Genomic DNA, 57671 nt, shown 5'->3' with positions numbered 1-57671 from the left:
ACCTGTGCAAGGAGCAGGGCGGTCTGCCGTTCCTGACCGACTGCAACACCCTGTATCCGGGCAGCCGCAAGAACGCACTGGAGCACCTCACCTGTGCCCAGCTGAACGGCTTCTGGCCCATGACCACCGGCTGTCAGGTCATCATTGCGGACGGCCTGCGCGGCACCGATGAAGCAGAGGTGCCGGTGCCGAACGGCGAATACTGCAAGACGGCAAAGATCGGCCGTGCCATCATGGACGCAGATATCTTTATCAGCCTGACCCATTTCAAGGGCCACGAATCCACCGGCTTCGGCGGTACTCTCAAGAACATCGGCATGGGCTGCGGCTCCCGCGCGGGCAAGATGATACAGCACGCCGCCGGACACCCGGAGGTGCAGCAGAGTCTGTGCCGTGGCTGCCACCGCTGCGCGAAGGAGTGCGGCTCCGATGCCATCACCTACGATGCAAACAACAAGGCCGTCATTGATCAGACCAAGTGCAAGGGCTGCGGCCGCTGCATCGGTGCCTGCAACTTTGACGCTATCTATTCCCAGTGCGACAGCGCCAATGAGATGCTGGACCGCAAAATGGCCGAGTACGCGGCTGCCGTATGCGCAGGCCGTCCCTGCTTCCATGTTTCTCTGGTGCAGGACATCAGCCCCAACTGCGACTGCCACTGCGAGAACGATGCTCCCATCCTGCCGGATATCGGCATCTTTGCGTCCTTTGACCCGGTGGCGCTGGATCAGGCCTGCGCGGACGCCTGCCTGAATGCACAGCCGCTGCCGAACAGCCAGCTGGGCCAGAACCTTGCAAAGCCCGGCTGGAACTGCCACCACGACAACTTCAAGGATTCCAACCCCAATATCGAGTGGAAGGCCACGCTGGAGCAGGCCGAAAAGATCGGCATGGGCACCCGCCAGTATGTGCTGAAGAAGGTATAAAAACAGAACCCTCTCAGTCTGCTCCCTTTGGTCGCAGCCAGCTCCCCCGAAGGGGGAGCTCTATTGCAGCAGACCGAAAGATACATAAAAGCTCCCCCTTCGGGGGAGCTGGCAAAGCCGTCAGGCTTTGACTGAGAGGGTCTGATCTTTCTCCGGCACCCATAAAAAACAAAGCACCGGGCGGTCGCAAGACCGCCCGGTGCTGTTGTATCCGAAGCGTTTATGACGGATCATTCTTCCCCGGCTGCGGGCACGCAGTCGTCCAGCACGGTCTGCAGGGCCTGCCAGTTCTTCAGGGTGCAGCCGGGCAGGGTGTCCGGGTCAAGGCCGGCATCCTCAATGCGGCCAGCCATGCTGTCCTTGTCGCTCAAAAGGCTCAGCGCGTCCGGCTCGATCATCGTCCAGGCCTCGGCAAAGCTTTCCTGCTCATCAGCGTCCAGCGTGTCGTACCAGCTGTAGAAAGCTTCCTGCACGGCTTCCGGGGTGCGGGAGGCAAGGCGGGCGTTTTCTGCCCACTGCAGCAGGGATGCCGCTGCGATCACCGATTTGAGCGAGCAGCCGGAAACACCCGGCCCCCAGCCCAGACAAGGCTCAAAGGCGGCAGCGGTGCCGGTGATGGAGAAGATGGAGTTCTCGTCAAAATCGCCGGGGTTCAGGCCGGAGGTGTCGGCCCGGGTGGTGGAATCAGGCAGGTCTTCGCCGGAAGCAGCGGAGCTTGCAGAACTGCTGGCAGAGCTTGGCGCTTCGGAACTGCTGGCGGTTGAGCCGCCGCAGCCTGTCAGAATGCTGCAGGCCAGCGCTGCGCAGAGCAGCAGCGAGAGGATGCGGGTATATCTCAATTTCATAGTGGTGTCCTCCTTGAGCGGTGCCGCAGCCGGGCCGCAGCACTTCAAAACGATACACCCTAAGTATACGTTCTGCCGCGGCGGTTGTCAATCGGACAGCGCAGAACGAATTTCAAGCGGGAAATATGCACTCTGCACAAAGAAGAAACGCATTTTTGGGAACTTTGCATTCTTGACATTTTTTGCAAAAATCGGTTGACTACAAGTATAGTATCTGCCCACGTCAGTCGGAAAGGAGGGAAACGCCCATGAAGCACCGCATCACAGCCGCATTGGAGCGGTTCTCCCGCGCAATGCTGGCACCGCTGAGCTATCTTTCGGCGGCGGGCCTGCTGCTGGTGGTGGGCGCACTGCTTACCAGTGCGCCGCTGGCCGGGGTGCTGCCCTTTTTGCGGTGGGAGCCGGTGCAGCTGGCGGGCAGGATCATTTACAAATGCCTCACGGCGGTCATTTCAAATCTGAGCGTGCTGTTCTGCACCGGTCTTGCGGCGGCGCTGGCAAAGCGGGAAAAGCATCAGGCGGCGTTCATCGCCCTGATGAGCTATCTTGTCTACCTGACAGCGGGCAATGTAACGCTGACCGAGTTGGGCCTGCTGGCGCAGCCGGATGCGCTTACCGGCCTGTACAGCGCAGGCCAGACCATGGTGCTGGGCATTCAGACTGTGGACACCGGCGTGTTCGGCGGCATTCTGCTGGGCCTGCTCACCGCCTTTGTGTATGATTGCACCTGCGAAAAAGCCCACCGCGGCATTCTGGGCGGTGTGTTCTCCGGTGTGCGGTGGTCCTTTGCCTGCGTGGCGGCACTGGCGGCGGTGCTGGGCTCTGGGGCCTGCTTTGTCTGGCCGCCTATCCAGAAGGCCATTGCGGCCGTCACCGGCTTCATTGCCGCTTCCGGCAATATCGGGTTGTTTTTATACGGCTTTCTGGAACGGCTGCTCATCCCTACAGGGCTGCATCATCTGGTGTATATGCCGTTCCAGTTCTCGCAGCTGGGCGGTCAGCTTATGGTGGGCAGCGTCACCTATACCGGTGCCTATGTGGTCATGATGACCGAATATAACCTCGGCCTGCCGTTTTCGGATGGCATCGTGTGGATGTACACCGGCTTTACCAAGACCTTCGGCTACTTTGGCATTGCGGCGGCATTCATCTTCTGTGCCCGGCGGGGCAGCCGCAAAAAGACTGCCCTTCAGCTGCTGCCGCTGGCCTTTACGGCATCGCTGGCTTCCATTACGGAGCCGCTGGATTTTCTGTTCTGCTTCTCGGCACCGGTTTTGTGGCTGGCGCACGCAGCCATCTCCGGCAGCTTCATCGTGCTGCTGCACCTGTGCGGAGTCACGGCGTTTACCTCGAACCTTCTGGGGTCGCTTGTGATGAACCTTTCCGCTGGTGCGGCCCGCACGAACTACCCGGTGCTGTATCTGCTGGGCCTTGCCCAGATCGCGGTGTATTTTGTGGTGTTCACTGTGCTCATCAAGGCGCTGGACCTGCCTACACCGGGCCGCCGCCCGGAAGAGCCGTCCCGGCCGGAAAAGGCCCTGCCGCTGGACGAGCAGGGAGTAGAAAAGCTCATTGCAGCCTTTGGCGGGCGGGAGAACATCCGCACGGTAGACAACTGCTTTACCCGCCTGCGTGTCACGGTGAACGACCCGGCCTTCGTCAAGGAGCAGGCCCTGAAAGCCCTGCCCTGCAGCGGTGTGGTGCAAAGCGGCTGCGATGTGCAGATCGTGTACGGCATCCGTGCGCCGGAGGTGCGGCAGGCGGTGGAGCGGCGGCTTGGCCGGGTGGTCTGTTGACCTTTGGCGGACGGGCAACTATAATAGGGAAAAAGCGGCTTCCCGCGCAGAGCGAAAGGATTTTTTGTGTTCCACCGATTTATAGTCGCTGCGCGACGGCAATAAGCCGACAGCAACAACATGCCGTTTCCCGTTACGACCCTTCCCGTGAAAAAGTAACTCCGAAACGACCGCAGTCGTTTCGGAGTTACAAATTTAAAAATAATATTTCCGCTGATATTGCCAAAGCGAACGCGTCGGCAATTTTAAATCGTCCAGCGGTTGAAAGGACCCCCAATGCAAAACCAAGCACATTGTGATAAATCGGAGATAATACCGCCAACCGGCCGCTTTGCCCCCAGCCCCAGCGGGCGGCTGCATTTTGGCAATCTGGCCTGCAGCCTGCTGGCGTGGCTCAGCGCAAAAAGTCAGGGCGGGCGTATCGTGCTGCGCATTGAGGATCTGGATGCCGAGCGCTGCCCGCGCATCTATGCTGACCTGCTGGAACAGGATCTGGACTGGCTGGGCCTTGCGTGGGACGAGGGCGGCAGCACCGGTGGGCCGAACGGCCCCTATTACCAGAGTGAGTGCGCGGAGATCTACACCGCAAGCTACAAAAAGCTGGAAGAGCGCGGCCTTGTGTACCCGTGTTTTTGCTCCCGCGCCCAGCTGCACGCGGCCAGCGCGCCCCATACCTCGGACGGCAACGTGGTCTATCCGGGCACCTGCCGCGGCCTGACCGCTGCCGAAATTGAGGAAAAACGCAAAAAGAAGGCCCCTGCCTATCGTCTGATGGTGCCGGACGAGGACATCACATTTGTGGATGGCTGCATGGGCCCGCACACCGAAAATCTTTTGCACGACTGCGGTGACTTCTACCTGCGCCGGGCGGATGGCGTGTTCGCCTATCAGTTGGCCGTGGTGGTGGACGATGCCCGCATGGGCGTTACCGAAGTGGTGCGCGGTGCAGACCTGCTTTCGTCCACGGCACGGCAGCTGTATTTGTACCGCCTGCTGGGCCTGCAGGCACCGGGGTTTGCCCACTGCCCGCTGCTGCTGGCCTCGAATGGGCGGCGGCTCTCCAAGCGCGATGGCGACCAGAGTCTGGAAAACCTGCGGGAAAAGTATACCGCGCAGGAGATCGTGGGCAAGCTTGCCTACGCCTACGGCCTGCAGCCGGAGCCTGCGCCCCGCACACCGGAAAGCCTGATCAAAGACTTTTCCTGGGCAAAGGTGCCAAAGCAGGATGTCTGCCTGCCGGAGAATCTGTTCTGAACAAAAAAAGAAATGCGCTGTCCCCCGATGACAGCGCATTTCTTTTTTATAGAGATTCAGATGCGGCGCATCTGCGGCAGATTGTTGGTGTCCATCATACGGCTGAACGCGGTATCCAGTGCCAGCGCCAGCAAAGCGCCAAGCGCTGCATCGATGCAGCTGTGCTGCTTGAGCAGCATGGTGGAGCATACAATGGAGATGCACAGCACATCAGCGGCCAGGCGCATCCAGCGGAACCGGGGCTGCTCAAAAATGCGGCAGCGGTGATAGGCCAGCATCAGCGTGACCGAGTTGAACACATGGATGGACGGGCAGACATTGATGGGTGTGTCGGTGCTGTACAGGAACCGCACCGCACGGGCGAAGATGTCTGTGCCCGGCACATAGCAGGGGCGCAGATTCAGCCCGGTGGGCAGGATCACGTAGCAGGCCAGCGCAATGGTCATACCGCTGAACAGCGGCATACACAGCCGCCAGAAGTCCTCCCGGGGTGCCTTCCACAGAAGGAAGAACAGGGTGAACGGGATCCACGGAAACCATGCAAAATAGGGGATGACCGCATATTTGCAGAAGGGAATCAGATCGTCCAGCCGGCAGTGCACGAGGATGTGCGGCATATGGATCTGGGTGTTCAGGAAATTGAATGCGGAAAGATAAAGTATGAGATACAGCGCCATGAAGCAAAGCGGATGGCGCGAAAACCAACTGCGTTTCATTGAAAAAGCCTCCTTTTTGCAGAAGTGAAAGCTCTTAGCACTGTGAAATTATACGCCGGGAATGTGACAAAAACAAGAATGAAAGCAGACAACATTGCTGAAAAACAAATAAATTATTTGTGCGTATTGCGTAAAAAAGAGCCTGCCTTCGCGGCAGGCTCTTATAAAATGCAGAGGAAAGATTCAGATGACCTGCTGTTCCAGCCACTTGCCGCGCACGAAGCGTACAAAGAAGCACAGGGAGCGGAACGCCCAGTCCAGATACATGCCCATCCAGATGGCCAGCAGGCCGCCGTGGAAGGCCAGCACACACAGGTAGCAGAAGCCCACCCGGAAGGCCCACATGGACACGATGCTCACGGTCATGGTAAAGCGGGCATCGCCTGCCGCACGCAGGATGTTGGGCATGGTAAAGCTGGAAGGCCAGATGAACAGCGAAACGATGTTGAACCACACCATCACTTCCAGCGCCATGGCGTAGGCTTCCGGCGAGAGGCTGAACAGGCCCAGTGCAAATTTGTTGGCAAACAGGAAGGCCGAAAGGTTCATGAACCATGCGCCGCAGTAGGCAAACAGCATCAGGCGGCGGGAGTAATACACGGCCTGATCTTTTTCGCCTGCGCCAAGGCACTGGCCCACCACGGTCAGCGCAGCCATGCCCACGGCGTTGGCCGGGATGTTCAAAAAGGTGGTGGTGGTGTTTGCCACGGCGTTGGCCGCAATGGCGGCGGTGCCCAGAGTGGAGGTCAGGCTGGAAACGGACAGCTTGCCGATCTGGAACATGCCGTTTTCAATACCGGCCGGGATGCCCACCCGCAGGATCTGCTGGATGAGCCGTGCCTTCGGGGCAAGGGCCTGCAGGCCGTCCACCCGCAGCGGGCAGGCGGGCCGCTGCAGCAGGTACAGCACAGCCACGCAGGCAATGGCGCGGGACACAAGGCTGGCCAGTGCGGCACCCATCACGCCCATTTTGAAGCCGTAGATCAGCACGGCGTTGCCGCCAATGTTCACCACATTCATTACAAGGCTGGACATCATGCTGATCTTGCTGTTGCCCTGCGCCCGGAACAGGGCCGCACCGGCGTTGTACAGGCCGATGAACGGGTAGCTCAGGGCCGAGAGCAGGAAGTAGGTCTCGGCATAGCGCATCACGTCCACGTCGATGGAGCCGAAGATGCCGCGCAGGATGGCATGGCGGCCCGCCACCACAACGGCGGCCACCAGCAGGCTGAAGCTGGACAGGATGAACAGGATCTGCGCCGCTGCATTCTTGGCATCCTTTGGCTCCTGCCGGCCGATGTACTGGCTGGTGACCACCGCGCCGCCGGTGGCAAGGGCGCTCATGATCTGAATCATCAGGGTGTTGAAGCTGTCCACAAGGCTCACGCCGGAAACAGCGGCTTCCCCCACCGAGGAGACCATCAGCGTGTCGGCCAGACCGATGGTCACGCTGAGCGCCTGCTCTGCGATCAGCGGCAGCAGCAGGGCAATGAGCTGCTGCCGGGTGAACAGCGGCGGCTTATGGAACGCGGGCGTTTTGGTTGCTGTCATAGGTTCCTCCGTAACGGTGACAAGATACACTTGGATACATGATCTATATCATACAGCGGAACGCGCAGAATTACAAGAGAAAATCTTCTGTCAGGAAAATTCCTGACTGGGGGTCAGGCTGGTGCCGTAATATACGATATAATCATACGGAACGGTCAGCCCGAACACCGTCTTGTCTGGGTACTTCCTCAGCATGTCCGCTTTCAGGTCGGCCGGGGTCTCGGGCACACCGGCGCAGAGCGTATCGGAGCACACGGCATTCCAGAGGCCCGCAGAGAACGAGGTGCAGTTGTAAATGACCGACCAGTGGTCTGCGTTGGCCAATGCCTGATTTACAGTGTCTAGCTGGCTCTGGTCCAGTGAGACCTGAATGCCGTAAAGATTCTGATAGTAAGAAGCGTTCAGGTAATATTTGTAGTAGCCCTCCAGATTGTACCAGATGCCGGAATGCTCGCAGCGGTTGCCGCGGGTGCTTACGGTGATGGACGTATCCGGCGCAATGAGCAGTCCGCCCACATTGATATCCTGCTCCGAGACATTGGTGATGGTGAGGAAGCTGTGTCCGCTGGTGTTGAGGGGAACATCGCCGTGGTCATCGGCGCGGGCAAAAAGCCGCAGCACCGCAACGGCTCCCTCGGCAGGGGCATCACCGTAGGCCTGCGCAGGGGACTTGTGGTCTGCCTGCGCAAAGTGGTACGGCCCGCCAAAGTTGGTGGTAAAGCCAACGACATTGCGCATCAGGTCGGCAGAACCGGTGATATCTGTTACCACCTTATCCTCTTTTGCGGCGGGCTGTGCGGCCTTGGGTTCCTGTGCGTAGGCGGGCAGGGCGCACAGGCAGGCCAGCAGCACGCAGCAGGAGAGGATGCGGAAAAACTGTTTTTTCATAGATGCCTCCATTTGTGTTTTTTTTTCAGGTAAAGCTTACCGTTTTTTGCAGGGTCTGTCAAGGAATGCGGCAGGCGGAAAAGCCGCGCCGCAGCGTGTTTGTTCCACTTTACCCGTGCAGGCAATTGTGCTAAAATAAACCTGAGGTGCACCGCGCTTTGCAGGAGCGGGGAGTGCACTGTGGTAAATGAGATAAGAAATAAAAGGTAAATCAGAACCCAAAGGGGGAACAATATGCCAAAAGCAGCCCATAAGGTGGTCGTGATCGGCCACCGCAACCCGGATACCGATTCCATCTGCTCGGCCATTGCCTATGCAGAGCTGAAAAATAAGACCAGTGATCTGGTCTGTGAGCCCCGCCGTGCAGGCAAAATGAATCAGGAGACCGAGTTCGTGCTCAAAAAGTTCGGGGTAAAGCCCCCGCGCATGTGCACGGACGTGAACCCGAAGATCCGCGATGTGGACTACCGCGAGATGCCCGGCATCCCCGGCTCCACCAGCCTGCGCAAGGCGTGGGAGATCATGCGCGACAAGCAGATCGACACCCTGCCGGTCACCAGCCCGGACAACGAGCTGGAGGGCGTGATCACCGTGAAGGATATCGCCACCGCCAACATGGACGTGTTCGACACCGGCATCCTGGCCAAGAGCCAGACCACCTACCGCAATATTTTGGAAACGCTGGGCGGCACCATGGTGGTGGGCCGCGAGGACGACGTGTGCACCACCGGCCACATCCGCATCGGCACCGCCACGCCCGAAATGCTGGAAAATACCGTGGAAAAAGGCGACATCGTCATCCTGACCAACCGCTACGAAAGCCAGCTGTGCGCCATTGAAAAAGAAGCGTCGCTGCTCATCATCTGCAACGGCTCCAAGGTGGGCCGCACCATCCAGCGCATTGCCGAGGAAATGGGCGTGGCCATCATGTCGGCCCCGGTGGACACCTACGCCGCCGGTAAGCTGATCAGCCAGTGCGCTCCCATCTCCTACTATATGACCCGCAGCGACATCATGAAGTTCACCCTCGTCACCCCGGTGGCAGACGTCACCCGTGTGATGGCCAAGGTGCGCCACCGCTATTTCCCCATCCTGGACGAGGACGGCAAATACTGCGGCATGGTCAGCCGCCGCAACATCATCAATCTGCAAAAACGCCGCATCATCCTGGTGGACCACAACGAGGCCACCCAGGCCGTGGAGGGCTTCGATCAGGCCGAAATCCTGGAGATCATTGATCACCACCGCATCGGCAGTCTGGAGACCAGCGGCCCGGTGTACTTCCGCAACCAGCCGGTGGGCTGCACTGCCACCATCATCACCCAGATGTACGACGAGAACGGTATGGAGATCCCGCCGCAGATCGCAGGCCTTCTGCTGGCGGCCATCCTTTCGGATACGCTGGTGTTCCGCAGCCCCACCTGCACCCCGCTGGACGAGGCCCTTGCAAAGCGTCTGGCAAAAATTGCCGGTGTGGACATTGACGAGTTTGCCAGCGAGATGTTTGAAGCAGGCGAAAAGCTGGACGGCAAGACCGCCGAGGAGGTGTTCCTGCAGGACTTCAAGGTGTTCATGTGCGGTGATATCCGCTTTGGCGTGGCGCAGGGCAGCTACATGACCCGCAAGAACCTGCTTGCCGCCGAAGCGCTGCTGCAGCCCTATCTGGAAGAAGCCCGCAACAAGCAGAACGTGGAGGATATCTACATGCTGCTCACCGACGTGCCCAAGGAGGAGAGCGTGGTCATCAGCGATGGCCGCTATGCTTCCGAGGTGCTCTCGGACGGCTTTGAGACCCAGCCTGCCGAGGACGGCAGCTTTACCCTGCCCGGTGTGGTGAGCCGCAAAAAGCAGTTCATCCCGGCGCTGATGACCGCCTATCAGGAGCTGTAAGATGTTTGATTTTCTGCATAAAAAAGCACAGGATGCCACGCCGCCCGCCCTGCCGGAAGGCACTGTGCGCCGCCGCTATTCCATCGAAGGGCAGGTGCAGGGGGTGGGCTTCCGCTACCGCGCCCGCTATGCGGCCCAGACGCTGGAACTGACCGGCTGGGTGGAGAACGAGGACGACGGCAGCGTGACGCTGGAAGTGCAGGGCGACCCGGAAAAGTTCCTGCGGCTGTTCGCCATGATCCAGAAAAGCGATTATATCCAGATCACCGGCATCCGCCAGAAGGATCTGCCGCCCGACCCATGGGAGCGGGGCTTCTCGGTAAAAGGGTATTGATGCGAGACCCTCTCAGTCAAAGCCTGTCGGCTTTGCCAGCTCCCCCGATGGGGGAGCTTTTTGACATTTTTTGGCAAGCACTGCCTCTCGGGAAGAGGATCTTGAATGATCCCCGCTTATAAAGCTCGCCCTTCGGGAGAGCTGTCGAGCAAAGCGAGACTGAGAGGGTTCGTACAAACAAAAAAGCTGACGCGAAAGCGTCAGCTTTTTTGCTCTTTCTAAATTTATCAACCTGCCGTTTTCAGCGGGGAATTGTCTGTCCAGATAGTGCCGTCCAGCAGCCGGGTCACAGCCAGAGTGCCGTTTGCGGAAACACGGGCCGGGTCCAGCGCGTAGAAATCGCTCTCCTTCAGGTTCGCGGGGTCTGCATCCGCACGGATGCCCACCACACAGACCCAGTGGCCATAGGTGGCGCTGGTGGCGATGTGCGGGTAATTGACCTTGTTCCAGCCGGAACTGGTCAGGTGGTATTCATAGCTGGAGGTGCGGTTCGTGTGCCGTTTTACGCCGCTCACCGCGGTGTTTTTCAGATGCACGATCACCGGCTTCCCGGCGGAAAGCTCGGTGTAAAGCTTCTGCAGGCACTCGGACAGGCTGCCGGAATAACCGTAGTAGCCGCCCGCAGACCAGACCGCACCGTTTGACCACATGCCGCTGCCGGAGGAAACTTTTCCGTCCAGAATGGTGCGTGCATAGCGCAAGGCGTACCAGCTGCATTTGCCGGAGGTCTGGTTGCCGATGGAAAGGATCTGGCTGGTGCTGAAGTCCAGCATCCGGATGCCGTGCGTTTCCTGCAGGGCAGCTGCGTGTGCGTGGGGAACGGCCAGAGCCAGCACAAGGCACAGCGCCAGAACTGCCGCCGCCAGCCGCTGTGCCGCGCGGGCGGGACAGTGTTGCATATTGAGCCACATCCTTTGTTTTTTCTACGACCTTATTTTACCATGCAAAAATGGTAGAATTGTGTAAAATCGTAATTTTTTGAAAGGATTCTGAAAGATGGATCAAGATGGATCGGAACACAACATCTGTTCAACCCGGGAAGGACTGTGCCCCGGAAAAGAACAGCATGGAGCTTTCGGCTGGAAGAAGATTTTCCAGCACGGTAAAGAACCTTTGCGAAATAAGGACAGTGTATCTCAATACTGCAACAAAAAAGTCGCTGTTTCATTGATTTTGAACGAAAATGTTTCGGAAACTTTATGCATCTTCTCGATTGACAAAACCAACTGCTGTCGGATATAATCAGGCCAGAACGACACCCGTTCTGTAGTGCGAAAACACAGCACTGAAATGAGACAAATCAACAAAATCTTGAAATGACAGGAGGCGCTTTACAATGAAAAAGCTGAAGAAATTTGCTGCCCTGCTTCTGGTGGGTGTGATGGCTCTGGCCCTGCTGACGGCCTGCGGCGGTGGTGGCTCTGGTGAGAATGCACAGGCTGAGGCCAGCGTGATGACTGCGATCAACGACGGGCGTGCTACTCCGTTGAAGAATAATGACTCTGCAATGATCTCCATTGCGGATAAGAATCTGGATGCCTATCTGTACGGTGAACATGGCAACTACGGATTTAAGAATAATGTTCATATGGACTGGGTAGATGGTAAGCTGACCTTTACTGTTGTGGTAAAGTATGATTACAACAATACAAAGCTGCAGGACGTTATTGATTCTATTACGAACAATTATCCGAACAGCAATGTGGATTTCAAACAGTCCAGCAAGTGGACAAGAGTGGGTGTCGTTGCAAAAACCAAGAGCGGACAGACTTACGTTGCTGTGTCGGTGCAGGTGGGCAAGCTCGCTTGATCTAAAAGGCTGATTTGGGCTGTTCCATAAAAGATTTGATCAGTTTCCTTTTTCCTTCCTCCCCGAAGAGCTTTCCTTCCCCCGGAAAGCCCTCCGGGGCTTTTTTGCGTTTGGGGGCAAACTCCCCCAGTCGCCTGCGGCGACAGCCCCCTCAAAGAGGGAGCCTTTCCCGGCGGCAAAGCTTCCGGCTCAGGTGCAAAGCTTCCGGTTTCGCCAGAGCCTCCCTCACTGAGGGCGGTGGCAAACCCGCAGGGTTTGACGGAAGGAGTCCGTCCCGCCCCGGGGCTTTTTTGTGTTTGGGGACAATTGCCAAAAAGAAGGGCGGAATTTGGGCGATATGCCTGTTGACATGCGGGGGGGGGGTATGGCTAAAATAAATTCAGACGGGTAAAGCGATTTGGGGTCGCCCAAACCGTCAGAATTTGAAAACAGGAGGAACATTACAATGAAAATGTTCAAACGTTTCGCAGCCGCCCTTCTGGCCGGCGTGATGGTTCTGGCAATGCTCACCGCGTGCGGCGGTGGCGCTGGTGGCCCTGGTGAAAGTGAGTTCGAGAAGAAAGTTCAGGATGTATATATGGCTGCACTGAACAAGGAATACGGCACAGAATGGTCCAATAACAGTGAAGTCAAGGAACTGGCAACAGAAGCACTGAACAAAATTGCAGACGGCAAGATTGCATTGACTGCTGTTACTGCAGAGAAAAAAACCGAGAAAAACTACGTAGGTGCAGTTGTTTGTGTTGAGAATGCGAAGCAGAACGCTCAAGTGTACACGGCTGTTTACTATGAAGAAACAACGGCAGGAACGATTACGGTTAATTCTGATATGGTTGAGTTGATGAAGACTGCAACAGATTTAGTAATCGAAGCTGGTAAAAATAATAACACGAAAATCGAAGTTACTGGTTTGGGTGTTGGCACTAAGACCGTTGGCGGAAAGACCTATGTTGCAATTGGCTATAAACTGAGCAAGTAAGCGGATTACAATTAAACTATTGCCCCGAGGAGCATCCCGCTCCCCGGGGCTTTTTTGCGTTTAGAAGCAAACTCCCCCAGTCGCCTGCGGCGACAGCCCCCTCAAAGAGGGAGCCTTTCGCATCGGCAAAGCTTCCGGCTCAGGTGCAAAGCTTCCGGTTTCGCCAGAGCCTCCCTCACTGAGGGAGGTGGCAAACCCGCAGGGTTTGACAGAAGGAGTCTGCCCCGCCCCTCCCGGCGGCAATTCTGAATGGTTTCTCTGTCAAACCGTGTCGTTTTGTGGTACAATAAAAACGTATTCTGATGTGAACAGGAAAGGACGTTTCCATGCAGCTGTTTGAACTGGTGTCCCCGCGGCTGTTCCGCCCGCTGGCGGGGCCGAACCGGGCTTTTTATGCGGAATTGCTGCTTCTGCTCTGGGAGGAGTGCCGCCACACGGCGGATTACAGCATTTCCCGTGCGGAGGCCGTCTGGCGTGCCGAGGATTACTTTGCCGCACTGGCAAAGCCCCTTGCGCTGGATGCCGACGGTGCGGGCGATGAAGAAGAGCAGCCCACCCGCGACCCTCACACGCTGGCCGTGGGCTTTCTGCTGCGGCTGCGCCGCACCGGCTGGCTGGAAGAGCAGCCCGGCAGCTACGAAGGGGAAGCGTCCCTTGCCTTTGTGCCGGAGGTAACGCCGCTGCTGGAAGCGCTGGAAGAGATCCTGAATCCCCGCGTAGTTACCTATACCGGAAAGCTGTACAAGGCATGGCAGCTGCTGGGCAGCATCGGGCAGGAAAAAAGCCCCTATGAGAACGTTCTGCGGGAGGTGGACGCAGACCTTGACGCGCTGAACCGCTCCCTCCGGGCGCTCAATGCCTCCATCGGCCACTATATCGACCGGCTCACCCGCAACCGCACCCCGCAGGAGGTGCTGGAACTGTTCGACCAGTACGAGGAAAAGGTGGTGGCGGCGGCCTACCACCGCTTCAAGACCAGCGACAACCTGTTCAACTACCGCGCCTATCTGGAAGAGGAGCTGGACGACTGCGAGGAGAACTACCTGCCGCAGCTGGCCTTTGATTATGCCCGGGTGGAGCGCTGCGCACCGAACGAAGCGACACCTGCCGTGCGTGCACTCATCCAGAAGCAGCGGGACGCGCTGGAAGAGATGAGCCTGCTCATGCGCGAGATCGACGCCAGCCACATCCGCTACCGCAAGCGGGCCGTGCAGCGGGCACAATTCCTGCTGCTGAGCGACCGCTCGTCGCAGGGCAGCGTCACCGCCCTGCTGCGCCGCTATGCCGAGGACATCCGCACCCCGGAACAGCTGTTTGAGCCGGACGACGGCCCGGTGGCAAAGCGGCTGCATCTGTACCCGGCGGCAGTGTTCGGGGAGAAATTTCTGTACCCGCCCGCTGCCCAGCGCACCGCCGAGCCGCTGGCCCCGGTGCGCGCCGAAGGATTCGATCCGGAACAGCTCAAAAAAGAGCAGCAATTGCTGCTGGATTACGCCCGCCTTGCCGTTACCGAGGAGAACGTGGCCCTGCTGGCCCGGCAGGCCCTTGCCGCCCGCCCGCAGGTGAACGCGGCACTTCTGGCAGACGAATACCCGAACGATTTTGCCCGCATCATCGGCCTGCATACCTACTCGCAGTCACCGCACCGGGATTATGACATTCAGCTCACCGGCAATTGGGTGGAGCGCGGCGGTTTCCGCTTTGAGGACTTTGTCCTCACCCGCCGCAGGGAGGAAGAAAATGGCAACCATTAACATGCTGGAAGAAACCGCGAATTACCTGCTGAACCACTGCTTCGTGCTGGGCGGCGTGGAGGATCAGCGGGCAAAATATCTTTATGTGCAGGACCATCTGGACGAGGTGCGCGCTGTGTTCGCCCCGCTGGGCTATTCTGTATTGCTGTACCCGGCACCCCTGCAGGCGGCGGCTTTGGTCAACGGCCACGAGGGCAGTCAGGCCCGGCTGCTGAAATACGAGAGCATCCTGCTTTTGGTATTGCGGCTTTTGTACCTGCAAAAGCGCGAGAGCCTTGCGGCCAATGCCGACGAGGTGCTGGTGACGGTGGAAGAGGTGCAGACCGAACTGCAGAAGATGAATCTGCCCCGCCGTCTGGACCAGAAAACGCTGGAAAACCTCATGCGCACCCTGCGCCGGTACAATCTGGCGCGGCCTGTGGGGCGGCTTTCCGGGCTGGACAGCCGCATTGAGGTATTTCCCACTGTGCTGCTGGCCCTGCCGGATGCCGACCTTGCGGATGCAGCGGCAGAATCTGCCCGCACCCGCACAGAGCTTGGCCTTTATGAACGACCGGAAGAAGCAGGGGAGGGTGAAGAATGATCGAACTCAAACGGCTGAAGCTTATCAACTGGCACAATTTTGAAAATGTCACCTTCGACTGCGCCCGCCTGACCTATATGATCGGCGTGAACGCCGTGGGCAAGACCACCATTCTGGATGCCATCCGCTACTGCCTGACCACCAACCGCAATTTCAATGCGCTGGGCAATAAAAAGAGCGGCCGCACCCTGCAGGGTTCGGTGCACGCAAAGCAGCGCGGCGAGAACGCCTACCGCCGCCCGGGCCATACTGTGGCCTACATCGGGGCGGAGTTCTGGGACAGCGTCAAGCGCACCCCCTTCGTCATCGCGGTGCGGGTGGAGTCCGAAGGCCCCATGCAGGAGCTGCACCCCGGCGATCAGACATGGTATCTTTCGGAGGACGGCTGCACGCTGGAACAGCTGCCCTTCATCGACCCCAAGACCGGTGCACCCAGCGCAAAGGAGGACTTCAAGCCCGCAGCGGGCCGTCTCTCCTACACCCGCAGCCCCAGCGAAGCGCGGGACCGCATCTGCCGTGCGCTGGGCATTGGGCGCGCCTCCAGCCCCTTGGGCAAAAAGTTCAACGAGGTGTTCCAGATGGGCACCAGCATGGACGAGATCCCCAACTTCCGGGAGTTTTTGTACCAGTACATCCTGCCCCAGCCGGAGCTGGATCTGGACGCTTTGCAGGGCGACCGGCTGGAACTGGAAAATCTGCACGCCGTGCTGGCCGAAGCACAGACCCGCGCCGACGCGCTGGAAGAGATCGTGGATTTTGGCCGCGAAGCTGCCGAAAAGCAGACCCAGACCCTTGTGAACCGGGGCGCGGCGCTGCTGGCCCGCGCCGCTGCCGACGGCAGCGAACAGACCGTCTGGCAGGAGCATCTGGATGCGGGCCGCCGCCAGCTGGAACAGCTGAACGCCCGCTATGCCGAGGCCAAAAATGCCGAAGCGGAAGCCCGCCGGGCCTATCTTTCCGCCCACGGTGCCGCCAGCGCCAGCGGCGAGGGCCGGGCACTGGATGCCCTGACCGAGGAGCTTTCCCGCCGCAAAACGGCGCTGGATACCGCCGCACGCAAAGCCGAAAAGGCAGAAAGTGCCCTTGCCCGCACCCAGAGCCTGCTGGCTGTGCTGCGCCGCAGCGGCTTTGCTGCCGGCATCAAGGCCGAAGAGCTGACGGCGGACACTCTGCCGCAGCTCACCGCATGGCTCTCCGCGCAGGAAAAACCGCTGGAGGAAGCCTATTTTGCTGCCCGCCAGAACACTGCTGCTTTGCAGAAGGAGCAGGCCGGCAAGCGCGCCGAGCTGGACGCGGTGTCCGGCGGCAAGTGGGTCTACCCCCACGGCGATGCCGCCACCCGGGTGCGGGATGCCGTGAATGCGGAACTCAAGAGCCGGGGCATGCAGCCGGATGCGAAAATTTTCTGTGAACTGTTGAACGTGGAGGACGAAAGCTGGCAGGACTGCGTGGAAGCCTGCCTTGGCGACCGCCGCTTTGATATCCTTGTGCCGCCCGCCCACTACGAAGCCGCCAAAAGCGCCTTTGTGGCTCTGAAGGACAAGGTTGGCCCCATCAGCCTGCTGGACACCCCGGGCATCCGCAAGGCCAACCGCCGCGCCGACAAGTACGGCCCGGACAGCCTTGCCGCGCAGGTGAGCAGCGAAAACCCGCTGGCTGCACAGTATGCCCAGACCATTCTGGGCCGCATCGTCTGCTGCGACACCCCCGATACGCTGGAACAGCATCCCGACAGCGCCACCCGCGACCTTCTGCGCCACCACCCCTTCCGGCTGGAACGGCTGCGCACTCCCCAGCGGTATATCGGTCTGGACGCACGCCGCGCCCGCGCCGGGGCGCTGGCGGCCGAGCTGGAAGCTCTGGGGGAAAGCGCCCGTGCTGCCGCCCAGACAGAACAGAACCTGAAAGCCGCCTATAACCAGTACCAGACCCTGCTGCGGGGCACGGCACTGGACGAGCTGGCTGCGCTGTGGGATGCCCGCGCCGCACTGACTGCCGCACAGAATGCTGTGACCGAACAGGAAGCAAAGCTCACCGAGTGCCGCGAGAACCCGCTGCTGCAGCAGCTTTACAAGGAGGAAGAAGCCCGCGAAGCCGCATGGGAGGCTGCCCGTGCCGCCGTGGAGCAGGCGGGCGGCGACATCCGCGTGTGCCAAAAGCAGATCGCCTCCTGCGAAGCAGAGCAGAAAAAGGCAGGGGAAACGGCCCAGCAGAGCGCCGATGCTGCCCGGAACTTCTTTGCGGCGCATCCGCTGGTGGAGCCGCTGGCCCGCACCCGGATGCTGGCGCTGGCCCCGGCAGATAAGCCCCGCGCCGCCGCACAGGCTGCGGAAAAGGCGCAGGCCAAGCTGGACGATGCGCTGGCCGTCTATCTGACCGGCACGCTGGAACCGGCCCAGAAGGCCTACAACGAGCACTATGTGTGCGATTATCCGCTGGGCCTTGCGGGGTTGGACCAGTACCGCGCCCAGCACGAGAGCCTTGTGCGCATCGATCTGGAACGCTACGCCGCCCGTCTGGAGCAGGCCCAGCGGGACTGCAAGGACCGCTTCCGCAAGGATATCCTGTTCCGCATGAAGGACGATATCTTCAACGCCCGGCGGCAGTTCCGGGAGCTGAACAAGGTGATGGAACAGCTGACCTACGGCGAGGAGGTCTACCGCTTTGAGCTGGAGCCCAGCCGCGACCCGCAGCTGGCGGCCTTCTATCAGGTCATCGTGGACAAGGGCAACCAGCAGATGACCGAGGGCGACTCTCTGGACAACCTTGCCGCCACCGCCGACCCTGCTTATGAGCGTCAGGTGGACGAGCTGATGGAAAAGATCATGGCGGACGTGGACGAGAACACCCGCGCCCGGCAGGAGGGCCGCACCGGCGGCGTGACCCTGTCGGACTATGTGGACTACCGCACCTATCTGGACTATGACATCAAGGTGACGAACCGGGTCACCGGCCAGCAGGCATATCTGTCCCGCGTCAGCCGCGACTCCTCCGGCGGCGAGAATCAGGCCCCCTTCTATGTGGCCATCTGCGCCAGCCTTCTGCAGATCTACGAAAAGAGCGAGAACAGCATCCGTCTTGTGCTGCTGGACGAAGCTTTCAGCAAGATGACCAGCGACCGCATCCGCCCCATGATGGAGCTGTTCCGCCGCCTGCAGCTGCAGGTGCTGCTCATCTCCACCGTGGAAAAGAGCACCGCCATCCAGCCCTACTGCGACATCACCTACTCCATCGTCCGCCACGGCGACACCAACGCCATTGCGCCCTTTGTCCGGATTGAAAAGGACAGAGAGGAGGAAAATGCAGAATGAAGCCAATGCTTTCGACCAAAGAGCTGATTGAGCACATGAAAGAAAAAGGCATCACATTCCGGGAGACTTCTGAAAAAGAAGCAATGGATTTTCTGGAGAATAATAATTATTACATGAAGCTTGCAGCCTACCGCGCAAACTACGAAAAATGCGTAGAAGGCAAGCGGAAGGGAATGTACCAGAATCTGGATTTTGCATATTTGCAGGAGTTGTCTCGACTGGATATGCACTTGCGGCATTTGGTGCTGGAAATGTGCCTGGACATTGAACATGCAATCAAAGTTCGGCTTGTGGACCTTGCAACAAAGGACCCGCAGGAAGATGGATATGATATCGTCCGCCGCTTTCTTGCAGAAGAAGGCGGGATGAGAGTGCTGGAAGGGATACGCAGGCATAAGGCTGGAGAGTACTGCAAGGACCTGATTGCAAAGTATTACCCGTATTTCCCCATCTGGGTGTTTGTGGAGCTGATTTCATTTGGAGACCTGCTGTATTTCTGCTATTTCTGCGAGAAACGATATAACGTAAAAATCGTGAATAGAACATTGATGAACACCGTACGGGATGTCCGCAATGCATCGGCACACAGCAACTGCCTGCTGAATAAGATGACAGAGAGAATCGATGCAACAAAGCAGGTGAACAGCGAAATTTCAAACTTTATTGGAGCTATGCCGGAAATCTCTAAAACATCGCGCGTCAACAATATGAACTGCAAATTTACAAACAGCTTTATTACGCTGTTGTATGTATACGACTGTCTGATGCCGGTCAATTCCAGAAAAAAGCGTTATGAGGAGCTTCAGGAATTTTTGGAAGGAAGAGTTGTACGGCATAAAGAATATTTTAGGACAAATACAAAGATCGTAGGCGTTTATAAATTTCAGGAAAAAGTTATAAAAAACCTATTGACAAACACCTAAACTTCTGATATAATATCTTATACAATTGAAAAGCAAAAGCTTTTGTAGAGAGTGGCATATCTTGAAAAAGATGTTCCACTCTTGATTTTTTTACCCACAGGAAAGGCCCCCTATTACTACGTAATAGGGGGCCTTTCCTGTGGGAGAATCAGTCCATTATCTCAGTGGTAATACATCTTCATCCTCGTTGATCTCTTCCATCATCCCGTCCGCAAAGTACCAGCCTCTGCCGTACAGCGCCTCGCTGCCGTCGGCGCACAGAATATACGAGCCGTCCGGCAAAGCGAGAAAATGCCGCTTTTTGCTGTCGGCAAGGGCGATGTCCTCCACCTTCTGTCCGTCCAGCACATGATCCCGGATGAACTGGTAATGGGGCAGGATGCGGGTCTCGGTCAGGCCAAGGCCGTTCATCCAGCGGGAGTAGTGCGGGTCGGCGGCTTCGCCCGGTTCCTCGGGCGCGGCGTACACGATGTGGGCGGCGTTCATGCTGCCGGCACTCACGCCCAGCACGATGCCGTGGTAGTTGTGGAACAGCCCCGGCAGGCCCAGCTGAGCAAAAAAGTGGTTCTGGGTGGGCACGTGCCCGCCGCACAGCATCACAAAGCCGCTTTGGGGCAGAAGAGAACCGATCTCCTCGGCATTGCGGGCATCGCAGGGGATGAGCGCCGTCAGGGGCAGGTGGGCGTTCGCAAAGCTCTGGGCAAACACCCGGCACATCTCGTCGTTCTGCTCGTAGGCATAGGGGTCTGCCGCAATGGCAAGGCCCAGCACGGCGTGATCCGGCCAGACGGCCCGCAGGTTCGCCACAAAGTGGTTGCGCGTGTCCAGCACCGGAATATCCGGCCCCGGCTCAAAGGGGCAGCCGCTGGGGCTGCTGGTCAAAAACAATGTCATAATGATTCCTCATAAAAAGTGAATAAAGGCTGTGTCCATTCTAACACGATTTTGCTGCCAGCGGCAGAGCCAGAATCACCAAAAAAATCCCCCGCTTTTCGCCGTTTCGCAGAAAGCAGGGGATCTTATCATGCCTTTCGGTAATGGAACACCTTGTCCTTGGTGAGGAGCATGGCGGCGCTCACGGCCAGAGCCGCCAGCTCGGCGGCGGTGACGGCCAGCCAGATGCCGTCGATGCCCAGCAGCAGCGGCAGCAGGAGAATGGCGATCACCTGAAACGCCAGCGTGCGCAAAAAGGAAATCAGCGCGCTGGTCACGCCGTCGCCCAGCGCCGTGAAGAAGGAGGACGCGTACACGTTGAAGCCCATGATGAGGAAGCTCAGCGCATACAGCCGGAAGGCCCGGCTGGTCAGGGCCAGCAATTCCGCATCGTAGCCCACGAAAATGCGCGCCACACAGGGGATGATGAACATGGAAGCCAGCGTCAGGGTCACAGCCACCACGGCGATGAGCCGCAGGCTCTTGCGGTAGAGGTTGTGCACCTCGGCGTGGTTGCGGGCACCGTAGTGGAAGCTGACGATGGGCGCACTGCCCACGGCATAGCCCACGAACACCGCCACGAACAGGAAGGCTGCGTACATGATGACACCGTAGGCGGCCACGCCGTTCTCACCGGCCAGACGCAGCAGCTGGTAGTTGTACAGGATATTGACCAGCGACATGGAAAGGTTGGTCATCAGCTCGGAAGAGCCGTTGATGCAGGCATCCCGCAGTACTTTGCTGTAAAAACTGGTCTTGCACAGGTGCAGGCGGCTGGAGTTGCTGCGGTCGATGAAGTAGAACACCGGCAGTACGCCGCCCACCAGCTGGCTGATAAAGGTGGCAATGGCCGCGCCCTCCACGCCCCAGCCCCAGATCCCCACCATCAGCACATCCAGCACCATGTTGGTGCAGCCCGCGCCCACGGTGAACCAGAAGCCGAGGTGCGGCTTTTCGGCGGTGACGAAAAAGCTCTGGAACATATTCTGCAGCGCAAAGGTGGGCAGGGACACCATCAGGATGCGTCCATAGCGCACCGCATAGTCCAAAAGCTCCCCCTTTGCGCCCAGCAGCACGGCAATGGGCCGCAGAAACACAATGCCCAGCACGGCCAGCACACTGACCGAGACCAGAGCCGCCAGCAGGAACAGGGTGAAATAGCGGTCGGCCTTTTTCTGGTCGCCCTCGCCCAGCGTGATGCCCACGATGGCGCTGCCGCCGGTGCCCAGCATAAAGCCGATGGTGCCCAGCAGCATGGGCAGCGGCATGATGAGGTTGACCGCCGCAAAGGCCGTCTTGCCCACAAAGTTGGAGACACACAGGCCGTCCACGATGCCGTAGATGGAGGTGAACAACATGGTACCGATGCAGGGCAGTACGAACCGCAAAAGGCGGGAATAGGTAAAGTGATCGGAAAGCTGGATCCGCTGCTTGGACATGGCGTCCTCCTTTCTGCACAAGGTGCAAAAAACGGGCCGGATAAATGTCCGTGAGTGCACGCCCGGCCTCGATCTGCTTCGTCACTACGGCAACGAAACCTCCGGCAGGGCGCTGTCTGCACGGCATCTTATCCGGCCCGTTTCAAATTACGTTGAAAACGGTCCTCCGATGAACCGAAAAAAAGCATATCAGAATTTATTTTTGTTGTCAAGGCAGAAAAATCAAAAAATCGGCATTCGAGGGTCAAAATTCATAAACTGTCTCTTTCCAACGTTTATCAAACCTGTTAGAATGATAAAAGTTTTTTATGGATCCGGAAAGGAGAACTCCTGTTTTGATGAAACGTTTTTATACCGCCATCGTGCGCCGCCGCAGGCTGGTGCTGGCGGTGTTTGCACTGGCGGCTGTGCTGAGCGTGTTCGCTGTGCGTCAGGTAAAGGTGGATTACGATATCAACGACTATCTGCCGCCGGAATCCCCCTCCACCACCGCCATCGAGGTGATGAACGGTGCTTTCACCGGCGGCATCCCCAACATGCGGGTCATGGTGCGGGATGTCACGGTGCCGCAGGCGCTGGAGTACAAGGAAAAACTTGCCGCCATCGATGGAGTGTCCTCCGTTGCATGGCTGGACGACAGTCTGGATGTGACAGTGCCTTTGCAGATGCAGGACACCGCCACGGTGGAGAGCTATTATAAGGATGGCTGCGCCCTGTTCACCGTGACGGTGGAGGACGAGAAGCGTCTGGAAGCCGTGGCTGCCGTGCGGGATCTGATCGGGGAGGGCAACGCGCTGGAGGGCGCGGCGGTCTCCACTGCCGTTGCCACCAACTCCACCGTGACCGAGGTGGCAAAGATCGCCGCCATCGCGGTGGTGTATGTGCTGTTCATCCTGATCCTGACCACCGATTCCTGGGCGGAGCCGCTGCTGGTGCTGACGGGCCTTGGCGCGGCTATCCTGCTCAACAACGGCACGAACCTCATCTTCGGCACCATCTCCTTTGTCACCAACGCGGCGGGCAGCATCCTGCAGCTGGCGGTGTCGCTGGACTACTCGGTGTTCCTGATCCACCGCTTTGCGGAGTGCCGGGCTGAAAACCCAGATGCCAGCCCGGAGGAGTGCATGGTGGATGCCCTGTGCAGATCCACCGGCTCCATCCTATCCAGCGGCCTGACCACCGTCATCGGTTTTCTGGCACTGGTGCTCATGCAGTTCCAGATCGGCCCGGATCTGGGCCTTGCGCTGGCAAAGGGCGTGGTGCTGAGCCTTGTCACCGTGTTCACCTTTATGCCCGCGCTCACGCTGGCAGCGTATCAGTGGATGGATAAGACCCACCACAGGCCCCTGCTGCCCAGCTTTGACAAGTTTGGCCGCTTTGTGGCCCGCATCATGCTGCCCATGGCGCTGGTGCTGGTCATTCTGATGGTGCCCAGCTATCTGGCCTCCAACTCGAACCAGTATTATTACGGTGCCGCCCACATGTTTGGCGAGAACACCCGTCTGGGTGCGGACACCGCCGCCATTGAAAAGACCTTTGGCCGCAGCGACACCTACGTTGTACTGGTGCCGGAGGGCGACACCGCCACGCAGCAAAAGCTTTCGGATGCACTGCACGCCATCCCGGAGGTGACCGGCATCCTTTCCTATGTGGACAACGCAGGCGCGTCCATTCCGCCGGAGTTTGTGCCCGGGGATACGCTGGGGCTGTTGGTCTCCGGCGGCTACACCCGCATGGTGCTTACGGTGGATGCCGACACCGAGGGCGATGCGGCCTTTGCGCTGGTGGAGCGGGTGCGCACCACGGTGCAGCAATATTACCCGGACAATTATTATCTGGCCGGTCAGGGCGTGAGCACCTATGACCTGATGGACACCATCACGGCCGACATGGTCAAGGTGAACCTGCTGGCCATCGGCGCAGTATTCCTGATCCTGCTCCTCATGAAGCGCCAGCTGCTTTTGCCCATCATTCTGGTGCTCAGCATCGAGACCGCCATCTGGATCAATCTGGCCATCCCGTACTTCCGGGGCCAGTACGTGTTCTACATTGCCTATCTCATCATCAGCTCGGTGCAGCTGGGTGCTACGGTGGATTACGCCATCCTCTTCTCCGACCGCTATCAGGAGTTCCGCGAGACGCTGGGCCGCAAAGAAGCCGTTGCGGCCACGGTGTCCGCTGTGACCACCTCGGTCAGCACCACCGGCAGCGCCATGGCGGTGGTGGGCTTCCTGATGGGAGCCATTTCCACAAACCAGCTGCTGGGCCAGCTGGGCAATTTTCTGGGCGTGGGCAGTCTGGTGTCGCTGGCCATCGTACTTTCGGCACTGCCGGGCTTTTTGTATCTGGCCGACCCGCTCATTATAAAAAAGAAAAAACAGCCGAAGGAGGCTTGACCGAGATGAAACATCGATTTGTGCGCCGGGTGTCGGCGCTGGCGCTGGCAGGCTGCCTGCTGGCGGGCAGCAGCCTGCCGGCTTTTGCAGCAGCCTCCGCTGCCAAGGAAGAGGTCATTTATGCAAACCTTACGGCCTCCGGTGCTGTGACCGGCGTGTACGCCGTGAACAGCTTTTCCGTGCAGGCGGGGGACACCGTTGCGGACCACGGCAGCTACACTGCCGTGCGCAACATGACCACGAGCGATGCCGTGGAGCAGAGCGGCGATACGGTCACGGTGCATGTGACCGAGGACGGCAAGCTCTATTATGAGGGCACCATGGACGCCGCCACGGCCCTGCCATGGGTGGTAAAGCTGACCTATACGCTGGACGGGGCAGAAATCAGCCCCGACGAGCTGGGCGGCAAAAGCGGTGCCCTTTCCATCCGGCTGCAGGTGAGCCGCAACCCGGACTGCACCGGCAGCTTTTTTGACGACTACGCGCTGCAGGTGACCATGAGTCTGGACACCGGCCTTGCCCGGAACATTGAAGCACCGGGCGCTACGGTGGCGAATGTGGGCAGCAAAAAGCAGCTCTCCTACATCCTGCTGCCGGGCGCGGACAGCGATGTGACCGTCACCGCCGATGTGACGGATTTTGCCATGGACGCCGTATCCCTGAACGGCGTGCGGCTGAACCTGAACCTCGACCTCGGGGATATGGACCTGACCGGGATGCTGGAACAGCTGCAGAGCGGCTCCGTTCAGCTGGACGATGGTGCCAACGCGCTGGCAGACGGCATTGCGCAGGTGCAGGCGGGCATCGACACTCTGAACGGCAATTCCGGTGCCTTGACCGGCGGCTCAGCCCGGGTGCGTGCCGCCCTCACCCAGATGCAGACCGCGCTGAACGGCATCTCTGCCTCCACCGATGAGCTGAACACCCTGCTGGATGCCTCCACCCAGATCCGGGACGGCATTGCCCGGCTGGATGAGGGCGCGGCACAGCTGGAGCAGCAGGTGAGCTTTGAAGCCTACAAGGCCATCCTGAAAGAGAACGGCCTTGACCTTGACGTGGTAAAGGATGGCAATGCCAAGGCTATTGAGCAGCTGCAGGGCATGGTGTGGATGATGCCGCAGCTCAAGGATGTGATCCTGCTTTTGCAGGGGTCTACGGCCAACATCGATGCCATGCAGACCTATCTCGACACCGTGAACGGCGGCATTGCCCAGCTGCACGAGGGCAGCAGCACCCTGAACGGCAGCTACGGCGAGTTTGATGCCGGGGTGCGTCAGCTGGCCGGGGTGCTTACTGGGATGCTGGGCAATCTCTCGGTGCTCACCGACGGCGTGAACCAGCTTGCCGCCCAGTACGTCCAGCTGGACGACGGCCTGAACGCCTACACCGACGGCGTAGCCCAGCTGAAAGCGGGCGTTGCGCAGCTGGCGGAGGGTGCTGCACAGCTGACCGGCGGCACCGGCGAGCTGCGCAGCAGCGTTTCCGGCATCGACATGGATGCCCAGCTGGACAGCCTGCTGAACAGTCTTTCCGGCGGCGGGGAGGTGCAGAGCTTCACCTCGGCAGAGAACACCGAGGTGGGCGCGGTGCAGTTTGCGTTGCAGACCACTGCCATCACAGCCCCGGCTCCAGCAGCCCAGCCGGAACCGGCGGCTGTGACCCTGACCTTCTGGCAGAAGCTGCTCAAGCTGTTTGGGCTGTATAAAGGCTGACAGATTTAAAATTGTCTCCGCTTCGCTCTGACAATATCAGAGGAAAAATTATTTTTTATAGAAAGAAAGCCAGAAAATCTGCGGATTTTCTGGCTTTCACTTTTCACGGGGAAGGTCGTGGAGATAAACGGCATCTTGCCGCTGTCGGCCCGCGGCCGTCGCGCAGCGGAAAAGATGCATTTGACCGATACGGCCCGATCGGTGAAAAAGCAGTTCCGAAACGACCGCAGTCGTTTCGGAACTGCAAATTATAAAAATAATATTTCCGCTGTTTATGGCGCAGCGCACGCGGAGCCATTTTAAATCGTCTGCTTCCCGCTGACATCATTCAAAATGATATTCCACCAGTTCGCAGTTTTTGATGCCCGCAGCTGCGTATTCCTCGTTGGTCATATCGTAGAAATAGGACTGCACCACCCGGGCGATGCCGTTATGGGCTACCAGCAGATAGGTCTTGCCGGTGTCGGCCTTCAGCTCGTCCAGCAGGTTATAGATGCGCTGGGCCAGCTGCATCATGCTCTCGCCGCCGTCGTAACGGTCGGCGAAGTGGGTCTTGGAAACGCGGAACTCGCCGCCGTTGCGGGGCGTGCCCTCGTATTTGCCAAAGCACTGCTCCCGCAGGCGCGGCTCACACCGGGCGGGCAGGCCGGTGGCCTCGGCAATGGCCATGGCGGTGTCGGCGGCGCGGGACAGGGGAGAGTACAGGATCTCATCGATGTGCACCCCGCTGGCTTTGACGGCTTCGCCCAGCTTCCGGGCCTGCTGGCGGCCCCGCTCGGTGAGGGGGCTGTCGGTCATGCCGCAGATCTTGTTTTCAACGTTCCAGACGGTCTCTCCGTGGCGGGTGAAATAAAGCGTATGCATGGGTGGCTCCTTACTGGTCGTATCCCGCCTCGATCTCGCGGATGCGGGTGTAGAAAAAGTCGTTGGCAGGGGTGGGCATCCCGTACTTCTTGGCCCGCTGGCGCACCACACCGGCAAACTCCTCCACCTCGGTGGGGCGCTTTGCCAGCACATCCTGCCGCATGCTGGGCATGCCCTCGGGGTTAAAGGTGGGCATCATGGCATCGATGAACTGCACATCGTTGTCCGGCGGCAGGGGCACGCCCTCAAGGTTCGCCAGCCGGATGACCTCCTGCATGGCCGCGCGCATCATGTCCTGTGCTTCGCCGGGCTGGCGCAGGCCGCCGTAGGGCTGGTCAAAGGCGGCTGCGGCCTGATTCAGGCCGTCATTCACCATCAGCTTGTTCCACTGCTTGTAAAGGATATCCCCGCAGGGCTCATTGGCAATGCCGCACTCGTCCAGATAGTCAGCCACGGCCTGCACACGGTCGGTCATCTCGCCGCTGCGCTCACCGAACTGGATCTTGCCCGCCTGATTGAACACCAGCGTGCGCCCGGTGCGGGTGGCATCCATGCCGATGGCAACGCTCCACAGGGTGTGGCCGGGATAGGCTGCATCAATGTGCTCCTCGCTGGTGATGCCGTTCAGCACGCTGAGGATCACGGTGTCCGGCCCTACGAACTTTGCAATGTCCTGAATGGCCTGTTCCAGCACCGTAGCCTTGACGGCCACCAGAAGCAGGTCTACCGGTTTGCCCTCGGCAGGGGTGACGTAACGAAAGCTGCACGCTTCGCCGTTGCAGACGACCGGTTCGGCAGAGTAGCGGGCAATGCGGTCCTCATCGGCAATGACCTGCACGCCGGGCATTTTGCGGCCGAACAGGATGCCCAGTGCGCCCAGACCGATCAGGGCCGAAGTTTCGATCTTTTTCATAAGTTCCTCCTGCATTTTATGCTTTTTTCAGTGTGCCGTCTGCGGTCAGGACGACCATGCTGCCCTCGTCGATGCCTAGGCGGGTGAGCTCTTTGTCCGGGTAGGGCAGGATGCGCCGCTCCCCGGCGGGGTCGGCCAGCGTGACATCGCACAGCACCGGCTGACCGGCGGGCAGCTCCTCGCAGCCATACATCTGCTCTTCAATGCGCAGAATGCGGTAGGTAGTCTCCATAGCAGCTAAACTCCTTTTTGTAAATACAGCATTTTTATTATAAAGCTCTGCGCGGGGCGCGTCAACCGCATTTGGCTTGACAGCCGGCCGCCCGGCTTGATAAAATAGGAATGATTTTTGGAACAGGGGGCAGTCACATGAATATTACGGAACTGCGTTATCTGGTGGCCATCCGCAAGTGGGGCTCCGTGAGCGCGGCGGCAAAGCAGCTGTATGCGGCCCAGCCCAATGTGAGCAAGGCGCTCAAGAATCTGGAAGAGGAATACGGCATCCGCATCTTTGAGCGCTCGTCCACCGGCATGATCCCCACCGAACAGGGACGGCATTTTATCCGGCAGGCAGAGCGAGTGCTGGACGAGGTGGACCGGCTGGATCTGGATGCCCGCAGCCGGCAGAGCAGCTGTGCGGAGCTGCGGGTGGTGCTGCCCCACGCCACCTACGCTTCCTACGCGACGGTGGATTTTTTGCAGCAGATGGCAGACAGCCAGCAGCTGCGGGTGCATATCCGGGAATCCGGCTCCATGGAAGCGCTGGACCATGTACTGCGGCGGGGCTATCATCTGGCCCTGCTGCGCTACGCGGAGGAGGATGAGGATTATTACCACCGCTACTGCGACCGTCACGGCCTGCACCGGGAGCCGGTGATGGAGTTTGAATACCGGCTGCTGACCAACCGCGAAGGCCCGTTGGCAAAGTGCGAAGTGACCGACATCACCCAGCTGAACAGCTATATGGAAGTTCTGCACGGTGATTTCCAGCTGCCCGGCGGTGAGGACAGCGGCCTGCGCTGGCATACGAACCCGAACCGCCGCATCCATGTGTATGAGCGGTGCAGCCAGTTTTCCATCCTGCAGAACCTGCCCAATGCCTATATGTGGGCTTCGCCCATGCCAAAGCGGGCGCTGGAACAATACCATCTGGTGCTCAGGAAATGCCCGGCCCAGCGCCAGCGCATGAAGGATGTTCTGGTCTATCCGGACAGGGGGACCCTGCGCCCGGAAGAGCAGACCTTTGTGCAGCTGCTGCACAAGCAGGCGGCGCTGACCGTGAAATGACCGCCGAAACCGGTTAAGAACTGGCAAAACATCGGAATGCGGAAAAACCGGAAAGCAAAGGAATTTGGCCGACAGCCGCAGTGCTTTATGCGCTGCGGCTGTCTTTTTGCTGATAAATCGAGCGAAAAAGAGACGAAACATCGGCTAAAAAACTTTGCGGCTATATGGTCTTTGATATGCCCCCATACCAGAAGCATATTATCACTTTTATGAAAAATATGTTAACATAGACCCAGAAAGCTGGCCGGGATGAATGGAAAATATGGAAAATGCTTCCATAATTCCGGCACAAAGAAAAAGGAGGTTTCTGGTATGATCAGTTTCTTACTCTGTCTGGCGATCCTGATCGTGGGCTACTTTGTCTATGGTAAGATCGTGGACAACACCTTCGGCCCGGACGACCGCGAAACGCCTGCTGTGCGCATCAATGACGGTGTGGACTACGTTGTGATGCCCCAGTGGAAGCTGTTCCTCGTTCAGCTGCTGAACATCGCCGGCCTTGGCCCCATCTTTGGTGCCATGCAGGGCGCATTGTGGGGGCCTGTGGTGTTCCTGTGGATCACCTTCGGCACCATCTTTGCAGGCGGCGTGCACGACTACTTCTCCGGCATGATGAGCGAGCGCAACGACGGCGCTTCCATCGCCGAGATCACCGGCAAGTACTTAGGCCCTGTGATGCAGAACGTCATGCGTGTGTTCTCGGTGGTGCTGCTCATCATGGTGGGTACTGTGTTCGCGGTGGGTCCCGCAGGCCTGATCGTGGAGCTGTGCAGTCAGAGCGGCGCTTCCGGCGTGCTCACCTCGCTGCTGTTCTGGCTCATCATTATTCTGGTGTACTACTTTATTGCAACCTTTATCTCCATTGATGCCGTCATTGGCAAGATCTACCCCATCTTTGGCATCTGCCTGATCATCATGGCCATCGGTGTCATCTTCGGCATCTTCACCAATCCCGCCTACACCATCCCGGAGATCTGGGATCACTTTGGCAGCATGCATCCGTCGGGCACTCCCATCTGGAGCTTCATGTTCATCACGGTGGCCTGCGGTGCAATCTCCGGCTTCCACTCCACCCAGTCGCCCCTGATGGCTCGCTGCATGAAGAGTGAAAAGCAGGGCCACTTCGTGTTCTACGGCGCAATGGTCTGCGAGGGCGTCATCGCTCTGATCTGGGCCGCTGCTGGCTGCAGCCTGTACGAGGTGACCGGCGGCCTGAACACCGGTCTGGCCGAAGCACTGGCCATGGGCCAGTCCAAGGCTATTTATGATGTCTGCTCCAAGACCATGGGCGGCGTTGGCATTGCTCTGGCAATGATCGGCGTTGTCATCTGCCCCATCACCTCCGGCGATACCGCGTTCCGTTCCGCTCGTCTGACTCTGGCCGACTGGTTCAAGATCGATCAGGACAGCTACGCAAACCGCCTGAAGCTCTGTGTTCCTGTGCTGGGCGTTGGTGCTTTCCTGGGCATCGGCAACGCACTGGGCTTCATCAACTACACCGTGATCTGGCGCTACTTCAGCTGGACCAACCAGACGCTGGCCATGATCGTTCTGTGGGCTGCATCCATGTACCTGTTCAAGGAGAAGAAGAACTACTGGATCACCGCTGTGCCCGCTACCTTCATGAGCGCGGTCTCTTCCACCTACTTCATTCTGGCTCCCGAATGCCTGGGCGGCCTGCTGAACGCCAAGACCGCAGAAGGCGCAACCATCTACAACACCGCCGTTGCATACCCCATCGGCATCATCTTTGCCATTGCAATGCTGGCAGTCTTCCTCCACGCAACGAAGAAGGCAGCCCAGAAGGCATGACACGATATATACAAAGATATATACAAATGATCTGCTGAATAAGGCACCCTCCGCTGAAATGGCTCGGCGGAGGGTGCCTTGTATTTTGCGGCGTTTCAGGCAAAGAAATCACGATTTGCGGAGAAAATTGAAAACGATTGAGCAACTTGCACAAAAGCAGGCCAGAAAGTTTGGCAGCAGCGGCTTTGACCGGTTCCGGGAAAGGTCTTTGCCGGGGAATTAAGAAAATTTGTCGTGAACGCGATAAAAATTCTTTGCGGGTATTCCGCGGAAGCATCTTGCCATATACTTTTTGATATGGGAACCATACCAGAAAAATATTAACTGCTTTATGAAAAAAGTGTTAACATGAAGCCAGAGATTGGTCAGAGCCGCAGCTGGGCACGCAAAATGCTGGCTGTGGTTTGAATCAAAAAGGAGGTTTCTGGTATGATTAGTTTCTTACTCTGTCTGGCGCTCTTGATCATCGGCTACTTTGTCTATGGCAAGATCGTTGACAACACGTTCGGACCGGACGACCGCGAAACTCCTGCTGTGCGCATCAACGACGGCGTTGACTACGTTGTGATGCCCCAGTGGAAGCTGTTCCTCGTCCAGCTGCTGAACATTGCAGGTCTGGGCCCCATCTTTGGTGCACTGCAGGGTGCTCTGTGGGGTCCCGTGGTGTTCCTGTGGATCACCTTCGGCACCATCTTTGCAGGTGGTGTGCATGACTACTTCTCCGGTATGATGAGCGAGCGCAACGATGGCGCATCCATCGCTGAGGTCACCGGCAGATACCTCGGACCTGTCATGCAGAACATCATGCGTGTGTTCTCTGTTGTGCTGCTGATCATGGTTGGTACCGTGTTCGCAGTGGGCCCCGCAGGCCTGATCGTTACCCTGTGCAAGAACAGCGGCATGTCCGGTCTGCTGACCACCACCCTGTTCTGGCTGATCATCATTCTGGTGTACTACTTCATCGCAACCTTTATTTCCATTGATGCCATCATCGGTAAGATCTACCCCGTGTTCGGCATCTGCCTGATCATCATGGCTGTGGGCGTTATCTTCGGCATCTTTACCAACCCCGCCTACACCATCCCCGAGATCTGGGCAAACTTCGGCAACATGCATCCGTCGGGCACTCCCATTTGGAGCTTCATGTTCATCACCGTTGCCTGCGGCGCTATCTCCGGCTTCCACTCCACCCAGTCGCCTCTGATGGCTCGCTGCATGAAGAGTGAGAAGCAGGGCCACTTCGTGTTCTACGGCGCAATGGTCTGCGAGGGCGTCATCGCTCTGATCTGGGCCGCTGCCGGCTGCGCACTGTACACCATCACCGACGGCAAGATGGCTGGTCTGGCCGAGGCTCTGGCTGCTGGTCAGTCTGCTGCCATCTACGACGTGTGTGCAAAGACCATGGGCGGCGTTGGCATTGCTCTGGCAATGATCGGCGTTGTCATCTGCCCCGTCACCTCCGGCGATACCGCGTTCCGTTCCGCTCGTCTGACCCTGGCCGACTGGCTCAAGATCGATCAGGACAGCTACGCAAACCGCCTGAAGCTCTGCATCCCGGTTCTGGGCGTTGGTGCTTTCCTGGGCATCGGCAACGCACTGGGCTTCATCAACTACACCGTGATCTGGCGCTACTTCAGCTGGACCAACCAGACGCTGGCCATGATCGTTCTGTGGGCTGCATCCATGTACCTGTTCAAGGAGAAGAAGAACTACTGGATCACCGCTGTGCCCGCTACCTTCATGAGCGCTGTGTCCTGCACCTACTTCGTGCTGGCACCTGAGTGCCTGGGCAAGATGATCAATACTTACGCAGACGGCAAGCTGGTCGCTTACAACACTGCCGTTGCATACCCCATCGGCATCATCTTTGCAATCGCAATGCTGGCACTCTTCATCCATGCCACCAAGAAGCACACCGCTTCTCAGAAGGCATAAGGATGTCTGCCGCACCGCATAAGCCTTAAACTCTGACACCCCCGCCGCTGCACCCCGCAGTGACGGGGGTGTTTTGACATAACAGACAAACCTTTTGTGCAAATCTTAGCAGCAGAAGGGGTTGCATTTTGAGGGCTGCAGTGCGAAAATAGAACCGGTGATTTTATTTGGAATGGCTGCAGCATCTGCGGCTGGACCGGAAACTAACAGTAAAGAAGGGAACTTCCATGATCTTCAAACCTGCACAGCTGGGTATGGCAAAGCTTGATCAACAGGAGCTGGTGGAGGACAGAAAGTCCTGCAAAAAGATCGGCCCCTGCGGCGTTGGCAAAAAGGCGCTGTACCTCAACAGCTTTTACATCGACCGCCGCTATTATCTGCCCTACGGCAGCATCAGCCGCGTGTTCAAGCGGGTGGCTATGAGCTCCGGCGGCTTTACCGGCAAGGGCATGTTTGCCTCCATGGCCTACCTTGTGGTGGAGTACGATGGCGGCAAGCAGAAGCAGTGCAACTTCAAGGACGAGCGGGATGTGGACAAGCTGCTGGAGGTGCTGGCCAAAGAGCAGCCGCAGATCCATCTGCTCAGCGCAGCCGGTGAGCAGATGCTGCAGAAGAAGGAAGCCGAAAAGGCCTCCCGCAAGCTGCCGGAAAGCGAACTGACCGACGAAGCCCGCCACAGCATCACGGTGCTGCGCAGGGCAAAGGAATATCTGGAAGCAAAGCCGGAAATCGCCGATGAGCTGAGTGCAGCCGAGCGCCGCAAGCGTGCCCAGCTGCAGAGCAAGCCGGTGTACCGCTATGTGGCGCTGGCCATCTTTATCATGGGCATCGTCTCTGCGGCCTATGGCCTGTATGCCGTCACCACCCATACCGGCGGCTATGGCATCTACTTTGCGCTGTTCGGCTTTGCAGCCATCTTCCTGTTCTCCAGCTACAACATGCTGCCCACCGCCCACAACAACCACAGCGCCATCATGAAGCGGGCCGAGAAGGCCGAAGCTGCTATGGCAGAATACGTGAAGCACTACCCGAACGGTGCCTTCCCGGTGCCCAGCCATTACGCACATCCCATCGTGCTCAAGCAGATGGCCGATGCCATTGAAGAGGGCCGCGCCGTCACGGTGCCGGAGGCTTTGACTGCCGTGGAAAACCGCCTGAAGTCCCTGAACGCAGATGTGCAGGTGGAACAGGAGGAATACGACGAGGTGGTGGTCATCAAGGCGATGTTCCTGAACCACGATTATCAGTAAAAAGTAAGCAAAGAGGGCTTTTCCTTCGGGAAAGGCCCTTTTGCTTTGCCTAACTTCTTGCACAGCAGAATCGTTCGTTTTATAATGAAAAAGGAGAGTCTTTACACCCACGAGTGGAGGAAACAGCTATGGATATGGTCACCCTTGGCAGCACCGGCATCACGGTGAACAAAAATGGCTTCGGCGCACTGCCCATCCAGCGCATCTCGCAGGAAGATGCCGTCTATCTGGCCCGCAAGGCTTACAAGGCAGGCATCCGCTTTTTTGATACCGCCCGCGCCTACACCGACAGCGAGGTGAAGCTGGGCGAAGCCTTTGACGGCATCCGCACGGAAGTGTATATCGCCACCAAAACGGCAGCGCAGAACGCAGAGGACTTCTGGAAGGATCTGCACACCTCACTCACCAATCTGCGCACCGATTACATTGACCTGTACCAGTTCCACAATCCCGCATTCTGCCCGAAGCCAGGCGACGGCTCCGGCCTCTACGAGGCTATGCAGGAGGCCAAAACCAAGGGCATGATCCGGCATATCGGCATCACCAACCACCGCCTGAAGGTGGCCCATGAGGCCATTGACAGCGGTTTGTACGAGACGCTGCAGTTCCCGTTCAGCTATATCTCCGGTGAGCAGGAGCTGGAATTGGTGAACAAGTGCAAGGCGGCAAATATGGGCTTTATCGCCATGAAGGGCCTGTCCGGTGGACTGATCACCAACAGCGCCGCAGCCTATGCCTTTGAGGCGCAGTTCGATGGAGTTCTGCCCATCTGGGGCGTGCAGCGTGAAAGGGAACTGGACGAGTTCCTCTCCTATATCGACAACCCGCCGCGCATGACCGACGACATCCGTGCCGTCATTGAGGGGGATCGTACCGAGCTGTGCGGCGAGTTCTGCCGCGGCTGCGGCTATTGTATGCCCTGCCCGGCAGGCATCGAGATCAACAACTGCGCCCGCATGAGCCTGCTGCTGCGGCGTTCGCCCTCGGCAGAGCATCTCAGCCCCGCAGGTCAGGCCAAGATGAAAAAGATCGAGGGCTGCCTGCACTGCAACCGGTGCAAGGCCAAGTGCCCATATGGTCTGGATACCCCTGCCCTGCTGGCCCGCAACTATGAGGATTACAAGCGCGTTCTGGCCGGTGAAGTAAAAGTTCAGTAACACAAAAGCTCCTGCCCATTCAGACAGGAGCTTTTGTGCTTTATGCGGCAGCTTTTGGCTGCTCAAAAATCCTCATCGATTCCTTATAGCAGTGTGCGAAGTACACGATCTCGGCAAGGGCGGTCAGCGCCCAGCTGCAGGGGTACAGTGCGTACAGCGAGGGAATGGTGTGAAAGTGCGCGAAGATGGTGTAGACCCAGATCACCCGGAACACGCAGGAACCCATTACCACAATAATGGTGGGCACCACAGTCTTGCCAAGTCCGCGGGAAGCGGCGATGGTGCAATCCATAAAGGCGGAGATGCAGTAGGCAAAGCCCATCACGCCCACGCGCTTCATGCCGGCATCAATGACGGCGCTCTCGGTGGTGAACAGGGCAAGGAAGGTGCGGCCAAAGAGGAACAGGCTTCCGCCCAGGATCAGGCCCACACCAAAGGAGTAGGCCAGACTGATGAAATAACTCTTCTTTACGCGGTCCGGCTTGCCAGCGCCGTAGTTCTGGCTCATAAAGCTTGCACAGGCCATATAGAATGCGGCCATGCAGTCGTAGATCATGGCATCGGCATTGGCGGCGGCGCTGTTGCCCTTGACCATGAGAGAGTCGAAGGAGTTGACCCCTGCCTGAATGAACAGGTTTGCAATGGCGAAAATGGCATTCTGGAAACCGGCCGGAAGACCAAGGCCCAGAATGCTCTTTGTTGTGGCGGGGTCCAGATGCAGCTTTTTGGTGTCCAGCACGTAGCAGTCCTGCACTTTGGTCAAAGCGTGCAGGATCAGCCCGGCAGAGACGCACTGTGAAATGGCACTGGCCAGCGCCACGCCCATGACGCTTAACTGGCACACGATGACAAAGAACAGGTTCAGTGCAATGTTCAGTGCACCCGCAATGGACAGGTACATCAGCGGCTTTTTGGTGTCGCCGATGGCGCTGAACACAGCGTTGCCGAAGTTGTACAAGGCCAGAGCGGGCATACCAAGGAAGTACACCCGCAGGTACAGGATGGCACCGGGCAGCAGGTCGTCCTTGGTGTTCAGCAGCCGCAGCATGAAGGGGGAACCCAACAGGCCGACGAACAGCAGCACCACACCCGCGATCAGGCTGACGATGGCGGCGGAGTGGACAGTCTTTTCCACATCGTGCTCGTGCCGTGCACCGTAGAAGCGGGCCACCAGCACGTTGATGCCGCCGCTCAGGCCGATCAGAAAGCCGGTGAACAGGCTGACGAGGATGCTGGTGGAACCCACCGCGCCCAGCGCCGTGGAGCCTGCAAACCGGCCTACCACGGCTACGTCCGACATGTTGAACAGCACCTGCAGCAGGTTGGAAAGCGCCAGCGGCAGACTGACCAGAAAGATCTGTTTGGCCAGAGGGCCTTCGGTCAGTGTTTTGGTATTTGATTTCATGTTCTCTTTTTATCCTTTAACCTAAACCGTGCCCGCGCACACCGGGGCACACCCTCTATTATATGGGCCGCTGCGGCTTTTGCAAGATAGCATCGACATTTCCTATTTGATTTTTTTGTGTGGCTGTGCTATACTACTTTACACCGATGAAATGAATATGTGCGATCGTAGCTCAGCTGGATAGAGCGTTCGGCTCCGACCCGGAAGGCCAGAGGTTCGAATCCTCCCGGTCGCACCAAGAATCCCCGACACACTTTCGTGTGCCGGGGATTCTTTTTGTGCGATCGGGAGAATTCGAACAGCAACGACGACGACCGCAGCCAGCGGCTGAAACAGGGAGGAGTTGTTGGGGCCGCGTTCTGATTTTTCAAAGCCCTGCCAAGGGGCTGCAGAAAAATCAGCAAACGCAACCCGTCAGGCCCTGCACAGCAGGGCAAGCAATCAGCCCAGCGGGCTGTTGCTTAGTGCGCGGTTCCCAGCGTGTAGGAATGTCTAACAACAGGCTGCGATTTACGGTGCGCCGGGAGGATTCGAACAAGGCGGCGGCGCGCAGCGCGGCTTTGCTTAGCCTGCGGTTGCCAACCTGTAGGAATGTCTAACAAGAGGACTACTGTTCATCCGGGGAAAAATCGAACTGTCCTGAAACCCGTAAAACACATTCGTGTTCTGGTTTTTCTTTTTTCAGTGCGTCGGGAGGATTCGAGTTATCCTTTTTTGTTTTTCATCCAGATGCGGTACAGCCCGTCTGTGATGAGGGTCTCCCGGTATAGAATGGGGGTGCAGCATGCTTCCCGGATGGGAATGGGCAGATTGCCGGTGGCATAGAATGCTGTCTGCGGGCCAAGCTCTGCGCAGAAACGTTCCGCCAGACCGTCCAGCAGGCTGGCGGTGCCCAGTACAAAGCCGTTCTGCAGGCAGGAAGAGGTGCTCTTGCCCAGAATGGATGCAGGAGCCTTTGCGGCAAGGTCGATCTGCGGCAGCTGAGCGGTGTTCTTTACCAGTGCGCTCAGCGAGAGCTGCGGCCCGGGCAGGATCACCCCGCCCACAAGCTCCTGCTTGGCATTGACTGCCATCATGGAGATAGCGGTATCGGCTGAGATCACCACCAGCGGCCCGGAACACTCTGCCAGTGCAGCAACAGCACCGCATAAAAGCTCGGCACCCAGCTGGGCGGGGTTGTCCAGCCGAAGCTTGATGCCGCTTTTCAGGCCGGGGCCGACCGTCAGGATGCGTGCATTGCAGAGGATACGCAAAGCGGAAAGAACCCGGCCGCTCAGCACGGGCACTACACTGCCCAGAATACCGCCTTCAATTTGTGCCGGCGAAGCACCGTGCAGAGAGAGCAGATTCACCAGACGGATAGCGTATTCGTCCACCGTTGCGGCGGTATCAGAGTGCAGCCGTCCACAAAAACGCAGAGTATCCTGCTCGTAGCCGCCCACGGTGATGTGGGTGTTGCCAATGTTGACGGTGAGTATCATAAACAAAGCCCTCCTCTGCAGCGCAATATAATGTATATATAATATAATAGCGCACCCGAATAGCGCCCGCCGCGTATGCTGACACAGGACATGGCGCTTCTCCTTTATGTAATAAGTATAGTTACCTTACACAGGATGCTGGGGGATGACTCCATAATACGTTCTGTGCATTGTCTTGTCAAGAAAAAGGCACGCCCTGAAACGGGTGAAAAACAGGGAGATCCTTTATTCTGCAAAGAAAATGGAAAAAATCTGACAAAAAGTGTTGACAAGGAGGCGGGGGTGTGGTATTATACTTGAGCGCCAAGCGCTGAGGCAAAAGAATGACTTCCAAAGCCTCAGCAGGAAGCCCTTGAAAAGAACCAATAGACGCTGAAAATTTTTGCGGTTGCGAAAGCAATGAATCGCCCCAGTGGGGCGTTCAAGCAAACAGAGCGGTCTTGCGACAGCAAGATGGAGGGGGCTCACCCCGACAAGCTCACAGTTTGTTCTGAGAAACTTCTTGGATGTCCAAGTTCAGAAAGTTCAAAAGCTTCTAAAAAATAAGGCTTGACAAAAAACCACTTCGGTGGTACAATGAAAAGGTCGTCAGCCGCAAGGCTGAGGCGCACAGGACCTTGAAAATTGAACAATATCGAAAAACTTGTAAGGAACCTTTTAAGTGTTTGGAAAAACACTAAAAACAATTCCAAAAGTAATTCACACAGGACGCAAGCGATTGCGTGCTGAGCGAACAAGATTTAACACTTTAGAAGTGATAAATATCATTTATAAAGAGTTTGATCCTGGCTCAGGACGAACGCTGGCGGCGCGCCTAACACATGCAAGTCGAACGAGCGAGAGAGAGCTTGCTTTCTCGAGCGAGTGGCGAACGGGTGAGTAACGCGTGAGGAACCTGCCTCAAAGAGGGGGACAACAGTTGGAAACGACTGCTAATACCGCATAAGCCCACGGCTCGGCATCGAGCAGGGGGAAAAGGAGTAATCCGCTTTGAGATGGCCTCGCGTCCGATTAGCTAGTTGGTGAGGTAACGGCCCACCAAGGCGACGATCGGTAGCCGGACTGAGAGGTTGAACGGCCACATTGGGACTGAGACACGGCCCAGACTCCTACGGGAGGCAGCAGTGGGGAATATTGCACAATGGGGGAAACCCTGATGCAGCGACGCCGCGTGGAGGAAGAAGGTCTTCGGATTGTAAACTCCTGTTGTTGGGGAAGATAATGACGGTACCCAACAAGGAAGTGACGGCTAACTACGTGCCAGCAGCCGCGGTAAAACGTAGGTCACAAGCGTTGTCCGGAATTACTGGGTGTAAAGGGAGCGCAGGCGGGAAGACAAGTTGGAAGTGAAATCTATGGGCTCAACCCATAAACTGCTTTCAAAACTGTTTTTCTTGAGTAGTGCAGAGGTAGGCGGAATTCCCGGTGTAGCGGTGGAATGCGTAGATATCGGGAGGAACACCAGTGGCGAAGGCGGCCTACTGGGCACCAACTGACGCTGAGGCTCGAAAGTGTGGGTAGCAAACAGGATTAGATACCCTGGTAGTCCACACCGTAAACGATGATTACTAGGTGTTGGAGGATTGACCCCTTCAGTGCCGCAGTTAACACAATAAGTAATCCACCTGGGGAGTACGACCGCAAGGTTGAAACTCAAAGGAATTGACGGGGGCCCGCACAAGCAGTGGAGTATGTGGTTTAATTCGACGCAACGCGAAGAACCTTACCAAGTCTTGACATCCCTTGACAGGCATAGAAATATGTTTTCTCTTCGGAGCAAGGAGACAGGTGGTGCATGGTTGTCGTCAGCTCGTGTCGTGAGATGTTGGGTTAAGTCCCGCAACGAGCGCAACCCTTATGGTCAGTTACTACGCAAGAGGACTCTGGCCAGACTGCCGTTGACAAAACGGAGGAAGGTGGGGATGACGTCAAATCATCATGCCCTTTATGACTTGGGCTACACACGTACTACAATGGCGTTAAACAAAGAGAAGCAAGACCGCGAGGTGGAGCAAAACTCAGAAACAACGTCCCAGTTCGGACTGCAGGCTGCAACTCGCCTGCACGAAGTCGGAATTGCTAGTAATCGTGGATCAGCATGCCACGGTGAATACGTTCCCGGGCCTTGTACACACCGCCCGTCACACCATGAGAGCCGGGGGGACCCGAAGTCGGTAGTCTAACCGCAAGGAGGACGCCGCCGAAGGTAAAACTGGTGATTGGGGTGAAGTCGTAACAAGGTAGCCGTAGGAGAACCTGCGGCTGGATCACCTCCTTTCTAAGGAGTCAGGCGAAAGAGCAACATCGAAGATGGAGATCTTTCGGACAGGCAACAAACAAGCAGAGTAGATATTGTTCGATTTTGAGGGCCCTGAAAAGGACACTCAAAGACGTACCTTGAAAACTGAATAATAACTGCGAAACAAAGATTATAGTAAGTTCTTTTTAAGAAATATTGCAATTTCAAAAGGAAGGGTAACAATAATCTTCGTTGGCAAGAGAGAATCAAGAGGATACCAAATGTTCCAAGAGAACGTTTGAAAGGTCAAGCGAACAAGGGCGCAGGGCGAATGCCTTGGCACTGGGAGCCGATGAAAGACGTGATAAGCTGCGATAAGCTTCGGGGAGCTGCAAATAAGCATTGATCCGGAGATTTCTGAATGAGGAAACTCACCTGGGTTCATACTCAGGTACGTTATACTGAACTTCAAAATAGGTATATCGAGGGAACCGCCTGAACTGAAACATCTAAGTAGGGCGAGGAAGAGACATCAAACGAGATTCCGTAAGTAGTGGCGAGCGAACGCGGAAGAGGGCAAACCGAGAGTAGAAATACTTTCGGGGTACGGAGCGCATTTAGGACTTAAGTTGTTAACCGAACGGCATGGGAAGGCCGGTCAGAGAGTGTGAGAACCACGTAGGTGAAAACGACAAGAGCCGAGCGAATTCCAGAGTACGGCCAGACACGTGAAACCTGGTCGGAATACGGGGGGACCACCCTCCAACCCTAAATACTACCCAGTGACCGATAGCGTATAGTACTGTGAAGGAAAGGTGAAAAGCACCCCGGGAGGGGAGTGAAAAAGAACCTGAAACCCTGTGCCTACAAGCACCTAGAGCGCGTCAAAGCGTGATAGGGTACTTTTTGTAGAACGGTCCGGCGAGCGATTGTATGCAGCAAGGTTAAGGACTTAAGGTCTGGAGCCGAAGCGAAAGCGAGTTTGAAAAGGGCGTTAAGTTGCATATAATGGGCCCGAAACCGGGTGACCTACCCATGGTCAGGTTGAAGTGGAAGTAAAATTCCATGGAGGACCGAACCGACCTCCGTTGAAAAGGCGGCGGATGAACTGTGGGTAGCGGAGAAATTCCAATCGAACCCGGAGATAGCTGGTTCTCCCCGAAATAGTTTTAGGACTAGCCTCAAGTTAGATACCTGGAGGTAAAGCACTGAATAGCCTAGCGGCCGAGAGGTTAGCGAAGCTTATCAAACTCAGAATGCCAGAGTATTGATGCTTGGGAGTCAGACAGTGTCAGATAAATGTCATTGTCAAAAGGGAAACAGCCCAGATCTACAGCTAAGGTCCCAAAGTCAGGTTAAGTGGAAAACGATGTGAAGATACGTAGACAACCAGGATGTTGGCTCAGAAGCAGCCACTCATTCAAAGAGTGCGTAATAGCTCACTGGTCGAGCGTCTTTGCGCGGAGAATTTAACGGGGCTAAACCTGACACCGAAGCTTAGGCAATACAGCAATGTATTGGGTAGGGGAGCGTTGTATACGCGGTGAAACAGTAGCGCAAGCGGCTGTGGAGTGTATAGAAGTGAGAATGCCGGAATGAGTAGCGCGAATGCAGTGAGAATCTGCATGGCCGAAAGCCTCAGGTTTCTGGAGGAAGGTTCGTCCGCTCCAGGTTAGTCGGGAGCTAAGGTGAGGCCTAACGGCGTAGCCGATGCACAGACGGTAGAGATTCCGTCACCACCAAAAGAGTTAAGCACAGGGACACATATGAAGTCTCGGAGCCGGGTGTTGGTTCCGGTAGCGATCGAGGGAAGTTAGTACCGAAGTCCGGGATGGAAGATGGCGAGAAAAGCTGTGTGAATTTCTGCGGTGCCCGTACCGCAAACCGACACAGGTAGGTAGGAAGAAGATTCTAAGGCCAACGGGAGAAGGGTTGTTAAGGAACTCGGCAAATTGACCCCGTAACTTCGGGAGAAGGGGTGCTGCAGCAATGCAGCCGCAGAGAATCGGCCCAAGCAACTGTTTACCAAAAACACAGGTTTGTGCTAAATCGAAAGATGACGTATACGAGCTGACGCCTGCCCGGTGCTGGAAGGTTAAGAGGAGATGTGCAAGCATTGAATCGAAGCCCCAGTGAACGGCGGCCGTAACTATAACGGTCCTAAGGTAGCGAAATTCCTTGTCAGGTAAGTTCTGACCCGCATGAAAGGCGTAATGATTTGGGCACTGTCTCAACAGCCCGCCCGGCGAAATTGTAGTACCGGTGAAGATGCCGGTTACCCGCGACAAGACGGAAAGACCCCATGGAGCTTTACTGTAGCCTAATATTGGGTTTCGATGTTGCATGCACAGGATAGATGGGACACTGGGAAGCAGGTGCTTTGGCGCTTGTGGAGTGGCCGTTGGGATACCATCCTTGCGATATTGGAATTCTAACCTGCGCCTTTGAATCAAGGCGGGGGACATTGTTAGGTGGGCAGTTTGACTGGGGCGGTCGCCTCCTAAAGAGTAACGGAGGCGTTCAAAGGTTCGCTCAGCTTGAACGGAAATCAAGCAAAAGAGTGCAAACGCAGAAGCGAGCCTAACTGCGAGACTGACGGGTCGAGCAGTAACGAAAGTTGGAGTTAGTGATCCGGTGGTATGTGAGTGGAAATGCCATCGCTCAACGGATAAAAGTTACCCTGGGGATAACAGGCTGATCTCCCCCAAGAGTCCACATCGACGGGGAGGTTTGGCACCTCGATGTCGGCTCATCGCATCCTGGGGCTGTATTCGGTCCCAAGGGTTTGGCTGTTCGCCAATTAAAGCGGTACGCGAGCTGGGTTCAGAACGTCGTGAGACAGTTCGGTCCCTATCTGTCGTGGGCGCAGGATATTTGATGGGAGCTGTTCCTAGTACGAGAGGACCGGAGCGGACGTACCTCTGGCGCACCAGTTGTTCTGCCAAGAGCATAGCTGGGCAACTATGTACGGATCGGATAAACGCTGAAAGCATCTAAGCGTGAAGCCGACCCAAAGATAAGATATCCCATTGTTTCAAACAAGTAAGACCCCTTGAAGACTACAAGGTTGATAGGCACGATGTGTAAGTGGAGCGATCCATTCAGCAAGCGTGTACTAATAGGTCGAGGGCTTGACCACAATTCGCTTGAGACTCTGAGAGTCAACGAAAAAATGTAAGCAGTGATTATTCAGTTTTGAAGGCACGTCCTTCTAAGAAATACTGGACAAAGTACAACAGATATGTTATACTGGTTCAGTCAGATCGGTCGGTGTCGATGACGGTGAGGTTCCACCTGTTCCCATTCCGAACACAGAAGTTAAGCTCACTTGTGCCGAAGATAGTTCGCTGGAAACGGCGCGTGAAAATAGGTAGTCGCCGACTTGAGTTATCAGAATGAAGAAACCGCATTCTGATAATATGCACCTCTAGCTCAGTTGGTAGAGCAACTGACTCTTAATCAGTGGGCCCAGGGTTCGAGTCCCTGGAGGTGCACCAGATATTGAACGTCAAATCGAAAGATTTGGCGTTCTTTTTTGTTATGTAACCCCGAAAAATCGGGGATTGCACGGTCAATGCACGGTTTTTGCACGGTCGTAGTTTTCGCCAGCAGATTTTGCAAGGGGCGAAATTGCTTGAAAATGCGTGTCGGATTTTGCATCAGGTCAGCAGAGCCAGACGGAGCTGCGCCTTTACTTCGGGGTCTGCATTCTTCAAAAGTTCCAGCAAAGCGGTCATAGAGATGGTCGGTTCGCCTTCGGCGGGTACAGCCTGCGGGCTGGGGCTTTCCTGTTTAGCGTAGAAACCTTCCTCAAACTTCTTGCCCAGTTCTACACGGGAGGACTGCTGGATATGGGCATAGGTGTTCACCAGCATATCTGCCGTAGCGTGTCCAGTAGTTCCCTGAACGGCCTTCACATCGCCGCCGGAGATCATCAGCTGATAGGTTGCGCTGGAATGCCGCAGGCCATGGAACACGATACGCGGGAACTCCGGGTGTGCATCCTGCCATTTGAGGAACTTCTTGCGAATCAGTACAGGCTCCACCGCCAGACCATTGGGCAGACGGAACAGCATTCCGCTGTCACGGTAGCGTGCCGGGTCTTTCATCTCGTCTGCCGCTAACTGATTCAGCCACTTCTTCAATTCCTCTTTCAGAGCAGAGGTCATGAAGATGGTGCGGCAGGAGGATGCCGTTTTGGTGCTTTTCAGGATGAGGGAAGTGGTGCTGCGTTCCAGCTTGTCCGGGAATACCTTGATGATGCAGCCATCGTCCACTTGGTTCAGGGCTTCTTTTCGCACCCGCTGCATGGACTTGTTGATACGGAATGTTCCGATGCCATCCGCTGCATCAAAGTCAATATCCTCCGGGGTCAGACCTACGATCTCGCCCTCTCGCAGTGCGCCCACCAGCGTGAGGTGGACTGCCAGATGCAGGATGGGGTCCTCCATGCTGTCCAGAGCTGCTCGCATTTCCTCTACCGTCCAGATGATGCGCTCCTGCGTGGACTTCTTGGGGCTGTCCACGGGAACAGGACTTTTAATCAGGATGCCCCACTCTACGGCATACTGGAACGCTGTACCCAGCAGCCGATGAACCTCGTGGATAGTCGTGCCGGAAAGGAACCGCTGCTTCTGCTTTTTGGTCAGTTCCTGCTTTTTTCCCTCGATATACGAACCGCAGGGCGTTTTGCTCAAGGTCGTATAGAGGTTTTCCATGTGGTAGGGCTTGAGTTTCTGCATCTCCATGCTGCCAATATAGGGGATGATGAGGTTTTGGATGGTGGAGAGGTTGGATTCGTAGGTTTTGGGTGCCCACTTGTGCTTGCTGCACTGCTTGGGCAGCCAATCCATGAGGAACTCTGCCACCGTCACCGAGGACGGAATCAGGAACGTGCCGGCGGCCAGTTCATGCTCGATTTGCTTTTTTCGGTTCGTTGCCTCCTCTTTTGTGGGAAAACTTTCCCATTTGTCGCAGCTTTTGCCGTGTTCATCTTCGTAGGTGTATCGGACGCTGTAAGAGTTGCCGCGCTTCGTAATATATGCCATACTGTTTGCCTCCTTATCAAGCTGCCCGGTAGAGCCACGCATCGAAACTGTCTTTCGGTACACGGATGCTTCCGCCTACCCGCAGAACACGGAATTCGGTGGTGCTGTTGCACAGGTTGTAAGCAGAGCGCAGACTGATGGCCAGCATTCGTGCAATATCGTTCACCGTGTACACCAGCTTCGTGGTTTCCGGGCTGTCAGTCGGAGACTTGACGGCATTGGTTTGAGTGACCACCTCCATTGTAGTGAGATTCGAGTCCTTTTGCAAGAACTTTTTCGTATAATCGGAAGATTGCACAGGGACGTTCATAGAATTACGGTCAAAATCCATAAGCATTTCTCCTTGTATTGTCATATTATCTAAAAATTCAGTTTAAAGTTCTACATCCTGCCCACGCTTGCGGTTTCGCTGCGGCACATTCATGGTGCGCTCCTGCTTGGGGGCAAGAATCTTTTCCAGAAAGCTGCGCACCAGTTCAGGCGCACGGTGGAGCGCATCCAGATAGGGCTTCACTTCGTACCAGAGTTCATGATACTTTTGGCCCCAATGAGCAGCTTCCTTCTTGGCGGTGGAAAGTTCTTCTTTCAGGCGGCGGTTCTCCACGTCCATCATATAGCCATGGTCGGCCTGTTTTTTCAGCATGGAAAATTCTTCTTCGGTCAGCGAATAGTTGCCGAGGAAGGTGTGCTTACCGATATAATCCAGATCGCGCACATGAATGAGGGCTTCTTTTGTGAGTGTGGTCTTTTTCTGCACAGCGGCTAGTTCCTTCTCCTTTTTGGAGAGGGTCTGACAGGTTTTAGCAAGCGACTGTGCTTGTTCGTCGGCTTGGGCGGTCAGGGCGTCCAGCAGTTCCTGCTCCCGTTGGACTTTGAACTGGGTGACGGTCAGGTGTTCTTCGGTGCTGCCACGCTCACCGCGCTCCACATCCGTGTACCCGGCAGCGCGCATATAGTTGAAGAAATCGTCCTGCAAGATGCTGTACGACTTCTTCAGGACTGGCTTGCCGTTCTTTTGCAGGACGGGCTCTCCAGCATCGTCCAGCAGGGGCTTGGATGCCCACTTCTTGCTCCGGCTGACCTGCACGACGGTCTCCTTGACTGTGCCGACCAGTGCCTTGTCCTTGCAGCGTTTCGACCACAGGATTTGCTTTTCCACCACAGGTACATAGACCACATGGAGGTGGTAGTGGTAAACTTCGCGGCCTAGTGCTTCGGTCATGGCACGGTTGATCTCATCGGCGTGCATGACTGCCGAGAGGATATACTGCTCACCACCCACGATCTGAACGGCTGCTTTGTAGGCATCCTCATAGAACTGCTTGGCGAACTCGTAGCCACCGTGATTGTCAAAATAGGCCGAGTTGACATCAAAGACAAGTTCGCAGTAGTGGGTGGCATCCGGCTTCAGGCCGCGCGTGGAAATCGTACCAGCGGTTTCCAGTTGGGCGAATAGGTCAGTGTAGCTGGCGGTTGGCTTTTTGAAGTGGACGTTCCATGCAGCGCGCTGGGGGATAATGTCGGGGTTTCGATAGCTGTCTTTTTCGCGTTCGTTGTGCTGCTGGGTGTTGCCAACGGCCTTGTCCGAAACGGCGAGATTCCGGACGCTTGTGCGGTCGATGCCATCGTTTCTTGCCAGAGGGCATCCCTCCTTTCAGGACTCAGAGGAAGGTGACGGGGAACGGAGATGCACTTCTTCGGAAGTGTAATAACCCACTATGACACTTTCATCCCTGCGGTCTGCAAAGTGTAGTGGGCTCTCCGAGGGGGAACGAGGGAAAACGTCTCCTGCGGGAGAGTTACAATCAAGTTCGCACAATGCGAACTTGATTGCTCCGTACACATCTGAAAAAATCGCGTACGGAGTTCAAATAACCTGTACGGTTCGTACGGCGTACGAACAAGCAAAATACAAACGATGGCACGTTTTAATTTGCTCCTGCTTGCCGTACAGGTGCGTACAAGTACAGACCGTACAGGTTGTACGAACTTCTTCCGTGAAAAAATGCACTTTTTACGGGCAGGGGTGGACAAGCGGTTCGATGCCCACGAAACCACGCACCCTGCGGCCACCGGGCAGGTAGATGTTGTTGGTGGCTTCAAGGTTATAGCGGCGGTCATTCTGACGCAGCTCTGCGCTGAAACGGATGGCCGATACGCTGTGACAGGCGTTGTCCTCGCACCACAGTTTGTAGATTTCATAGAAGTCCTTGGAGCTGATGGAATAGTCCGCCTTGAAGCGGAAATAGCCCTCGGACTCCATGAAGTCGATGACGTTGTTGCTGCTGCGCTTGATGGTGTCCACGTTGGCGGCGGCACGTTCGCTGACCGTGAAGCGGAAATCGTTCTGCACCAGCCGGTGCAGCCCTTCCAGACACCACAGCAGGATGCCCTCCATCTCGGCACACATCTTCTCCACAAGGAAGGGGTCGTCTGTGCGGTCGGCAGGCTTGTCCTTTGTGGTCAGGATGAGCTGGCGGCGAAAGAAGCCGTCCGAATGGTCGTACAGTGAGGTCAACGCACCGTTGCCGAAACAGAGGAACCGGGCGTAAATGTCACGCTGGTAGCTCTGGACACCCTTGCGCTCCAAGTCCAGCTTGGCCTCGGCGGTCACGATGGTCTTAATATAATTCGTTTTGGGCAGGGCGTTCATGTCCATGTCATCGTCGATCATGAGCAGGCGGCGTTCCAAATCGGCACGGGCAAAGCGATTGTTCTCGACTTTCTGGACGCTGCCATTGCTGGCGGCATCTCCCATGAGCCGTTTCAGTACCAGCCCGATTCTGGATTTGCCCTCGCCGCCCTTGCCGACAATGAGCATCATCTTCTGCCCCTTGGTGCTGGGGATGAGGCAGTAGCCCAGATACTCCTGCAAGGTGGGGATGTCGGCATCGTCCAGCAGCTCGTGCAGAAAGGTCAGCCAGCGGTCAGGGCTGGCGGCTTTGGGGTCATACCTCACAGGCAGGCGGTTCTGGCAGAACAGGCGGATCTCCTGAAAAGTGCCGTCCGGCAGATGGTACACGCCGTTCTGGAGGTGGATGCAGTCCTGTTCGATGGGGAACGGGTCGGAAAAGGCCAGCAGCTTGATGGTCTCCAGAATGTTGGTGACTTTTTTGGACAGGCCGGAGGTGACATATTCCTCGATATTCTCCAAGATGCGCTGCTTGATCTCACTTTCGTCCTCTACCGGGCCGTCCAGCGTGTACAGTGTACCGTTGACGCATTTCAGCGGCCACTGTTCCAGAAAGGCGCGACCAAACTGGACTTCGTCAATTTTCTTGCCGTTGTACCAGTCCGGCCATAAGGGATTGCGGGAAATGTTTTTCTTCATAGGGTGTTCCTCCTTTAGAAAAGTGAAGTGGTGGGTCTCACGGTGAGCCCCACCACTTCAGGTGAATAAATTATCAGGCGCACTTTGCCAGAGAAAGGCGGTCGGTGCGCTCCTCCAGCATCAGCAGGTACGACTCGGACAGCAGCCGTGCAGCGGCAGCGGCCTTCTGCTGGGGTGTCCCAAATGCAACGCAGTCCGTCAGGTGCTCGATGGTCTCGGTCATGTGGAGGGCTTCCACGAACCGCTCGTCCAGCGGTTCTTCCAAGCTGGCGGGCTTGTAACGCTCCTGCCAGTCGTGCAGCAGGTCGAGATAATCGGTCAGCACCCGCAGGCAGTAGGCAATGTCTGCCCACTGCTCGTCCGTCAGGTCACGCTTGGGCGGCGGCAGGGCGATGGCATTGGCGGGCGGCTTGTCCGGGTCAAGCCCGAAGTCGTGTATCAGCTTCTCGGCGGCTTGCCGGGGGTTCAGGTCAAACAGCTTGGCGGTGAGGTCGATGGCATCGCCGTTGGCTCCGCAGCCAAAGCAGTAATAATAGGTGTCGTTCAGCTTCATGCTGGGGTCGCTGTCGGAATGGAACGGACAGCACACCATGCCATGGCGGTCGGGCTCCATGCCGTACATCTCTCCCACCTGCCGAACGGTGATGGCGGACTTGACAGTTTGATACAGGCTCAAGGGCATTCCTCCTTTGTGTTGTGTACTGCACCAGAGTACCCCGTGTGGGAACTCTGGTATTTTTTGCTTCCTGCCTGAATATACGGGGAATTTTGCAGAAAGAGCAAAAAAGCGGCAAAACTGCAACGGAAAAAGAAAAAAGCCCTTACTGGTTGCAGGGCTGCAACAGCAAGGGCAGAGAGGAAAACGTATATTGAATAAAACGGCAGAGCGTATTATAATGAGGAAAAAACTCAAAAAGGAGGGCCGACCACATGGCACAGGAATATCTGCCCGCACCATCCAACATCCGTCTTGCGGACTTGATGAAAGAGCACAACATCAGCCAACCGGAGCTTGCCAAGGAGCTCGGCTGCTCCAAAAGCACCATCAGCCGCTTCATCAGCGGTGCAAAAGGGACGCTGACCCATGAGCAGGTGCTGAAGATCGCAAGGCTGTTCAACGTATCTACGGATTTCCTGCTGGGAGAAACCAACATCCCCGACCGCAAGAACTATGATATTGCCGAACTGGGTTTGTCCGCAGAAGCTGCAAAGAACCTCTACACGGGGCGTGTCAATACAGAGGTGGTCAACCTGCTGTTGGAAAACGCTCGCTTCGCAGAGCTTACTTACCGCATAGCGCAGTATTTTGATGATACCTTTGCGTCTGGTATTGCGGCACAGAACGCCATGCTCACGACATTGAGCACCCTGCTGCGCACAAAGGTCAAGACCCCGGAAGCAGCCAAAGCCGCAAAGGACATCAGCCTACGGAGAAAGCCCGTGTATCAAGGCGACCTTGATGACATTGAAATGTACTTCATGGCAGCGGTCAAGGAAATCAAAAAGGGCATCGGGAGCCATTACGCCGAACAGGAAGCCATGAGCAAGAAAGTGGCCGAGAAGATGTTCAATGAACTGACCAAAGGTCAGGATGTACAGCACCCAACGATCACGGCAGAGCAGTTGACGGATGCAATGTTGGACAGCGTTTCGGGTATGGAGGGAGCCACGCCGGAAGCACTGGAACAGCTGCGGAACGGTCTGTTGGGAATCTTGCAGTCTGCCGCAGAGCAGGAAAACGGCCATGAAGCAGACGAATGAACGGCTTTGTGCGCTGGCGCAGAAAGGCGATGCTGCCGCGCTGGACAGCCTGATCGACAACAACAAGTCCTTTATCGGCAAGGTGGCAAATGACCTTTTCCGCAGTATGAATCTGGCACAGTCCGGTCTGAATCTTGACACGGACGATTTGAAACAGGCGGGGAATCTGGGCTTATGGAAAGCCGTGCCGAAATTTGATGCGGCGCGCGGCATGAAGTTCCTGACCTATGCGGCTCCTGCCATTCGCAACGCCATGATGGACATGGTACGGGATGCCTTTGTCACTTTTGAACAGCGGATGGTGACGGAGGATAAGGACGGTATCTGCTACCAGCGCGTTTCGCTGGATGATGTTCTGCCGGGAGAAGAGCAGCTGCGGCGCATCGAAGCCATAGCCGACCCTTATGCCATGCAGCCGCAGAGCATTATAGAGGAACAGGAATCGCGCCGGGAGCTGTACGATGGCCTGAAACGGCTGACCCAGCGAGAGCAGACCTATCTGCTGTACCGCTATGGCTTTACTGATGGCGAGGAACATCCGCTGATCGGCACAGCGATATACTTTCACCTGACAAAAGGCCGCGCCAAAAAGACGGAGGAACAGGCCATGGATAACCTTTGGCTGGAACTGCCGTGGTGGTTTATCTGAATGAAAAGAAAAAATCGTGATTGTGCTACAAGCTTTATGGGAATTTATGTGCAACTATACGATTTTGAGAAATTTTGTAGACGTATGAAACAAAATAGGATTAAATCTAAGTATCTAAGGAACGTTGATTTCACGGAGCCGCTGATTACCGACTGTAGGATTTGAGGAGGATGCCGTTTTATGAAAATTGCACGAGATAAAATGCTTTTTTCAAAAGATCTTATTCATACACTGGCGTATGTCGGAATGTTCGTGGCGGCAATTATATCGCTTGGAGCGTGTAAGTCTGGTATTTGGGTGGCTGCGATATTAGCATGGATTGTAGCAGGTATAATTATCGGATTGGCGATTATTTCTGACTATAAAAAGGCAGAACTTTTGAAAAATGGAACAAGAATCACCGGAAAGGTTACAGCAACAAAACGAGTACATATAAAATTTCATATGAGTACCTACCACCTTGCCGATGAAGATGTAATCTATCCATATGTGGTACATTATCAGTATAAAGTTAAAGGTGAAACCTATAATGGCAAGTCGCAGTGGTTTTGGTTCAATCCATGTATTCCGAAAGGGACACCGATAAAAATTCTAGTAGACCCAAAGAATCCGGCCAGAAGTGCAGTTTTCAAACCAGAAAGCTGAAGATAGCCTTCAGTCGAAGTAGAGGTAAAATAAAAAGTTTGGCCGTATAGCGTGCTTATCTAAAAGAAGATTGTAATTGTGTTACAAATTTTCAGAAAATTTATGTGCATCTATACGATTTTGAAAAATTTTGTGGACAAACGAAATAAATTGGGCTTAAATTTCGTTATCTAAACAAAAAGCAAGGAGGGAGTTTTGATGACCTGTAAAAATTGCGGTTATGAAAACAAGCTGGGTGTTCGATATTGCCAGCGGTGCGGTCAGTATATTGAACCAAAACGGACATTGGCACAAGAAGTTAAATCGTGGGATTTTAGAAGTCTCGCTGGTGTTGGCCGTAGAGATGTGAATATTGCGCCGCTGTTTACTGCATCACCCGTTCAAACTCCAGCAAAAGCACACCAAACGCCCTCGCCTGTTGAACCGATGCCAGACGGAAGATGGTATTGCCCGGACTGCGGAACATTAAATGCTTCTTCTGAACGTTTTTGCAAAAGCTGTGGAAAAGTTCGATAACTATCGTTTAGCATTAAAAACTACGGAAGCTTTACGCTGAAAGCTGTAACTTTAAGCAGACCGGAAAGCTTATAATGAGGGTAGAACAGAAATATGACCAACGAAGATACCACTGATTTTGACGAGCACTTCGCTAAAATTTCGTCCTATATTGTGGACACATTGCACGGCGTTCCACTTGAGATGACCGAGGATGAAAAAGAACAATTTCGCATACAGGTTATTTCAAATCAGTATGCAGAACGGTTGCTAAGTGAAGCCGAAAAGACAGAAACGTATAGAGGTTTATCAAAAATTGATATTCTCCATACAGTTTCTATCCCTCAACTGGCTAGAACAATCCCACTTAAAGGTTTGAATCTCAGTTTAGAAAAATACAGAATGCCGGATGGTGTAATAATAGAGGTTGAGAGTTCGTCACATTATTTGGGGTTATTTAGTGAGAAAAATGATTCTTCCACAAATTGGATAGAAAAGATCATGGAGGGTGTCGGTATTCACTAGATGGATTCTCAAGAAGCATAAACAGCCCGCTATTTGCAGAGAATTCTGGAAGAAAATTGAAGAAAGCATCCTTCCGGCAACAGCACCCCGGACGTTTGTGAACTCTCACAACAGAGATCAAGAACCAATCCCTGCTTTGCGCTTACACCGTTTTGGTGACATTTTTTCTCCGTCTTGCTACAATATTGTGGATTTTTTCTATTTGTGCTTTGCTATTATCAACATCTAAAATGGAAACCGTGATGGAGGTGATTCCAATGCAGATAATTTCCTTGAAAACAAATTGAATGCTTTGGCAAACGGTGGCCAGCTCTCCATTTCCTACGACATCACGATTCCGTAATAAAAGCATTAGATAATGGGTATAAAAGCCACGATTCTTTAGAGTCGAAAGAAAAGAATCGTGGCTTTGTACGTTTGAATTATGGAGCAAGCAAAATGAATAAGAAATTGGAATTTTTTAGCAGTATGGCGGTTGCCTTTATAGTTTTGATATTGGTCTTTCTTTGCATTCGTTTTTCAGGTCAGGGAAAATTTGCTACACATGGAGGAACCAATCCGTCTGATGTAAAATGTATTTATACTTCAGTTTGGCCGGATAATGAATACACTAGGCTTATTTGTGAGCCGGAAAGTGGAACGATAGAATATATATTGGATGGTTCTAATGCTGGGTATTATGCAATCTTTTATAATAATATCTCTGAAGAAGAAATACAAAAATATATTGACCAATTGAAAACCTTAGGATACGCTGAAGAGGCATCGGCTTCAGAAAGCGTTTCGACAGGCGTTTTGCTAAGAAAAGATGAAACATGGATAAGCATTGCATACTCAGAGGGAGGATTTGGAATCCGGATTTCAGTAGAAAAATCCTGAATAAAAGAGATGCTGGGGAATCCCGGTTATCCCTATGATGCAGTGGAAAGAAAATGGATTGCTCAATATTGGAGGCTCCAACCACAGCTTCTTTGTTGAAATGTTAATCAGTTAGATACCGCCAGACGGTTTATTTAGAACGAGGTTAAGTTGGAACAGCCGATGCCACACTCGGAACAAACAATAGCGGAGGCCGTACAAGATATGTGCTAGTATGGGAGAAAGATGGCATATCACATACGATCATTGGAAAGATACCGCGTGAAGAGATTCTAAAAATTGCAGAGAGCATTTCCTAACTGGCTGAATTTTTGCCCACACGCTTGTAATTATTTACAAATGTGTGGACACTTTTTCGTTGAAGCGTCCAAAGCTGACAAGATTTTGAACTTTTTTCAAAAAAGCTGTCACAAACGCAGTGTGAGCAACGTTGACTAAGCAAAAGCTCCTGGGGGAGTGTACAAAATGGAGGTTATTCATTAATCAAAATGACGAAAGAAGAAATCATTTCCATGCTATCAAAGGAATTGAACAGTGAATGGACGAATGGAGTCACATGTTTGATGGTGGAAAATTCCGATAGCTATATTCCAGTAATAGTTCATCACAATAAAAATGAACTTATTGTTGAAGTAGGAGAACAAGACAAGAAGATTTACCGCATCGGACGAAATGAGCTAAATAAAACATCTTAGTCATCACCAAAAAAATCATTGAAATCAGTCACAATTTGACGCATAGAATATGAATTCAAACTTGATATGAGGTGATTCCAATGCAGAAAAAATAGAACACATATTTCGAAAATATTGCTACCATCAAACTGTCAAAGAATACAAGTCAAACGGTTCTTTGATTCGTTCTAAAACGGATTACTATCAGGCTATTGGTGGTTAAGTCACTCCGTTTGTAAGGAAAGGGTTGAAAATGGATTTTCTTAAACAAAAAGGGCCATTAGCAAGAGAATTCTGCAACACGTTGATTTACATTATTTCGTTAGTGTCATTAAAGCCTTCAAGCCTTCAGAGGGTGTTGACAGAACTTCAATGGAATGGGATGTGGTTCTTTTCTCTGGCATTTTTCGCTGTCATCTTTATGGAAATGCTGTCCGATTTTTTGCTGGTTACAGATCGCTGCACTGCATGGAAAGCATTAAATGGAAATGTCAGCGAAGCCGAATTTCACAATCTTCAGCAGATTGTCCTATGCGAAAATCAGAAAGTTTCCATTGAGAAGAAACTTGCAAGTACGATACTACTGGTTCTGATGATATGTGCAACTGCTGCATTTGTGTGGTTTACCTTTTTGGTATAAGGTTTTGTTATGAAAGAGATAATTATTATACCACATATTGGAATTGGACAATTAAAATTAGGTATGGCACCAGATGAGCTAGAAAAAACTCTTCTGCAAATGAAGAGACAATGGTCGAATTCTTCTAATGAAGCAATGCAAATGGAACGTTGTGCGGAAACCGATGACCCTAATTTGATAACCGGACGATATATGGATAATGATTCGTTCTTTCTAGTGCAGTATCGGAACGGAAAAGCTACTGAAATCGGCATCCAGAGAGATCTGTCTAAAGTTGCGTCAATAAAACTGTTCGGAATGGACATGTTTAATACAACCGCCGAGTGTATTATTGATAGCTTAATGAAAAAGGACAAAGTTATTTGCAACGAAAAGGACTTGCAACTTGGGACGGAATATATTTTTCCCAAAAGTGGAGTCCGACTCTGGAGAGAGCGAGCATTTCATCCCAAATTGTTGAAAGACCCGTTATACATGGAAGAAATGCAGGCGGTATTAGAAGACGAATACCAGTATCAGTATTTTCAGATGGTCACCATAATAGATTGAACTACTAACTAAGAGCCCTCTATTTGTAACGACTGCAAGTAGAGGGCTGTTGATCTGTTTGGAATATTTCAATTAAAGGTCAATCTTCCAGTCTGCCATGGTCGCAGCCAAGTGAAAGGTAGTGTTCAATCTCACCACTCAGCACAAGCTGGGCGTACTCCAATGGCTTATTGTAGAGCAGCCAGTCCAGTTCTGCCCGCTGTGCCGGGGTGTTGCCGTACTCGTCCTCAATGGCAATGCAGTCGATGGCAACAGCAGAGCCGTCCGCAAACTGGGCTTCCACCCGGTTGGTGTCCATATTGTAGTGGCAAGAAAGCAGTTTGTTCATAGTCGTGTCCTCCATGACTTGATTTTGATGTTCGGCCACTCAAACCAATGCCGTCAAGCCGGTGGGGGATAGAGCGATTTTATTTGTCGGGGAGTAAGTGCACGGTTTCTGCACGGATTTTGCACGGTTTCAAAACGTGCAGAAGGTGCTTTTCGTTACAAAATCCGACAAAGGGTGCAGAAATTACTGGGTGAAAAATCACGTTGTCTTGATTAAAAATAACGATGACTCGAAACTTCCATAAATTGAGACGAACCGGCGGCTTGCTCTCTTAATCAGTGGGCCCAGGGTTCGAGTCCCTGGAGGTGCACCAGATATTGAACGCCAAATCGTAAGATTTGGCGTTCTTTCTTTATGTAAGAAAGCGGCTGCACACTTTCTGCACACCGTTTGCACATTTGCCCGAATCAGGGGCTTTTCTGCGCAAGGTTTGCACAGCCTGCTTTCCTTTGCATAAAAAGAAGAAATTTTAGGCGAACAAGGCTCTCGTCAATTCTCTGCGTTCGTCTGCATCCATCAGCCGGATGGCTTCAAGGATCTCCTTACCGGAGATTTTTGTTGCCGCCGGCTTTTCGTTTTGCCGGGGCTGAGGTGCTGCTGGGGTCAGGTCTTGGGTGTAGAAGTTCGCTTCGATCTTCTCGGTCAGTTCCAGACGGGGTTTGTCCTGCGTGTGGGCGTAGGTGTCCATCAGGACAGATGCGGTGGCATGACCTGTATTGCCTTGCACCGACTTGAAATCACCATCCGACTGCAAGAGCTGGTAGGTGGCACTGGAATGCCGTAGACCATGGAACACGATCTGCTCGAACTCCGGGTGCGCTGACTGCCATTGCCGATACCACTTGGTCAGCAGTTCTGGCGCAATGGGCAAGCCGTCCGGGAGCCGGAACAGTTGCCCGCAGTTGCTGTACTTTTCCGGGGCGTTCTGCTCGTCCTGCTTCAGCTTTTCCAACCATGCCAGAAGTTCTTCCTTCAAGGGCTTCGTCATATACAGGACGCGGTTGGACTTCTTGGTCTTAGGCTTTTTCAGGATGAGAGAGGATTTGCTTCCCTCACGCCTGTCCGGGAAGGTGTGATACACCTGATTGGGGTCGAGCTTTTCCAGAGCGTCCTTGTTGGCTCGCTGCATGGTTTTGCTGACCGAGATGGTACCACGACCATCGGCGGCATCAAAATCCAGATCACTCGGCTGTAAGCCGAGAATTTCGCCCTCACGGAGCGAAAGGATCATGCTCATGTGCACCGCCAGATGCAGGACAGGGTTCTCGATGGTCTGCAAGGCTGCCAGCATGGTTTTCTCGTCCCAGATGATGCGTTCCTCGACGTTGACCTTGGGGGCATCACGGGGCAGGGAATCTTGTGGATGAGGTCCCACTCCACCGCATAGGAAAATGCGGTCTTGAGCAGCGTGTGGACTTCGTGGATAAAGGTGCTGGACAGCAGACGCTTCTTCTGCTTCTTGGACAGGTCCTGCTTCACACCGTGCACATATTGCCCGCAGGGGGTCTTGGCAAGGGTGGCATAGAACTTCTCAATGTCGTAGGTGCGCAGCTCCTGTACCTTCCGTTTCCCGATATACGGCACGATAAGGTTCTGCACCATCGCTACGGACTGAGTGTAGGTCTTGGGGGACCACTTGTGCTTTGTGGACTGAATTGGTATCCATTTGTACAGCATCTCCTCCACCGTCATGGTGTCGGGGACAAGGAACGTGCCGTCCAGCAATTCTTTCTCGACCGTGATCTTTCGCTCCTGCGCCTCCTT

The 57671-nt window shown here is 55.3% G+C and carries 44 protein-coding genes, 2 tRNA genes, 3 rRNA genes and 2 pseudogenes (2 of these 51 cut by a window edge); 32 read left to right on the top strand and 19 right to left on the bottom strand.

The window, feature by feature from the left end:
* Positions 1-926: the 3' portion of a DUF362 domain-containing protein gene (locus ACGHP1_RS14915; RefSeq protein WP_097776767.1), read on the top strand. It extends 199 nt beyond the left edge of the window; the window shows 926 of its 1125 coding nt (coding positions 200-1125); its start codon lies beyond the left edge, outside the window; it ends in the stop codon at positions 924-926.
* A 230-nt stretch (positions 927-1156) separates the two neighbouring features.
* Here the strand turns inward: ACGHP1_RS14915 and ACGHP1_RS14910 are convergent, their stop codons facing one another.
* Positions 1157-1771, bottom strand: a complete 615-nt coding sequence (locus ACGHP1_RS14910) for a hypothetical protein (RefSeq protein ID WP_390509789.1) — start codon at positions 1769-1771, stop codon at positions 1157-1159.
* Between the two features lie 248 nt (positions 1772-2019).
* Between ACGHP1_RS14910 and ACGHP1_RS14905 the strand changes: the two genes are divergently transcribed.
* The gene (locus tag ACGHP1_RS14905) at positions 2020-3567 is read left to right on the top strand and encodes a PTS transporter subunit EIIC (RefSeq protein ID WP_390509788.1); all 1548 of its coding nucleotides are present in this window, start codon (positions 2020-2022) and stop codon (positions 3565-3567) included.
* Positions 3568-3843: 276 nt separating this feature from the next.
* Positions 3844-4821, top strand: a complete 978-nt coding sequence (gluQRS, locus tag ACGHP1_RS14900) for a tRNA glutamyl-Q(34) synthetase GluQRS (RefSeq protein ID WP_390509787.1) — start codon at positions 3844-3846, stop codon at positions 4819-4821.
* 56 nt (positions 4822-4877) lie between these two features.
* On the opposite strand, the gene ACGHP1_RS14895 is transcribed toward gluQRS, so the two are convergent.
* The 3 genes from ACGHP1_RS14895 to ACGHP1_RS14885 form a co-directional block, all read right to left on the bottom strand.
* Complete coding sequence (locus ACGHP1_RS14895; protein ID WP_390509786.1) at positions 4878-5537, bottom strand: phosphatase PAP2 family protein; 660 nt, start codon at positions 5535-5537, stop codon at positions 4878-4880.
* 183 nt (positions 5538-5720) lie between these two features.
* The gene (locus ACGHP1_RS14890; protein WP_120081266.1) at positions 5721-7088 is read right to left on the bottom strand and encodes an MATE family efflux transporter; all 1368 of its coding nucleotides are present in this window, start codon (positions 7086-7088) and stop codon (positions 5721-5723) included.
* Between the two features lie 90 nt (positions 7089-7178).
* A complete protein-coding gene (locus ACGHP1_RS14885; RefSeq protein WP_390509785.1) occupies positions 7179-7976 on the bottom strand; it encodes a hypothetical protein in 798 nt (265 codons plus the stop codon).
* A gap of 234 nt (positions 7977-8210) precedes the next feature.
* Here ACGHP1_RS14885 and ACGHP1_RS14880 point away from each other — a divergent pair, with 234 nt between their 5' ends.
* Together ACGHP1_RS14880 and ACGHP1_RS14875 are read left to right on the top strand one after the other, a co-directional pair.
* On the top strand, positions 8211-9866 hold the full coding sequence (locus tag ACGHP1_RS14880; protein ID WP_097774076.1) for a putative manganese-dependent inorganic diphosphatase: 1656 nt from the start codon (positions 8211-8213) through the stop codon (positions 9864-9866).
* A gap of 1 nt (position 9867) precedes the next feature.
* Positions 9868-10200 (top strand): acylphosphatase, encoded by a 333-nt coding sequence (locus ACGHP1_RS14875; protein ID WP_097774075.1) that lies wholly within the window; start codon positions 9868-9870, stop codon positions 10198-10200.
* Between the two features lie 227 nt (positions 10201-10427).
* Here the strand turns inward: ACGHP1_RS14875 and ACGHP1_RS14870 are convergent, their stop codons facing one another.
* Positions 10428-11099, bottom strand: a complete 672-nt coding sequence (locus tag ACGHP1_RS14870; RefSeq protein WP_390509784.1) for a hypothetical protein — start codon at positions 11097-11099, stop codon at positions 10428-10430.
* Positions 11100-11536: 437 nt separating this feature from the next.
* On the opposite strand from ACGHP1_RS14870, the gene ACGHP1_RS14865 reads away from it, so the two are divergent.
* From ACGHP1_RS14865 to ACGHP1_RS14840, 6 genes are all read left to right on the top strand, one after another.
* Positions 11537-12010, top strand: a complete 474-nt coding sequence (locus tag ACGHP1_RS14865; protein ID WP_390509783.1) for a hypothetical protein — start codon at positions 11537-11539, stop codon at positions 12008-12010.
* A gap of 445 nt (positions 12011-12455) precedes the next feature.
* Positions 12456-12989: a hypothetical protein gene (locus ACGHP1_RS14860; protein ID WP_390509782.1), complete on the top strand. Its 534-nt coding sequence runs from the start codon at positions 12456-12458 to the stop codon at positions 12987-12989.
* A 326-nt stretch (positions 12990-13315) separates the two neighbouring features.
* Positions 13316-14743 carry a Wadjet anti-phage system protein JetA family protein gene (locus ACGHP1_RS14855; RefSeq protein WP_349935612.1) on the top strand — a complete coding sequence of 476 codons (1428 nt, stop codon included), beginning with the start codon at positions 13316-13318 and terminating at the stop codon, positions 14741-14743.
* A complete protein-coding gene (locus ACGHP1_RS14850; protein WP_005937508.1) occupies positions 14730-15326 on the top strand; it encodes a DUF4194 domain-containing protein in 597 nt (198 codons plus the stop codon). The genes ACGHP1_RS14855 and ACGHP1_RS14850 overlap by 14 nt, the downstream gene beginning before the upstream one ends.
* The gene (locus ACGHP1_RS14845; protein WP_390509781.1) at positions 15323-18637 is read left to right on the top strand and encodes an ATP-binding protein; all 3315 of its coding nucleotides are present in this window, start codon (positions 15323-15325) and stop codon (positions 18635-18637) included. The genes ACGHP1_RS14850 and ACGHP1_RS14845 overlap by 4 nt, the downstream gene beginning before the upstream one ends.
* Positions 18634-19560 (top strand): Abi family protein, encoded by a 927-nt coding sequence (locus ACGHP1_RS14840; RefSeq protein ID WP_154260246.1) that lies wholly within the window; start codon positions 18634-18636, stop codon positions 19558-19560. Before ACGHP1_RS14845 ends, ACGHP1_RS14840 begins: the two co-directional genes overlap by 4 nt.
* A 156-nt stretch (positions 19561-19716) precedes the next feature.
* Here the strand turns inward: ACGHP1_RS14840 and ACGHP1_RS14835 are convergent, their stop codons facing one another.
* Positions 19717-20454, bottom strand: a complete 738-nt coding sequence (locus ACGHP1_RS14835) for a Type 1 glutamine amidotransferase-like domain-containing protein (protein WP_005937502.1) — start codon at positions 20452-20454, stop codon at positions 19717-19719.
* Between the two features lie 128 nt (positions 20455-20582).
* Positions 20583-21932 carry an MATE family efflux transporter gene (locus ACGHP1_RS14830; protein WP_120081256.1) on the bottom strand — a complete coding sequence of 450 codons (1350 nt, stop codon included), beginning with the start codon at positions 21930-21932 and terminating at the stop codon, positions 20583-20585.
* A 338-nt stretch (positions 21933-22270) separates the two neighbouring features.
* On the opposite strand from ACGHP1_RS14830, the gene ACGHP1_RS14825 reads away from it, so the two are divergent.
* Entirely contained in the window at positions 22271-24328 is a 2058-nt protein-coding gene (locus ACGHP1_RS14825; protein WP_390509780.1) for an RND family transporter, read from the top strand.
* 5 nt (positions 24329-24333) lie between these two features.
* A complete protein-coding gene (locus tag ACGHP1_RS14820) occupies positions 24334-26040 on the top strand; it encodes a hypothetical protein (protein ID WP_390509779.1) in 1707 nt (568 codons plus the stop codon).
* Between the two features lie 324 nt (positions 26041-26364).
* Here ACGHP1_RS14820 and ACGHP1_RS14815 read toward each other — a convergent pair whose 3' ends face one another.
* The 3 genes from ACGHP1_RS14815 to ACGHP1_RS14805 are packed head-to-tail and all read right to left on the bottom strand — an operon-like array spanning position 26365 to position 28049.
* Positions 26365-26904 (bottom strand): histidine phosphatase family protein, encoded by a 540-nt coding sequence (locus ACGHP1_RS14815; protein WP_097776749.1) that lies wholly within the window; start codon positions 26902-26904, stop codon positions 26365-26367.
* 10 nt (positions 26905-26914) lie between these two features.
* A complete protein-coding gene (locus ACGHP1_RS14810) occupies positions 26915-27817 on the bottom strand; it encodes a ketopantoate reductase family protein (RefSeq protein ID WP_390509778.1) in 903 nt (300 codons plus the stop codon).
* A 16-nt stretch (positions 27818-27833) separates the two neighbouring features.
* Complete coding sequence (locus ACGHP1_RS14805) at positions 27834-28049, bottom strand: hypothetical protein (protein ID WP_390509776.1); 216 nt, start codon at positions 28047-28049, stop codon at positions 27834-27836.
* A gap of 137 nt (positions 28050-28186) precedes the next feature.
* On the opposite strand from ACGHP1_RS14805, the gene ACGHP1_RS14800 reads away from it, so the two are divergent.
* The 5 genes from ACGHP1_RS14800 (at position 28187) to ACGHP1_RS14780 (ending at position 35258) form a co-directional block, all read left to right on the top strand.
* The gene (locus ACGHP1_RS14800) at positions 28187-29104 is read left to right on the top strand and encodes a LysR family transcriptional regulator (RefSeq protein WP_179860434.1); all 918 of its coding nucleotides are present in this window, start codon (positions 28187-28189) and stop codon (positions 29102-29104) included.
* A 312-nt stretch (positions 29105-29416) separates the two neighbouring features.
* A complete protein-coding gene (locus tag ACGHP1_RS14795; RefSeq protein ID WP_097781033.1) occupies positions 29417-30916 on the top strand; it encodes a carbon starvation protein A in 1500 nt (499 codons plus the stop codon).
* A 429-nt stretch (positions 30917-31345) separates the two neighbouring features.
* Positions 31346-32851, top strand: coding sequence for a carbon starvation protein A (locus ACGHP1_RS14790; protein ID WP_097774059.1), 1506 nt, complete (start codon positions 31346-31348; stop codon positions 32849-32851).
* 227 nt (positions 32852-33078) lie between these two features.
* Entirely contained in the window at positions 33079-34101 is a 1023-nt protein-coding gene (locus ACGHP1_RS14785; protein ID WP_390509775.1) for an ATPase P, read from the top strand.
* A gap of 128 nt (positions 34102-34229) precedes the next feature.
* The gene (locus tag ACGHP1_RS14780; protein WP_097776742.1) at positions 34230-35258 is read left to right on the top strand and encodes an aldo/keto reductase; all 1029 of its coding nucleotides are present in this window, start codon (positions 34230-34232) and stop codon (positions 35256-35258) included.
* Positions 35259-35298: 40 nt separating this feature from the next.
* On the opposite strand, the gene ACGHP1_RS14775 is transcribed toward ACGHP1_RS14780, so the two are convergent.
* Positions 35299-36663 carry an MATE family efflux transporter gene (locus ACGHP1_RS14775; RefSeq protein ID WP_097781031.1) on the bottom strand — a complete coding sequence of 455 codons (1365 nt, stop codon included), beginning with the start codon at positions 36661-36663 and terminating at the stop codon, positions 35299-35301.
* A gap of 161 nt (positions 36664-36824) precedes the next feature.
* Between ACGHP1_RS14775 and ACGHP1_RS14770 the strand changes: the two genes are divergently transcribed.
* Positions 36825-36901 (top strand) — tRNA-Arg (locus ACGHP1_RS14770).
* Positions 36902-37367: 466 nt separating this feature from the next.
* Here ACGHP1_RS14770 and ACGHP1_RS14765 read toward each other — a convergent pair.
* Positions 37368-38144: a type III pantothenate kinase gene (locus ACGHP1_RS14765; RefSeq protein WP_044953371.1), complete on the bottom strand. Its 777-nt coding sequence runs from the start codon at positions 38142-38144 to the stop codon at positions 37368-37370.
* 767 nt (positions 38145-38911) lie between these two features.
* Between ACGHP1_RS14765 and ACGHP1_RS14760 the strand changes: the two genes are divergently transcribed.
* The 4 genes from ACGHP1_RS14760 to ACGHP1_RS14745 all read left to right on the top strand — a co-directional run bounded on the left by ACGHP1_RS14760 (position 38912) and on the right by ACGHP1_RS14745 (position 43880).
* Positions 38912-40422: ribosomal RNA gene (locus ACGHP1_RS14760) — 16S ribosomal RNA — on the top strand.
* Between the two features lie 265 nt (positions 40423-40687).
* Positions 40688-43522, top strand: a 23S ribosomal RNA gene (locus ACGHP1_RS14755).
* A 127-nt stretch (positions 43523-43649) separates the two neighbouring features.
* Positions 43650-43766, top strand: a 5S ribosomal RNA gene (gene rrf / locus ACGHP1_RS14750).
* Together the 16S, 23S and 5S rRNA genes with 1 tRNA gene alongside form the textbook arrangement of a ribosomal RNA operon.
* Positions 43767-43804: 38 nt before the next feature.
* Positions 43805-43880, top strand: a tRNA-Lys gene (locus ACGHP1_RS14745).
* A gap of 162 nt (positions 43881-44042) precedes the next feature.
* On the opposite strand, the gene xerC (ACGHP1_RS14740) is transcribed toward ACGHP1_RS14745, so the two are convergent.
* The 5 genes from xerC (ACGHP1_RS14740) to ACGHP1_RS14720 all read right to left on the bottom strand — a co-directional run bounded on the left by xerC (ACGHP1_RS14740) (position 44043) and on the right by ACGHP1_RS14720 (position 49444).
* Positions 44043-45431, bottom strand: a complete 1389-nt coding sequence (xerC, locus tag ACGHP1_RS14740; protein WP_207685217.1) for a tyrosine recombinase XerC — start codon at positions 45429-45431, stop codon at positions 44043-44045.
* Between the two features lie 16 nt (positions 45432-45447).
* The gene (locus tag ACGHP1_RS14735; RefSeq protein ID WP_370569220.1) at positions 45448-45762 is read right to left on the bottom strand and encodes a helix-turn-helix domain-containing protein; all 315 of its coding nucleotides are present in this window, start codon (positions 45760-45762) and stop codon (positions 45448-45450) included.
* 42 nt (positions 45763-45804) lie between these two features.
* Positions 45805-47070: a plasmid recombination protein gene (locus ACGHP1_RS14730; RefSeq protein WP_390509820.1), complete on the bottom strand. Its 1266-nt coding sequence runs from the start codon at positions 47068-47070 to the stop codon at positions 45805-45807.
* 375 nt (positions 47071-47445) lie between these two features.
* The gene (locus ACGHP1_RS14725; RefSeq protein ID WP_390509773.1) at positions 47446-48762 is read right to left on the bottom strand and encodes a phage/plasmid primase, P4 family; all 1317 of its coding nucleotides are present in this window, start codon (positions 48760-48762) and stop codon (positions 47446-47448) included.
* A gap of 73 nt (positions 48763-48835) precedes the next feature.
* A complete protein-coding gene (locus ACGHP1_RS14720; RefSeq protein WP_390509772.1) occupies positions 48836-49444 on the bottom strand; it encodes a CHC2 zinc finger domain-containing protein in 609 nt (202 codons plus the stop codon).
* A 248-nt stretch (positions 49445-49692) separates the two neighbouring features.
* Between ACGHP1_RS14720 and ACGHP1_RS14715 the strand changes: the two genes are divergently transcribed.
* The 9 genes and pseudogenes from ACGHP1_RS14715 to ACGHP1_RS14675 all read left to right on the top strand — a co-directional run bounded on the left by ACGHP1_RS14715 (position 49693) and on the right by ACGHP1_RS14675 (position 55579).
* Entirely contained in the window at positions 49693-50523 is an 831-nt protein-coding gene (locus tag ACGHP1_RS14715) for a helix-turn-helix domain-containing protein (RefSeq protein WP_390509771.1), read from the top strand.
* Complete coding sequence (locus tag ACGHP1_RS14710; protein ID WP_390509770.1) at positions 50507-51172, top strand: sigma-70 family RNA polymerase sigma factor; 666 nt, start codon at positions 50507-50509, stop codon at positions 51170-51172. The genes ACGHP1_RS14715 and ACGHP1_RS14710 overlap by 17 nt, the downstream gene beginning before the upstream one ends.
* Before the next feature lie 180 nt (positions 51173-51352).
* Positions 51353-51817, top strand: coding sequence for a DUF3592 domain-containing protein (locus ACGHP1_RS14705; protein ID WP_207684876.1), 465 nt, complete (start codon positions 51353-51355; stop codon positions 51815-51817).
* A gap of 198 nt (positions 51818-52015) precedes the next feature.
* Positions 52016-52333 (top strand): zinc-ribbon domain-containing protein, encoded by a 318-nt coding sequence (locus ACGHP1_RS14700; protein ID WP_117948353.1) that lies wholly within the window; start codon positions 52016-52018, stop codon positions 52331-52333.
* Between the two features lie 93 nt (positions 52334-52426).
* Complete coding sequence (locus tag ACGHP1_RS14695; protein WP_390509768.1) at positions 52427-52837, top strand: hypothetical protein; 411 nt, start codon at positions 52427-52429, stop codon at positions 52835-52837.
* A 438-nt stretch (positions 52838-53275) separates the two neighbouring features.
* Positions 53276-53716 (top strand): hypothetical protein, encoded by a 441-nt coding sequence (locus ACGHP1_RS14690; RefSeq protein ID WP_005929376.1) that lies wholly within the window; start codon positions 53276-53278, stop codon positions 53714-53716.
* A gap of 164 nt (positions 53717-53880) precedes the next feature.
* Positions 53881-54015: pseudogene (locus tag ACGHP1_RS14685) on the top strand (DUF4367 domain-containing protein); the annotation flags it as partial.
* 628 nt (positions 54016-54643) lie between these two features.
* Entirely contained in the window at positions 54644-55030 is a 387-nt protein-coding gene (locus ACGHP1_RS14680) for a hypothetical protein (protein WP_223382614.1), read from the top strand.
* A 9-nt stretch (positions 55031-55039) separates the two neighbouring features.
* Complete coding sequence (locus ACGHP1_RS14675; protein ID WP_015564577.1) at positions 55040-55579, top strand: hypothetical protein; 540 nt, start codon at positions 55040-55042, stop codon at positions 55577-55579.
* 79 nt (positions 55580-55658) lie between these two features.
* On the opposite strand, the gene ACGHP1_RS14670 is transcribed toward ACGHP1_RS14675, so the two are convergent.
* Together ACGHP1_RS14670 and xerC (ACGHP1_RS14665) are read right to left on the bottom strand one after the other, a co-directional pair.
* Complete coding sequence (locus ACGHP1_RS14670) at positions 55659-55907, bottom strand: DUF6061 family protein (RefSeq protein WP_015564576.1); 249 nt, start codon at positions 55905-55907, stop codon at positions 55659-55661.
* Positions 55908-56376: 469 nt separating this feature from the next.
* Positions 56377-57671 (bottom strand): annotated as a pseudogene (xerC, locus tag ACGHP1_RS14665) (tyrosine recombinase XerC); it runs 102 nt beyond the window's last position.

Source organism: Faecalibacterium sp. i21-0019-B1, assembly GCF_042852915.1.
GTDB classification, from domain to species: Bacteria; Bacillota; Clostridia; order Oscillospirales; family Ruminococcaceae; genus Faecalibacterium; species Faecalibacterium taiwanense.
This window is presented reverse-complemented; position numbering and strand designations above follow the sequence as displayed.

Bases quoted from the DNA above. Each gene is read 5' to 3' on its own strand.
- ACGHP1_RS14675 (WP_015564577.1), top strand. From the start codon at position 55,040: ATGAAAGAGATAATTATTATACCACATATTGGAATTGGACAATTAAAA.
- ACGHP1_RS14810 (WP_390509778.1), bottom strand. From the start codon at position 27,817: ATGAAAAAGATCGAAACTTCGGCCCTGATCGGTCTGGGCGCACTGGGC.
- ACGHP1_RS14890 (WP_120081266.1), bottom strand. From the start codon at position 7,088: ATGACAGCAACCAAAACGCCCGCGTTCCATAAGCCGCCGCTGTTCACC.
- xerC (WP_207685217.1), bottom strand. From the start codon at position 45,431: ATGGCATATATTACGAAGCGCGGCAACTCTTACAGCGTCCGATACACC.
- ACGHP1_RS14795 (WP_097781033.1), top strand. From the start codon at position 29,417: ATGATCAGTTTCTTACTCTGTCTGGCGATCCTGATCGTGGGCTACTTT.
- ACGHP1_RS14725 (WP_390509773.1), bottom strand. From the start codon at position 48,762: ATGAAGAAAAACATTTCCCGCAATCCCTTATGGCCGGACTGGTACAAC.
- ACGHP1_RS14700 (WP_117948353.1), top strand. From the start codon at position 52,016: ATGACCTGTAAAAATTGCGGTTATGAAAACAAGCTGGGTGTTCGATAT.
- ACGHP1_RS14790 (WP_097774059.1), top strand. From the start codon at position 31,346: ATGATTAGTTTCTTACTCTGTCTGGCGCTCTTGATCATCGGCTACTTT.
- ACGHP1_RS14690 (WP_005929376.1), top strand. From the start codon at position 53,276: ATGAATAAGAAATTGGAATTTTTTAGCAGTATGGCGGTTGCCTTTATA.
- ACGHP1_RS14825 (WP_390509780.1), top strand. From the start codon at position 22,271: ATGAAACGTTTTTATACCGCCATCGTGCGCCGCCGCAGGCTGGTGCTG.
- ACGHP1_RS14805 (WP_390509776.1), bottom strand. From the start codon at position 28,049: ATGGAGACTACCTACCGCATTCTGCGCATTGAAGAGCAGATGTATGGC.
- ACGHP1_RS14895 (WP_390509786.1), bottom strand. From the start codon at position 5,537: ATGAAACGCAGTTGGTTTTCGCGCCATCCGCTTTGCTTCATGGCGCTG.
- ACGHP1_RS14870 (WP_390509784.1), bottom strand. From the start codon at position 11,099: ATGCAACACTGTCCCGCCCGCGCGGCACAGCGGCTGGCGGCGGCAGTT.
- ACGHP1_RS14865 (WP_390509783.1), top strand. From the start codon at position 11,537: ATGAAAAAGCTGAAGAAATTTGCTGCCCTGCTTCTGGTGGGTGTGATG.
- ACGHP1_RS14835 (WP_005937502.1), bottom strand. From the start codon at position 20,454: ATGACATTGTTTTTGACCAGCAGCCCCAGCGGCTGCCCCTTTGAGCCG.
- ACGHP1_RS14815 (WP_097776749.1), bottom strand. From the start codon at position 26,904: ATGCATACGCTTTATTTCACCCGCCACGGAGAGACCGTCTGGAACGTT.
- ACGHP1_RS14765 (WP_044953371.1), bottom strand. From the start codon at position 38,144: ATGATACTCACCGTCAACATTGGCAACACCCACATCACCGTGGGCGGC.
- ACGHP1_RS14875 (WP_097774075.1), top strand. From the start codon at position 9,868: ATGTTTGATTTTCTGCATAAAAAAGCACAGGATGCCACGCCGCCCGCC.
- ACGHP1_RS14855 (WP_349935612.1), top strand. From the start codon at position 13,316: ATGCAGCTGTTTGAACTGGTGTCCCCGCGGCTGTTCCGCCCGCTGGCG.
- ACGHP1_RS14705 (WP_207684876.1), top strand. From the start codon at position 51,353: ATGAAAATTGCACGAGATAAAATGCTTTTTTCAAAAGATCTTATTCAT.
- ACGHP1_RS14670 (WP_015564576.1), bottom strand. From the start codon at position 55,907: ATGAACAAACTGCTTTCTTGCCACTACAATATGGACACCAACCGGGTG.
- ACGHP1_RS14840 (WP_154260246.1), top strand. From the start codon at position 18,634: ATGAAGCCAATGCTTTCGACCAAAGAGCTGATTGAGCACATGAAAGAA.
- ACGHP1_RS14800 (WP_179860434.1), top strand. From the start codon at position 28,187: ATGAATATTACGGAACTGCGTTATCTGGTGGCCATCCGCAAGTGGGGC.
- gluQRS (WP_390509787.1), top strand. From the start codon at position 3,844: ATGCAAAACCAAGCACATTGTGATAAATCGGAGATAATACCGCCAACC.
- ACGHP1_RS14860 (WP_390509782.1), top strand. From the start codon at position 12,456: ATGAAAATGTTCAAACGTTTCGCAGCCGCCCTTCTGGCCGGCGTGATG.
- ACGHP1_RS14880 (WP_097774076.1), top strand. From the start codon at position 8,211: ATGCCAAAAGCAGCCCATAAGGTGGTCGTGATCGGCCACCGCAACCCG.
- ACGHP1_RS14905 (WP_390509788.1), top strand. From the start codon at position 2,020: ATGAAGCACCGCATCACAGCCGCATTGGAGCGGTTCTCCCGCGCAATG.
- ACGHP1_RS14695 (WP_390509768.1), top strand. From the start codon at position 52,427: ATGACCAACGAAGATACCACTGATTTTGACGAGCACTTCGCTAAAATT.
- ACGHP1_RS14820 (WP_390509779.1), top strand. From the start codon at position 24,334: ATGAAACATCGATTTGTGCGCCGGGTGTCGGCGCTGGCGCTGGCAGGC.
- ACGHP1_RS14735 (WP_370569220.1), bottom strand. From the start codon at position 45,762: ATGGATTTTGACCGTAATTCTATGAACGTCCCTGTGCAATCTTCCGAT.
- ACGHP1_RS14715 (WP_390509771.1), top strand. From the start codon at position 49,693: ATGGCACAGGAATATCTGCCCGCACCATCCAACATCCGTCTTGCGGAC.
- ACGHP1_RS14775 (WP_097781031.1), bottom strand. From the start codon at position 36,663: ATGAAATCAAATACCAAAACACTGACCGAAGGCCCTCTGGCCAAACAG.
- ACGHP1_RS14785 (WP_390509775.1), top strand. From the start codon at position 33,079: ATGATCTTCAAACCTGCACAGCTGGGTATGGCAAAGCTTGATCAACAG.
- ACGHP1_RS14780 (WP_097776742.1), top strand. From the start codon at position 34,230: ATGGATATGGTCACCCTTGGCAGCACCGGCATCACGGTGAACAAAAAT.
- ACGHP1_RS14885 (WP_390509785.1), bottom strand. From the start codon at position 7,976: ATGAAAAAACAGTTTTTCCGCATCCTCTCCTGCTGCGTGCTGCTGGCC.
- ACGHP1_RS14845 (WP_390509781.1), top strand. From the start codon at position 15,323: ATGATCGAACTCAAACGGCTGAAGCTTATCAACTGGCACAATTTTGAA.
- ACGHP1_RS14720 (WP_390509772.1), bottom strand. From the start codon at position 49,444: ATGCCCTTGAGCCTGTATCAAACTGTCAAGTCCGCCATCACCGTTCGG.
- ACGHP1_RS14850 (WP_005937508.1), top strand. From the start codon at position 14,730: ATGGCAACCATTAACATGCTGGAAGAAACCGCGAATTACCTGCTGAAC.
- ACGHP1_RS14680 (WP_223382614.1), top strand. From the start codon at position 54,644: ATGGATTTTCTTAAACAAAAAGGGCCATTAGCAAGAGAATTCTGCAAC.
- ACGHP1_RS14710 (WP_390509770.1), top strand. From the start codon at position 50,507: ATGAAGCAGACGAATGAACGGCTTTGTGCGCTGGCGCAGAAAGGCGAT.
- ACGHP1_RS14910 (WP_390509789.1), bottom strand. From the start codon at position 1,771: ATGAAATTGAGATATACCCGCATCCTCTCGCTGCTGCTCTGCGCAGCG.
- ACGHP1_RS14830 (WP_120081256.1), bottom strand. From the start codon at position 21,932: ATGTCCAAGCAGCGGATCCAGCTTTCCGATCACTTTACCTATTCCCGC.